General features: G+C 65.8%; 56 protein-coding genes and 2 tRNA genes (1 of these 58 running past the window's edge). 25 read left to right on the forward strand and 33 right to left on the reverse strand.

Features of this window, described 5'->3' with window-relative positions:
- Window positions 1-104 precede the first annotated feature (104 nt).
- The 3 genes from EV641_RS29640 to EV641_RS03335 all read right to left on the reverse strand — a co-directional run bounded on the left by EV641_RS29640 (window position 105) and on the right by EV641_RS03335 (window position 3,139).
- Window positions 105-1,004 (reverse strand): ATP-binding cassette domain-containing protein, encoded by a 900-nt coding sequence (locus EV641_RS29640; RefSeq protein ID WP_241996806.1) that lies wholly within the window; start codon window positions 1,002-1,004, stop codon window positions 105-107.
- Window positions 1,005-1,858: 854 nt separating this feature from the next.
- Window positions 1,859-2,272, reverse strand: coding sequence for an alpha/beta hydrolase fold domain-containing protein (locus EV641_RS03325; protein ID WP_199233126.1), 414 nt, complete (start codon window positions 2,270-2,272; stop codon window positions 1,859-1,861).
- Between the two features lie 366 nt (window positions 2,273-2,638).
- Complete coding sequence (locus EV641_RS03335; RefSeq protein WP_241996808.1) at window positions 2,639-3,139, reverse strand: hypothetical protein; 501 nt, start codon at window positions 3,137-3,139, stop codon at window positions 2,639-2,641.
- A 174-nt stretch (window positions 3,140-3,313) separates the two neighbouring features.
- Between EV641_RS03335 and EV641_RS03340 the strand changes: the two genes are divergently transcribed.
- Entirely contained in the window at window positions 3,314-4,336 is a 1,023-nt protein-coding gene (locus EV641_RS03340; protein WP_054713350.1) for an alpha/beta hydrolase family protein, read from the forward strand.
- A gap of 91 nt (window positions 4,337-4,427) precedes the next feature.
- Window positions 4,428-5,054, forward strand: coding sequence for a TetR/AcrR family transcriptional regulator C-terminal domain-containing protein (locus EV641_RS03345; RefSeq protein ID WP_054713351.1), 627 nt, complete (start codon window positions 4,428-4,430; stop codon window positions 5,052-5,054).
- A 15-nt stretch (window positions 5,055-5,069) separates the two neighbouring features.
- Here the strand turns inward: EV641_RS03345 and EV641_RS03350 are convergent, their stop codons facing one another.
- Genes EV641_RS03350 through EV641_RS03360 form a run of 3 tightly spaced genes read right to left on the reverse strand, consistent with a single transcriptional unit; the run spans window position 5,070 to window position 7,826 of the window.
- Window positions 5,070-6,062, reverse strand: a complete 993-nt coding sequence (locus tag EV641_RS03350; protein ID WP_054713338.1) for a cyclase family protein — start codon at window positions 6,060-6,062, stop codon at window positions 5,070-5,072.
- A 28-nt stretch (window positions 6,063-6,090) separates the two neighbouring features.
- On the reverse strand, window positions 6,091-6,906 hold the full coding sequence (locus EV641_RS03355) for an alpha/beta hydrolase fold domain-containing protein (RefSeq protein ID WP_054713339.1): 816 nt from the start codon (window positions 6,904-6,906) through the stop codon (window positions 6,091-6,093).
- Between the two features lie 23 nt (window positions 6,907-6,929).
- The gene (locus EV641_RS03360) at window positions 6,930-7,826 is read right to left on the reverse strand and encodes a helix-turn-helix domain-containing protein (RefSeq protein WP_158289115.1); all 897 of its coding nucleotides are present in this window, start codon (window positions 7,824-7,826) and stop codon (window positions 6,930-6,932) included.
- Between the two features lie 101 nt (window positions 7,827-7,927).
- Here EV641_RS03360 and EV641_RS03365 point away from each other — a divergent pair, with 101 nt between their 5' ends.
- The 5 genes from EV641_RS03365 to EV641_RS03385 all read left to right on the forward strand — a co-directional run bounded on the left by EV641_RS03365 (window position 7,928) and on the right by EV641_RS03385 (window position 14,061).
- Entirely contained in the window at window positions 7,928-9,898 is a 1,971-nt protein-coding gene (locus EV641_RS03365; RefSeq protein WP_132470799.1) for an NAD(P)/FAD-dependent oxidoreductase, read from the forward strand.
- A 49-nt stretch (window positions 9,899-9,947) separates the two neighbouring features.
- On the forward strand, window positions 9,948-10,775 hold the full coding sequence (locus EV641_RS03370) for an SDR family NAD(P)-dependent oxidoreductase (protein WP_132470800.1): 828 nt from the start codon (window positions 9,948-9,950) through the stop codon (window positions 10,773-10,775).
- A 7-nt stretch (window positions 10,776-10,782) separates the two neighbouring features.
- Window positions 10,783-11,592, forward strand: a complete 810-nt coding sequence (locus tag EV641_RS03375; protein ID WP_158289116.1) for an SDR family oxidoreductase — start codon at window positions 10,783-10,785, stop codon at window positions 11,590-11,592.
- A 52-nt stretch (window positions 11,593-11,644) separates the two neighbouring features.
- Window positions 11,645-12,415: a glucose 1-dehydrogenase gene (locus tag EV641_RS03380; RefSeq protein WP_054713348.1), complete on the forward strand. Its 771-nt coding sequence runs from the start codon at window positions 11,645-11,647 to the stop codon at window positions 12,413-12,415.
- Window positions 12,416-12,600: 185 nt separating this feature from the next.
- Complete coding sequence (locus EV641_RS03385) at window positions 12,601-14,061, forward strand: ABC transporter substrate-binding protein (protein ID WP_347238210.1); 1,461 nt, start codon at window positions 12,601-12,603, stop codon at window positions 14,059-14,061.
- Window positions 14,062-14,068: 7 nt separating this feature from the next.
- On the opposite strand, the gene EV641_RS03390 is transcribed toward EV641_RS03385, so the two are convergent.
- From EV641_RS03390 to EV641_RS03400, 3 genes are all read right to left on the reverse strand, one after another.
- On the reverse strand, window positions 14,069-15,028 hold the full coding sequence (locus EV641_RS03390; RefSeq protein WP_132470802.1) for an endonuclease/exonuclease/phosphatase family protein: 960 nt from the start codon (window positions 15,026-15,028) through the stop codon (window positions 14,069-14,071).
- Between the two features lie 40 nt (window positions 15,029-15,068).
- Window positions 15,069-15,142 (reverse strand) — tRNA-Ile (locus EV641_RS03395).
- Between the two features lie 269 nt (window positions 15,143-15,411).
- Window positions 15,412-15,484, reverse strand: a tRNA-Asn gene (locus tag EV641_RS03400).
- A gap of 148 nt (window positions 15,485-15,632) precedes the next feature.
- Between EV641_RS03400 and EV641_RS03405 the strand changes: the two genes are divergently transcribed.
- Window positions 15,633-15,878, forward strand: a complete 246-nt coding sequence (locus EV641_RS03405; protein WP_199233143.1) for a hypothetical protein — start codon at window positions 15,633-15,635, stop codon at window positions 15,876-15,878.
- Between the two features lie 2 nt (window positions 15,879-15,880).
- On the opposite strand, the gene dnaG is transcribed toward EV641_RS03405, so the two are convergent.
- From dnaG to EV641_RS03420, 3 genes are read right to left on the reverse strand one after another with little or no spacing between them, the layout of a single operon-like run.
- Window positions 15,881-17,800, reverse strand: coding sequence for a DNA primase (gene dnaG / locus EV641_RS03410; protein ID WP_132470804.1), 1,920 nt, complete (start codon window positions 17,798-17,800; stop codon window positions 15,881-15,883).
- A gap of 48 nt (window positions 17,801-17,848) precedes the next feature.
- On the reverse strand, window positions 17,849-19,120 hold the full coding sequence (locus tag EV641_RS03415; protein WP_132470805.1) for a deoxyguanosinetriphosphate triphosphohydrolase: 1,272 nt from the start codon (window positions 19,118-19,120) through the stop codon (window positions 17,849-17,851).
- Window positions 19,121-19,150: 30 nt separating this feature from the next.
- Window positions 19,151-19,816, reverse strand: coding sequence for a YdcF family protein (locus EV641_RS03420; protein WP_132471082.1), 666 nt, complete (start codon window positions 19,814-19,816; stop codon window positions 19,151-19,153).
- 116 nt (window positions 19,817-19,932) lie between these two features.
- On the opposite strand from EV641_RS03420, the gene EV641_RS03425 reads away from it, so the two are divergent.
- From EV641_RS03425 to EV641_RS03435, 3 genes are all read left to right on the forward strand, one after another.
- Window positions 19,933-21,939: a TPM domain-containing protein gene (locus EV641_RS03425; protein ID WP_132470806.1), complete on the forward strand. Its 2,007-nt coding sequence runs from the start codon at window positions 19,933-19,935 to the stop codon at window positions 21,937-21,939.
- Between the two features lie 166 nt (window positions 21,940-22,105).
- Window positions 22,106-22,633 carry a GNAT family N-acetyltransferase gene (locus tag EV641_RS03430; RefSeq protein WP_054717621.1) on the forward strand — a complete coding sequence of 176 codons (528 nt, stop codon included), beginning with the start codon at window positions 22,106-22,108 and terminating at the stop codon, window positions 22,631-22,633.
- Between the two features lie 193 nt (window positions 22,634-22,826).
- The gene (locus EV641_RS03435) at window positions 22,827-24,203 is read left to right on the forward strand and encodes a cytochrome P450 (RefSeq protein WP_054717618.1); all 1,377 of its coding nucleotides are present in this window, start codon (window positions 22,827-22,829) and stop codon (window positions 24,201-24,203) included.
- 84 nt (window positions 24,204-24,287) lie between these two features.
- Here the strand turns inward: EV641_RS03435 and EV641_RS03440 are convergent, their stop codons facing one another.
- Complete coding sequence (locus tag EV641_RS03440; protein ID WP_132470807.1) at window positions 24,288-25,679, reverse strand: glycine--tRNA ligase; 1,392 nt, start codon at window positions 25,677-25,679, stop codon at window positions 24,288-24,290.
- A 164-nt stretch (window positions 25,680-25,843) separates the two neighbouring features.
- Here EV641_RS03440 and EV641_RS03445 point away from each other — a divergent pair, with 164 nt between their 5' ends.
- Window positions 25,844-26,254, forward strand: coding sequence for a metalloregulator ArsR/SmtB family transcription factor (locus tag EV641_RS03445; protein ID WP_347238211.1), 411 nt, complete (start codon window positions 25,844-25,846; stop codon window positions 26,252-26,254).
- An 8-nt stretch (window positions 26,255-26,262) separates the two neighbouring features.
- Window positions 26,263-26,679: a Fur family transcriptional regulator gene (locus tag EV641_RS03450; RefSeq protein ID WP_132471083.1), complete on the forward strand. Its 417-nt coding sequence runs from the start codon at window positions 26,263-26,265 to the stop codon at window positions 26,677-26,679.
- Between the two features lie 4 nt (window positions 26,680-26,683).
- Here EV641_RS03450 and EV641_RS03455 read toward each other — a convergent pair whose 3' ends face one another.
- The 3 genes from EV641_RS03455 to recO are packed head-to-tail and all read right to left on the reverse strand — an operon-like array spanning window position 26,684 to window position 28,681.
- Window positions 26,684-27,106, reverse strand: a complete 423-nt coding sequence (locus EV641_RS03455) for a hypothetical protein (RefSeq protein ID WP_054717612.1) — start codon at window positions 27,104-27,106, stop codon at window positions 26,684-26,686.
- Window positions 27,103-27,909: an isoprenyl transferase gene (locus tag EV641_RS03460; RefSeq protein ID WP_054717610.1), complete on the reverse strand. Its 807-nt coding sequence runs from the start codon at window positions 27,907-27,909 to the stop codon at window positions 27,103-27,105. Before EV641_RS03460 ends, EV641_RS03455 begins: the two co-directional genes overlap by 4 nt.
- Window positions 27,866-28,681, reverse strand: a complete 816-nt coding sequence (recO, locus tag EV641_RS03465) for a DNA repair protein RecO (protein ID WP_199233128.1) — start codon at window positions 28,679-28,681, stop codon at window positions 27,866-27,868. The genes EV641_RS03460 and recO overlap by 44 nt, the downstream gene beginning before the upstream one ends.
- Before the next feature lie 124 nt (window positions 28,682-28,805).
- Between recO and EV641_RS03470 the strand changes: the two genes are divergently transcribed.
- Together EV641_RS03470 and EV641_RS03475 are read left to right on the forward strand one after the other, a co-directional pair.
- The gene (locus EV641_RS03470; RefSeq protein WP_132470809.1) at window positions 28,806-30,224 is read left to right on the forward strand and encodes an amidase; all 1,419 of its coding nucleotides are present in this window, start codon (window positions 28,806-28,808) and stop codon (window positions 30,222-30,224) included.
- Window positions 30,225-30,226: 2 nt separating this feature from the next.
- Window positions 30,227-30,787, forward strand: coding sequence for a TetR/AcrR family transcriptional regulator (locus tag EV641_RS03475; protein ID WP_132470810.1), 561 nt, complete (start codon window positions 30,227-30,229; stop codon window positions 30,785-30,787).
- A gap of 27 nt (window positions 30,788-30,814) precedes the next feature.
- On the opposite strand, the gene EV641_RS03480 is transcribed toward EV641_RS03475, so the two are convergent.
- From EV641_RS03480 to EV641_RS03505, 6 genes are all read right to left on the reverse strand, one after another.
- A complete protein-coding gene (locus EV641_RS03480) occupies window positions 30,815-31,201 on the reverse strand; it encodes a hypothetical protein (protein WP_054716134.1) in 387 nt (128 codons plus the stop codon).
- A gap of 104 nt (window positions 31,202-31,305) precedes the next feature.
- On the reverse strand, window positions 31,306-32,223 hold the full coding sequence (era, locus tag EV641_RS03485; protein ID WP_054716141.1) for a GTPase Era: 918 nt from the start codon (window positions 32,221-32,223) through the stop codon (window positions 31,306-31,308).
- A gap of 43 nt (window positions 32,224-32,266) precedes the next feature.
- Entirely contained in the window at window positions 32,267-33,586 is a 1,320-nt protein-coding gene (locus EV641_RS03490; protein WP_132470811.1) for a hemolysin family protein, read from the reverse strand.
- Between the two features lie 64 nt (window positions 33,587-33,650).
- A complete protein-coding gene (gene ybeY / locus EV641_RS03495; RefSeq protein WP_132470812.1) occupies window positions 33,651-34,193 on the reverse strand; it encodes an rRNA maturation RNase YbeY in 543 nt (180 codons plus the stop codon).
- A gap of 49 nt (window positions 34,194-34,242) precedes the next feature.
- Window positions 34,243-35,307 (reverse strand): PhoH family protein, encoded by a 1,065-nt coding sequence (locus EV641_RS03500; protein ID WP_132470813.1) that lies wholly within the window; start codon window positions 35,305-35,307, stop codon window positions 34,243-34,245.
- A 138-nt stretch (window positions 35,308-35,445) separates the two neighbouring features.
- Complete coding sequence (locus EV641_RS03505) at window positions 35,446-36,078, reverse strand: TetR/AcrR family transcriptional regulator (RefSeq protein WP_054716131.1); 633 nt, start codon at window positions 36,076-36,078, stop codon at window positions 35,446-35,448.
- 120 nt (window positions 36,079-36,198) lie between these two features.
- On the opposite strand from EV641_RS03505, the gene EV641_RS03510 reads away from it, so the two are divergent.
- A complete protein-coding gene (locus EV641_RS03510) occupies window positions 36,199-37,869 on the forward strand; it encodes an MFS transporter (RefSeq protein ID WP_132470814.1) in 1,671 nt (556 codons plus the stop codon).
- Here EV641_RS03510 and EV641_RS03515 read toward each other — a convergent pair.
- Genes EV641_RS03515 through hrcA form a run of 4 tightly spaced genes read right to left on the reverse strand, consistent with a single transcriptional unit; the run spans window position 37,823 to window position 41,651 of the window.
- Window positions 37,823-38,581, reverse strand: coding sequence for a prolyl oligopeptidase family serine peptidase (locus EV641_RS03515; RefSeq protein WP_132470815.1), 759 nt, complete (start codon window positions 38,579-38,581; stop codon window positions 37,823-37,825). The genes EV641_RS03510 and EV641_RS03515 overlap by 47 nt on opposite strands.
- 47 nt (window positions 38,582-38,628) lie before the next feature.
- A complete protein-coding gene (locus EV641_RS03520; RefSeq protein ID WP_132470816.1) occupies window positions 38,629-39,387 on the reverse strand; it encodes a 16S rRNA (uracil(1498)-N(3))-methyltransferase in 759 nt (252 codons plus the stop codon).
- Between the two features lie 10 nt (window positions 39,388-39,397).
- Window positions 39,398-40,549, reverse strand: a complete 1,152-nt coding sequence (gene dnaJ, locus EV641_RS03525) for a molecular chaperone DnaJ (RefSeq protein WP_132470817.1) — start codon at window positions 40,547-40,549, stop codon at window positions 39,398-39,400.
- Window positions 40,550-40,607: 58 nt separating this feature from the next.
- Entirely contained in the window at window positions 40,608-41,651 is a 1,044-nt protein-coding gene (gene hrcA, locus EV641_RS03530; protein ID WP_054720410.1) for a heat-inducible transcriptional repressor HrcA, read from the reverse strand.
- Window positions 41,652-41,796: 145 nt separating this feature from the next.
- On the opposite strand from hrcA, the gene EV641_RS03535 reads away from it, so the two are divergent.
- Window positions 41,797-42,174: a type II toxin-antitoxin system VapB family antitoxin gene (locus EV641_RS03535; RefSeq protein ID WP_241996816.1), complete on the forward strand. Its 378-nt coding sequence runs from the start codon at window positions 41,797-41,799 to the stop codon at window positions 42,172-42,174.
- Window positions 42,175-42,177: 3 nt separating this feature from the next.
- Here the strand turns inward: EV641_RS03535 and hemW are convergent, their stop codons facing one another.
- Window positions 42,178-43,422, reverse strand: a complete 1,245-nt coding sequence (gene hemW / locus EV641_RS03540) for a radical SAM family heme chaperone HemW (protein ID WP_132470818.1) — start codon at window positions 43,420-43,422, stop codon at window positions 42,178-42,180.
- A 380-nt stretch (window positions 43,423-43,802) separates the two neighbouring features.
- Between hemW and EV641_RS03545 the strand changes: the two genes are divergently transcribed.
- The 7 genes from EV641_RS03545 (at window position 43,803) to EV641_RS03575 (ending at window position 51,207) form a co-directional block, all read left to right on the forward strand.
- Complete coding sequence (locus tag EV641_RS03545; RefSeq protein ID WP_132470819.1) at window positions 43,803-45,524, forward strand: nitrite/sulfite reductase; 1,722 nt, start codon at window positions 43,803-43,805, stop codon at window positions 45,522-45,524.
- Window positions 45,521-46,228: a phosphoadenylyl-sulfate reductase gene (locus EV641_RS03550; protein WP_132470820.1), complete on the forward strand. Its 708-nt coding sequence runs from the start codon at window positions 45,521-45,523 to the stop codon at window positions 46,226-46,228. Before EV641_RS03545 ends, EV641_RS03550 begins: the two co-directional genes overlap by 4 nt.
- Window positions 46,225-47,169, forward strand: coding sequence for a sulfate adenylyltransferase subunit CysD (cysD, locus tag EV641_RS03555; protein WP_132470821.1), 945 nt, complete (start codon window positions 46,225-46,227; stop codon window positions 47,167-47,169). The genes EV641_RS03550 and cysD overlap by 4 nt, the downstream gene beginning before the upstream one ends.
- 2 nt (window positions 47,170-47,171) lie before the next feature.
- Entirely contained in the window at window positions 47,172-48,470 is a 1,299-nt protein-coding gene (locus tag EV641_RS03560) for a GTP-binding protein (RefSeq protein WP_132470822.1), read from the forward strand.
- Entirely contained in the window at window positions 48,467-49,213 is a 747-nt protein-coding gene (locus EV641_RS03565; protein WP_054713523.1) for a sirohydrochlorin chelatase, read from the forward strand. The genes EV641_RS03560 and EV641_RS03565 overlap by 4 nt, the downstream gene beginning before the upstream one ends.
- Before the next feature lie 133 nt (window positions 49,214-49,346).
- Entirely contained in the window at window positions 49,347-50,237 is an 891-nt protein-coding gene (gene ppk2, locus EV641_RS03570) for a polyphosphate kinase 2 (RefSeq protein WP_054713526.1), read from the forward strand.
- A 118-nt stretch (window positions 50,238-50,355) separates the two neighbouring features.
- The gene (locus EV641_RS03575) at window positions 50,356-51,207 is read left to right on the forward strand and encodes a universal stress protein (protein ID WP_054713525.1); all 852 of its coding nucleotides are present in this window, start codon (window positions 50,356-50,358) and stop codon (window positions 51,205-51,207) included.
- A 9-nt stretch (window positions 51,208-51,216) separates the two neighbouring features.
- Here the strand turns inward: EV641_RS03575 and EV641_RS03580 are convergent, their stop codons facing one another.
- The 5 genes from EV641_RS03580 to EV641_RS03600 all read right to left on the reverse strand — a co-directional run bounded on the left by EV641_RS03580 (window position 51,217) and on the right by EV641_RS03600 (window position 55,634).
- Entirely contained in the window at window positions 51,217-52,221 is a 1,005-nt protein-coding gene (locus EV641_RS03580; protein WP_054713522.1) for a TOBE-like domain-containing protein, read from the reverse strand.
- The gene (gene cysW, locus EV641_RS03585) at window positions 52,218-53,027 is read right to left on the reverse strand and encodes a sulfate ABC transporter permease subunit CysW (protein WP_054713521.1); all 810 of its coding nucleotides are present in this window, start codon (window positions 53,025-53,027) and stop codon (window positions 52,218-52,220) included. The genes EV641_RS03580 and cysW overlap by 4 nt, the downstream gene beginning before the upstream one ends.
- Window positions 53,024-53,875, reverse strand: coding sequence for a sulfate ABC transporter permease subunit CysT (gene cysT / locus EV641_RS03590; protein WP_132470823.1), 852 nt, complete (start codon window positions 53,873-53,875; stop codon window positions 53,024-53,026). Before cysT ends, cysW begins: the two co-directional genes overlap by 4 nt.
- A 21-nt stretch (window positions 53,876-53,896) precedes the next feature.
- A complete protein-coding gene (locus EV641_RS03595; RefSeq protein WP_132470824.1) occupies window positions 53,897-54,931 on the reverse strand; it encodes a sulfate ABC transporter substrate-binding protein in 1,035 nt (344 codons plus the stop codon).
- Between the two features lie 469 nt (window positions 54,932-55,400).
- Window positions 55,401-55,634 carry a hypothetical protein gene (locus EV641_RS03600; RefSeq protein ID WP_132470825.1) on the reverse strand — a complete coding sequence of 78 codons (234 nt, stop codon included), beginning with the start codon at window positions 55,632-55,634 and terminating at the stop codon, window positions 55,401-55,403.
- 67 nt (window positions 55,635-55,701) lie between these two features.
- On the opposite strand from EV641_RS03600, the gene EV641_RS03605 reads away from it, so the two are divergent.
- Window positions 55,702-57,642, forward strand: coding sequence for a glycoside hydrolase family 15 protein (locus EV641_RS03605; protein WP_132470826.1), 1,941 nt, complete (start codon window positions 55,702-55,704; stop codon window positions 57,640-57,642).
- 5 nt (window positions 57,643-57,647) lie between these two features.
- Here EV641_RS03605 and EV641_RS03610 read toward each other — a convergent pair whose 3' ends face one another.
- Window positions 57,648-57,671: the final stretch of an ABC transporter substrate-binding protein gene (locus EV641_RS03610; protein ID WP_132470827.1), read on the reverse strand. It continues 990 nt past the right edge of the window; 24 of the gene's 1,014 nt are visible here — the last part of the coding sequence; its start codon lies off the right edge, out of view; the stop codon is at window positions 57,648-57,650.

Consider the following 57,671-nt stretch of genomic DNA (forward strand, 5'->3'; position numbering starts at 1 on the left):
GTGTGGACCGCTACTGCCGAGTCCATCCTGGCGAAAGTCGCGCGTGGGCGCGTCGCCCTCGAAAAGATCAGCTAATTCAGAGACACACCACTAGAACCGTGCGATCAGGTACAGCATCGTGCTCTTTGAGGAGCCCGACGGCCCGACGATCGCGAGCGGCGGCCTTCCGGCACGGACACGGACAATCCGTCGAGCACCGTTCGGTCGTCGTGCCCGAAGCCGACGGACTCGAAGGCGAGCCCATGTCCGGTCACGCTGATGGGTTGGCTCGGCTCCGGCAGCGGCGCGGTACCGAGGACCGCGTCCAGACGCATCAGTTCGGCTCGGGCGCTGCGCACGCTGCCGCCGAGTTCGGCCAGCGACAGCAGCGGGTCCGCGCACCGGGCGGCGAGCACCAGTATCGCCAGAACATCTGGCGCACCGATCTTTCCGCCGAGCGCGAGGTTGGCACCGAGCGCCAGTAGCACGGTGAAGACCGATTGCACCGTGAGGGCCGATCCGACGACCCCGGGTAGCGCCGACCACGTCGACCGACGGGACACACGTTGCACTTCGCTCGAGGAGTCGTCGAGTGCTCGGAATCCTTCGGCGGTCCGGCCGCCGGCACGGAGGACCGGCTGAGCCAGGAGGTATTCGATGACCCGTGCCGTCGCCTCGTCCAGCACCAGGGCAGGCGTGTCTGCGAGCAGTGCGCGAGCAATCGAAATCCGCTGCGCCTCACCTCCGGACAGCGTCGCGTCGTCACCGATCACCGACTCGTATCCACGAGGCAGCCCGAGAATTCGCTCGTGGATGTTCGCCGCACGCGCGGCACGGACCACCTCATCACGGTCGGCATTCGGTACTGCGAGCGCAATGTTGTCTGCAATCGACATGTGTAGCAGCCGAACGTCCTGGAAGACGAACGACACGTTTCGGTAGAGTTCCCGGTTGCCGATCTCCCGCAGATCCACGCCACCGAGCAGCACCGCGCCGTGAGTCGGGTCGAAGAGCCGGGGAAGCAACCGGACCAGCGTCGACTTCCCCCACCCGACGGGCCGACAATCGCGGTGACCGTCCCGGGTTCGAGTGTCAGGTCGATTCCGCGCAGGACCTCGCGCCCCGGTTCGTAGCCGAAACGGACGTCTCGCAGTTCCACTCGGTGGCCGTGCGGGGCGATCGGCCGCGTGGGTTCCGGCAGCGGCGGGGTGGCGAGAACATCACGTATCCGCTCGACGGCTCGGCCGGCAGCTCGGATGTCGTCGAAACCGTGGCCCAGGGCCGCCACCGGAGCAGTCAGTCCGATTCCGAGGAGCAGGAAGGGCAAGAGGTCGGCCGGGTCCATTCCTCCGTTCGTGATCAGCGCTGCGCCGCCGCTCAGTACAACCAGCAGCACGAGCGGTGGAGACAACACCGTTTGCATCCCCGCGGCGACCCGGGCGAGTCCCCGCACCACCCGGTGGAGTATATCGGCGAATTCGTCTGCGGCAGTGATAAATCGGCGATGAGCGCGGCCCCCTCCACCGAAAGCCGTGACCACCGAGTTGCCCTGCACGAACTCGACGACCGTGTTCGCGATCCGTCCCATCGCCGCGTCGAATGCTTCCTGCTCGGCCAACCGCGCGGAAGTCGTCATCAGCGGGACGAGCGCCACCGCCAGCACCAGTCGATGAGGCCGGGAGCCAGGAGCGCGCGGCCCAGTTCGACGACTGCCAACAGCGGCACGAGACCCGCGACGGCACCGATGACCTGGAGGAGGACGACGGCCTCAAACGACCTCGATACGGGCGCAGTCGCGTTGCGACGGACCGTTCTGCCATACGCCCATCGCCTTCCGATAGAGTCGATTCTCGCTGAGTCCGAGCCAGATCGGTGGCGGTCATGCGAGTGCGCCTCGAAGGAACTCGCCGATCTCTGCACGTGCCGCCTTCGCGTGCAGCACCACACCCGGCATGCTGAGGAACGCGTGCGTTGCACCGGAATACTCGGTGAGGCGCACAGAAGTCCCGGCAATCCCGAGACGCTCCGCGTAACAGCGACCGTGGTCGGCCACCGGGTCGATGGTCGGCACCACGACAAGGACAGGCGCGAGCCCACTCAGGTCGTCGGCGTACACGGGCGAGAGCTCACGGGGGTCCATTCCCGGCGGGATGGCGAACCGCAACAGCAGCTGCATCTGCTGCCGAGTGAGGGTCGGACTGTCGGCGTGGCGGTACATCGACGTGTACTCGAGTCCTGCAGGTGTCAGATCGACTGCTGGGTTGACCAGCACCTGCCCTACTCCAGTCCGCATGGTTGGCTGCCACATGCCACAACGCATCCCAGCGGTCATCGACGGCAGCGGACAGTGCAGTGTGGTGGGAGAGCAGGCGGTGTTCGACCGAGACGACAACCGCAGGCACCTGTGCCGCGAAGTAGCTGTTCGACCAGTCGCATTGCGCCGCGGTACCCACGAATCCGCCGCCATGCACGTGGAGCACGCGCGGCAGACCCGACCTGCGCAAGATTCTGTCTACGAAATTTCAGGACCCCTACCGGATCGCACTACAGGAGGCTCTCGGCGAGCCGGAGAATCGCGTCCTGTTCTACATCGACACGGTCGTGGGGACACTGCTCCACCGACTGGACATGACCGGTCGGCCGATGGACGGCGCAGATGTCACCGCGCTGATCGACTTGGTTCTGGCACACTTCGCCGCAGCGGCGCCTTGACCCACGCGGCAAGGAGCGCGGTGACCCCAGGGAACAACGGAATGACCAACAGCGCCGATCCCAGCCACAGCGGGACAATCCGGTCGTAGGCCTCACCGGACGCTCCCGCATCGATGGCCAGCGCAGTCATGCCGATGACGAACAGGGTCGTCACGCTCGCTCGCACCCAACGTTCCCGCTTCGCGCACCACAGTGCACCCAGCCAGCCCACCAGGCCCAGCACACCGACGACAACCAGGTAGACGACGATCGCATTGCGGTCGAGCCGCACGTCGTCCGCACCCCACTCGGGATACGCGCGCTCCACGTTCCGAGCAATGGACCCGAAGACCCACAGATCCAGCAGCGGCAACGCGATGCACACCAATTGAAGGCCGACGCCGATCCGCAGCGCCTGCATCACATTCGTCCACCGATTCTCCGTACGAACCTCGGTCATGGTGCTCATTTCCAGACCCTCTCTTACGGTGTATGACTTACCTGGACGGTAGTCTTACGACGTAAGAGGAGTCAAGCGGACGCCCCCTGTCAAGAACCGACCGGGCATGGGTTAGATTCGGACATCACCAGGGTCGATGCCGGGGGCGACTCAGCAACATCCCGGATGTCGAAGGAATCCTCAATGAATCGATCGGCCTTGTCTAGTCGCGCATATCGCACGGTCGCCGCACTCGGTGTCGCCGCCGCGGCGTCGCTGATCGGCCCTGGTAACGCCGCCGCGACTCCCCCGGGCCCCGACGCGTACGTCGAAGCTGTGACTCCGATCAGCGAACAGCATTGGAGAATCGATGTCTATTCGCCCGCGATGGAGACTGTGGTGCCACTGGACGTCCTCCGCCCCGCCGACGACAGCGCGCCGCGACCGGTCCTCTACGCCCTGGGCGGGGCAGGCGTCGGGGTGATCGAGGGCACCGGCTGGATCGAGAGCAGCGACATCGTCGAGTTCTACTCCGACAAGAACGTCAATGTCGTCGTGCCTGCCACTGGCAATTTCAGCTACTTCACCGATTGGGCCGAGGACGATCCGATTCTCGGCCGCAACAAGTGGGAGACCTTCTTGACGGAGGAACTGCCGCCGGTCATCGACGCCGAATTGGGAGCGAACGGCATACAGTCCATCCTGGGGATGTCGATGAGCGCCGGCTCCGCCCTGGATCTGGCGATCCGCAGCGACGATCTGTATTCCGGTGTCGCGTCTTTCAGCGGATGCGTCCGCACCAGCGACCCCATCGGCCAGCAGTACGTGAAGCTGGTGGTGGAACGCCGCGGTAAGGGAAACACCGACAACATGTGGGGGCCGGCCGGCGATCCCCGCTGGGCAGAACACGACGCCTACCTCAACGCTGAGGGTTTGCGCGGCAAAGCTCTCTACCTCACGAGCCGCAACGGCCTTCCCGGTGTATACGACATTCCCGGACAGGAACGAGCCGCGGGCGAGTCGTTCACCACCCAGATCGTGGCCGGCGGAGCCATCGAGGCAGCGGTCCAGATCTGCACCACACAGTTGGTGGATCAACTCGGCCTGCTGGGCATTCCGGTGACCGCAGATCTCGGAGCTTCCGGCACGCACTCCTGGAGGTATTGGGAGGATGACCTCCGCAACTCGTGGCCGACACTCGCCGCATCGATGGGTCTCGAAATCTGACACCGATCAGGAAGAACGAGCACTGCGAGCGCAGTATCACCCCGCACCGACGCGATAGCCTTGCGCCGTAAGCGGAGTCGAGGAGGATGTGGTGAGCGAACCCCGCGCACAGGGCAAACACGCAGGATTGACCCGAGAGCAGGTGCTGCACGCGGCTGTGGACTTGGTCGACCGGTGCGGCGCCACCGCACTGTCGATGCGCAAGCTTGCAAGCGAACTCGACGTCGAAGCCATGACGCTGTATCACCATGTGAGGAACAAGCAGGCTCTCGAAGATGCCCTCGTCGAGCACGTCCTGACGGAGTCGCTGTCCCACACGGCGACCTTCATTTCGTGGCACGATGCGCTTCGCAGCTACGCACACGACCTGCATCACGGGCTCGAGGCACATCCCGGCACGGTCATCCTGTTCGCATCGAGACCCGGTCTGACCGAGCGGAATTCGGCGGCCATCGAACGGCTACTGCAGATGCTGGTGGACGCCGGATTCGAACCCGACGTCGGGCTGCGGATCATCTACGCGGTCGCAAGCATGATTATCGGGCAGCATCTCGCACGCCCGGTCGACGAGATCGGCGAACTCGACGACCACCTCCCGGCCGGAGAATTCCCCCGCTTCAGGGAGGCGCTCCGATCCGGCGCCCCGAGCATCGAGTCACGCGTGTTGCTCGCGGTGGATGCGCTGATCATCGGCTTCGACGCGATACGTCGAACCTGACCGACGAACGACCCGCTATTTGACCGCGATCGGATTGAGCGGCGATCCGACGCCGCCCGGAATATTGAGCGGGCACGCCACGAACATGCACTCGTACACACCATCCGCGGCACAGTCCTCGGCGAGGTCCTCGAAGTCGAACATCTCACCGATGAGCAGACCCATGTCGCGGAGCGCGAGCATGTGGAACGGAATCATGGGCCCGCCGGGATTCGCGCCGAGCACCTCGACGGCCAGGTTGTCGGCGCACACGGCCGCGATGCCGTGGCCCCGGATCCACCGGGCGCACTCCCACGTGAGTCCCGGCGATCCGCTGAGTCCGACGTCGGCGCCGCGTCGATGATGGGGATATGTACCCGTACGCAACAACAGGATGTCGCCCTCGGACAAAGTGATTCGCGCTTCGTCCAACACGGAGTCGAGAATGTCCGGCGTGATCCGGGTTCCCGGTGCGAGGTAGTCGACGCCGAGATGACGCGGGACGTCGACGAGGATCCCGCGGGACACGACCCCCGACACCAGATTCTGGATCGAGCAGCGTTCCGCACCCCACGCGGTGACGGCGGTGTCGTGATGGAAACCGTTGTAGAGCAGGTCGTCGTACCAGACGTGAGCCAGCGCATCGAAGTGCGTCGTCGAATGGGTCCCGAGGATCAGCATGTCCTCCGACGAACACACGTCGAGAACTTGACCTTTCGGCATGTCGCCGCGATATCGGGTCATGGTGTGGATCGGATTGAAGCGCCCGCTGGTCCGGATGTCGTGCGGTCCGTGCTCATCGGCGGGCATCGATAGCGAGAACGACACTCCGCGCCGGACGGCCGCCGCGGCCTCTCGGACCTTCGCCGGCGTGAGGAGGTTGAGCGTGCCGCGCTGGTCTTCGTCACCCCAGCGACCCCAGTTGCTCAGCTCGCGCCCGACTTCACGAACCCCGTCCATGTCGATCGTCGTCAACCCGTTCTCCCTGTCGTCGCGCACCAGAATTGCGATCCGGCACCAGGAGAACATAATTCTCCTGCCCGCCGCAGGCAACCCTTCAGCGTCGAAGATTCGATCCGAACAACTCGTCGAGTTGCTCTGCCATGTACGAAATCGCCAACTCCGAAGCAGTCGTCGCAGGGTAGGACAGATTCCAGATGTGCGGCACACCTTCGTGCACCTTCACGCGCACATCGACCCCTGCATCCTCCGCCGTCCGTGCCAACAACAATGCGTCGTCCCTCAGCACCTCGGAATCGCTGCACTGCACGATAAGTCGCGGCTGACCTGCCCAATCGCCGAGCACCGGAGATACCATCGGATCCACCGCAGGATGACCCGACAGGTATGCAGCTGCCGCCTCGGTTGCCTGTTCGAGCGAGAACCGCTCATCGGTGTGCTCGTTGTCTCGGAAGCTACTCGCGGTGTTGCGCAGATCAGCCCACGGCGAGAAGAGAAATGCGCCGGCAGGCCCTGGAACCTCGAGCTGCCGCAGACGCAGCAGCAGCGCCGCCGCGAGCCCCCCACCTGCAGAATCGCCCCACAGCGCGAGGTGATCGCCGGGGATCATTCCCGCCAGCCACCGGTACGCCGTGACCGCATCGTCCATGGCTCCCGGGAACGCGCATTCGCCGGACAGCCGATAACCCACCGAGAAGACCTGGGTCTCACACGCCGCCGCGATCCGGGCCACGCTGTCGGCAAACATCCGAGGCGAACCCTTCCGGTATCCGCCACCGTGAAAGTGCAGCAGCGCCGCATCCGGGCGAGCGCCGGCGGGCCGCACCCGCAGAATCGGCACAGGCGCAGAATCGAGTGCCTCGATCTCGACGTCGAGGCGCTCACGCTTCGAAGAAAGTTCTGTGTCGGTCATATCCGTCCTCGTTGTGGCATCGGTCAGAGCGTCTCGACCCAGTCATGATTCGGTGCACGGCCCCCGATCTGCCGAGTCAGCAGCTGGGCCGAAGCAATCACAGGTTGCGCGGCAACGGGGATCGACCTGCCGTCCATCTCCCCGAGATGAAGAAGCGTGAGACAGAACGCAACGCGCCCATCGGGATCGAACACCGGGACCGCAATATTTCCTATGTTGTACACGGCGTCCGGTTCGAATTCCAGCACCGCGTAGTCGGGCAGCTGCTCGAAGAACTGCTGCAACAGCGATTCTCGCAGATCACGGTCGTTGGGACGTTCCGCGAGCTTCTGCGACACCGAGGGGCGATCAGGACGCAGGTCGTCGAGTCCGATCGAGTACCCCCGCAGCCGCACCACCGAACCGTAGGTGCGGAGATAGTCGGCCACGCGCTCCTGCAGGTCCTCGGGTAGTTCGGCGATCCACTCGCGCCCCTCGGCAGGCGGCATCCACGCCAGGAACGGCTGCCCGATCGGCGGTTGAAGCGGTATGCGCTGGCCCGGCGCGAGCTCGACCGATCGACCCGTCGGCTTTCCCTCCACCGCGATGCAGAGCACATCCCGGCCCACCCGGACCGTGCCGGAGCATTCGAGACCCGTGGATTCCGCCAGATTGACCATCTCGATGCGCGCGAGCTCGATGACGGGGTGCGCGTCGGCTGCGGCATGGCCGACTGCCGCCGCGGCAGGACCGAGGGTGTACGTCTTGTGACGCGGATGCCGCGAGACGTAGCCCTCGTCGTTCATCACCTTGAGCACCGCAAACATCGATCCGGGACTCACATCCAGCGCTCGAGCCAGCTCGCTCAGAGTGAACGTGCCCCGCTGGTTCGCGGTCAGAAAATCCAGCACCTGAAGTGCGCGCCGCGCCGAGAGAGCCATCCACATCCTTTTCTCGAAGATCGTTGACGCCGATAACAGCTGACGCTAGCGTAATCCACCAAGTTCTGAAACCATTTTCGAAATGCTGAAAAGGGACTCAAATGACACAAAGGCCGTTCATTCGGCGCGCTCTGGCCGAATCGAATCTCCACGCCCTGCGGTTGGCGTTGCTCCATGCCACCGGCGACCCGGCCCTCGCAGCGATGAAGCTCGAACTCGTCCCCATCCGCAGCGGCGCCGCATTCGAGATGACGATCGCCGAGGAGCACCACGCAGAACTCCTCCGAAAGGCCGAGGAATTCGTGGCTACGGAAGCTGCCACGTATGTCCCCAGGCCGCTGGATGAGAACCGAGTGCGCTCGATGATGGAGCTCGCGCTCGGCCAGGAACTCACCGACGAGGAATTCTTCGTCGCACGAACGATGCCCGCCCTGGAGGAATTTCCGGTCTTCTCGCAGTGGACCCGCGAGCGTCCTCGACGCGCGGACGACTTCCGCGTCGTGATCATCGGGGCCGGGCTCTGCGGCGTCGCGATGGGTGTACAACTCGAGCAACTCGGGATCTCGTACGTGATCTACGAGCGACGTCCGGATGTCGGAGGAACCTGGGCGATCAACACCTATCCGGACGCGCGCGTCGATACCGCCAGCACCACCTACGAATACAGTTTCGTGAAGAACTACCCGTGGTCCGAGCAGTATGCGCGGCAACCGGAAGTGCGCCGCTACATCGAGACGGTGGCGAAGACCTACGGTGTCTACGACCACATCCGGTTCGAGCATGAGGTGCAGTCGGCCGAATTCGACGAGCAGTCGGCCACCTGGTCGCTACGCGTCGCAGATGCGACCGGCGAGATCGAGACCGTGACCTCCAATTTCACCGTCACGGCCACCGGATTGTTCTCCACCCCGAAGAAGCTGGACACCGACGGTATCGACGACTTCACCGGCGAGGTCCTCCATACGACGGAGTGGACCGAGCAGCACAGCGTGGAGGGCAAGACTGCCGCAATCATCGGCAACGGCTCCACCGGCGTCCAACTACTGGCCCGCATCGCCGAGGACGCCGACCAGGTCTACGTGTTCCAGCGGACGCCGCAGTGGATCGCACCGCGCGAAGGCTACGGCGAGCCGGTGACCGAGGAAATGCGGTGGGTCCTCGACAACATTCCGCACTATTGGAACTGGGCTCGCACCACCGCTCTCAAGCCCGCCGACCCGCGTGGCACCATCACCCCCGATCCCGAATGGCGCGCCGCCGGCGGCCACTTCAGCGAGAGCAACGACAAACTCCGGGAGAACCTGACCCAATACATCCGCACTCAGGTCGACGATCGACCCGACCTCGTCGAACGTCTCATCCCCGACTACACCCCCGCCGCGCGACGTCCGGTCGTCGACAACAAGTGGTACCGGTCCCTCACCCGCGACAACGTGGAGCTGGTGACGGACGGGATCACGAAGTTCACCGACACCGGCATCGTCACCGCCGACGGCACCGTCCGCGACGTCGATCTCGTCCTCACCGCCGTCGGCTTCGAAGTGACGAAGTGGCTCTGGCCCATCGACTTCCGTGGTCGCGGCGGTGTCCACATCGAAGATCGTTGGAACCTGGACGGAGGGCCCCGTGCTTTCCAGGGCTTGGCAATCCCGGAGTTCCCGAACATGTTCGTGCTCTACGGCCCCAACGCGCAGCCGGCCACCGGCGGCGGAATCGGGCTCGGCGGCCTTCCCGCGTGGATGGAATCGTGGGTCGGCTACATCGCCCGGGTGATGATCGCCGTCATCGAGGACGATCACCACTGCGCTGAGGTCACCGATGCTGCGTTCTGGGAGTACAACAACGCGGTCGACGACGAGGCGAGCAGGCTCATCTGGCTCGATCCCGCCGCGAACCCCGAGAAGAACTACTACGTCAACGAACACGGCCGGCTCAGCACGAGCACACCCCTGCCGGGTCTCGATCTCGCGACACGCTTCCTGAGCTTTGCACGCGACGATTTCATCTTCACCCGAATCGGCTCCGACACCACCACTTCCGAAGAGCAAGCTCCGTTCGTCACCGTGTCCTGACGCCGCACCGCGTCTCGACGACCCCCACCGAGAAGAGAGTTGCCCACACATGATCGACCTAGGTTTGGACGGCGCCCGCGCGATCGTCATCGGCGCAGGGTTCGTGCCGATGCGTGCCGGACACGGTCGCGGCTCCGCACTGCAACTGTCACGCGCGGGCGCCACCGTGGCGTGCGTCGACAAGAACGCCGAACGAGCCGAACAGATCGTCCGTGAGATCACCGACGAAGGTGGCAAGGCGTTCGCGATCGTCGCCGACGTGCTCGACTCCGTTCAGGCTCGCCGCGCGGTCGACGAGGCTGCATCCCGGATGGGCGGCCTCGATGTCTGTGTCGACATCGTCGGCCAGGCCATGTGGAGCAAGGCCGCGGAGTTCTCCGACGACGACTGGAACGCGCAACTTCTCGTCAACCTCACGCAGGTCTTCTACGTCTTCAAGGCGGCCGTCCCGCACCTCGCGGCCAATGAGCAGGGCGGCTCTCTCATGGCGCTCACCTCGGTGGACGGTATCGGCTCGTCACGATTCCATGCAGCGTACGGTGCCGCGAAGGCCGGCGTCATGTCGCTCGTGAAGACCTTCGCCGACGAGTACGGCAAGGACGGTGTGCGGGTCAACTCGGTGGCGCCCGGCAATGTCGGCGGCGGCAACTGGGATCTCCCGGAGGTCCCCTTCGGGGAGGATGTCGTCAACGCCCTCGCACCACCGCGCGGCCGCGACATCGCCGACGCAGTGCTGTTCCTCGCGTCGCGCCTCGCCGCAAAGATCACGGGTCAGACCCTGGTCGTCGACGGTGGAGCGCTGGCCCTGAGCCCCTGGGGCATGAAGGAAGAACACATCGGCAGGAATGTCGCCTTCTCCAATGCCACACAGGATTGAGAGCTCCATGTCATCGATCACCACATCTACGATCACCGACGCCTTCCTCGTCACCGGCAAGGTCGCACTCGTCACCGGGGGTGGCAGCGGCATCGGCCGGGAGGCCGCGCTCGTCCTCGCCGCAGCGGGCGCGTGCGTCGTCGCCACCGATGTGAACGAGGCGGGTCTCGCAGAAACGCGCGCACGTAGCGAAGAGCAGGAAACTCCGATCGCCACGCGCGCCCTGGATGTGTCCGACCCCGTAGCGGTGTCGCGCGTGGTCGACGACGCCGTCGCCGAGTACGGGCATCTCGACATCCTCGTCAACGCCGCGGGGGTCATGATCATGCGGAGCGCGCTCGACGTGACCCCTGACGAACTCGAGCGGGTCTTCCGGGTCAACGTCGGCGGCACGTTCTACGCCTGCCAGGCCGCGGGCCGGGTCATGAGGCCCGGGGGGAGCATCATCAACCTCACGTCGAGCATCATCGACCGCACAAGCCCCGGACGGATCACCTACGCGATGTCGAAGGGTGCCGTCGTGCAGGCCACCCGCACCTTCGCACTGGAACTCGCCCCGGCCGGTATCCGCGTCAATTCCATCGCGCCGGGGTGGGTCGAAACAGGAATGACCGACCAGCACTGGACCGACCCCGACGGCACCGTCGACCACGACAAGCGTGCAGCGTATGTCGAGATGATGGCCGCGGCGTCGCCGCTCGGGGTCGTCGGTACCACCCGCGACATCGCGTTGGCCGTACTTCAACTCGCTTCGGGGGCAGGGTCATTCGTCACCGGTCAGGTCGTTCGGATCAACGGTGGGTCGTTCATGGCGTGAACACCGTGCAGATCCGAGTACCTGTAGGACCCACAGATGAGGAGAGCTGGAAGTGAGCGAAAGGCTCGAAGGCAAGGTTGCAGTGGTCACGGGCGGTGCCAGCGGCATCGGCGAGGCCTCGGCACGGCGGTTCGTCGACGAGGGTGCACGTGTCGTCATCGCCGACGTCAACGATCAACTGGGAAAGAGTGTTGCCGACGAATTGGGTTCGGCCGCCCTGTTCGTCCACGCCGATGTCACCGACCAGTACGACTGGGATCACCTGCTGGCGACGACGAGCGAGCATTTCGCGCCGCTCGATGTGCTCGTCAACAACGCCGGCGGCGGACGCGGTGTCGGCAAGATCGTCGACGAGGTCTACGAGGGGCACCGAGCCATCCTCGATCTCAATCTCTCGTCGGTGTGGATGGGCACCCGTGCCGCGCTGCCTGTGATGGGCGCGCACGGTGGCGGGTCCATCGTCAACATCTCCTCGATCGATGGGCTCGTGGGTGTCGAAGGGATGACGTCGTACGCCGCATCGAAGTTCGCGGTCACCGGCCTGACCAGAACGGTGGCTTTCGAAGGTGGTCCCCACAATGTGCGCATCAACTCGGTCCACCCCGGATTCATCCGGACGCCGATGACCGCCAAGCACGCCGGAGCAGTGAAGGCGCGGCTCGAATCGGCGATCCAGAAACAACCGCTCACCCGATTCGGCACACCGGAGGACATCGCAAATGCAGTCCTGTTCTTCGCTTCGGACGAGAGCTCGTACTGCACAGGCACATCCCTCGTCGTCGACGGCGGCCAGCTCGCCGGCCCACACCGAGATCCGATGTGATCCGGACCTTCCGGCAGCACACGTCATCCACTTCGTCGCACCCCCGGCCCTACGATAGGAATCCGATGATCAGACGCAGGCGTCTCATCTCCACGGCGGTCGCCGCCGTGTGCTCAGCAACGTTGGTACTCACCTCCTGCGGTGCTCCCGAGAATGGAAGCACTTCGGGAGGCAGCGTCGCCCCGGTGGGCGACCCCGTCGCCGGTGGCACCCTGCAGGCCATCCAAGGCAGGGAGCCACTCAGCCTCGATCCGTCGGACATCTCCAACGTCTGGACCCACTCCCCACTTCTGGGTAATGCCCTGTACGGCACGTTGATCACCAACAACGTCGAGACGCAGGAAGTCGAGTACTCGATGGCCACCGATTTCTCGACCGCCGACGGCGGGCAGACGTTCACGCTGAGACTGCGTCCGGGGCTGCAGTTCACAGACGGAACCCCGCTCGATGCTGCCGCAGTCGAGTACAACTGGGATCGGCTGCGCGACCCCAGCAGGGGCTCGGCGTCGCTCCGTCAGGCCGAGCAGATCGCCGATATGGAGGCCGTCGACGCGGAGACGCTGAACGTGACGCTGGTGTCGCCGAACCCCACCTTCCCGAATTCCCTCCTCGTCTCCGCACTGAACTGGATCGCATCACCGACCGCCCTCGAGAAGGGCAGGGAGACGTTCGACAAGAATCCGGTGGGGGCAGGCCCGTTCACCCTCACCGAGTGGGCCCGTCAGGACGTCATCCAACTGGTGAAGAACCCCGAATATTGGGACGCACCCCGGCCATATCTGGACGGCATCACCCTGCGTACGGTTCCCGCCGCCGATCAACGTCTCAACACACTCTCCACGGGCAGCGCGCACCTCGCCTCGGAATCGAACTGGCTGAACCTGTCCAAGTCGGAGAGCCTGGGGCTCGACACGGAGATCGTGCCCATGGGTGGCGGCCAGTACTTCGCCATGAACACCCGTCGCGCTCCGTTCGACGACGAACGCGCCCGACGAGCGGTGAATCTCGCCGCCGACATGGAAGGCGTCAACCTCGTCGCTTTCGAAGGCACGGGCGTCGTCCCGCAGACCCTGTTTCCCGAGGGATCACCGTTCTACGAGGACATCTCGCTTCAGGAAAGCGATGCGGAAGCGGCGCAGCGCTTGTTCGACGAGCTGGCCGCAGACGGCAAGCAGGTATCGTTCACCTTCACGACCTACTCGCTGGTCGAAGCCAGAGCGGCCGCGGAGACCCTGCAGGCCCAGCTCAGCGCGTTCGACAACGTCGAGGTCAAGGTGGAGACCCTCGACTTCGCTGCAGCGCAGACACGAGTCAACTCGCGAGATTTCGACATGACCATCTCGTCCGCGAACATCCAGGATCCGGATGGCCCACTGTGGAGTGCCTTCCACAGCAGCTCTCAGGGCAACACCTCAGGCATCGACGACGGCCGGCTCGACGCCGCACTCGAGGCCGGACGTGTCGGCATCACGACCGAAGAGCGTAAGGCCGCGTATGACGACGTTCAGCGACGGCTGACCGAACTCGTCCCGGGAGTCTGGTTCATCCAGTCTCCTCCCGCCACCATCACGGGCGCCGACACACACGGCGTCCGGCTCTACGGCATGGGTTCGCCACTCCCCGATGGCTTGTGGATCTCGGAGTGACCCGACATCACCGCGGCGACCGGTCGAGCTGAATCTGCGCGACCACCGCCCGGTGATCCGATCCCGGTAGGGTCACGGTCTCCACGGACGTCGCACGTCCACCCGCGACGAGAATTTGGTCGATACCTACCAGCGGGGGAATTCGCTTGTCGGTCGGATAAGTGAAGAGGAGCCCGGCACCCACTTGTTCTGCGGTGTCTCTGAGGCGGCCGGTCAGCATCGCCCGGTACTGCGCGTGATCATAGGTCGCGTTGAAGTCGGCGCCGGCGACCACCGGCCCCGACGCCGGTGCGGATTCGAGTATCCCGTGCAGGCGTGACAACTCGTCGGCCCACACTTGCGTGTCGTAGACCGGCGGAACCGGGTGGAACGCGTAGACCGCGACCGGTCCCGTCCCTGGCACCTCTGCCGTCGCCGAGACCTGGTTCATGACGAATCCGTCGTATTCGACTTCGTCGGACAACGGGAAGCGGCTCCAGATACCGGTCCCGGCCGCGCCGGGCTCCGGCACCATGAAGTGATACGGCAGAACCCGATCGAGCCCTTCGCGTGCAAATGCGTCGACCGCTTCGGGTGTCAGCTCACTCACGGTCAGCAGATCGACGCGGCGCTCCTCGACTTCGGAGACCACCGTTGCCGGGTCGGCTTCACCGAAGAGAACGTTCGCCTGCATCACGGTGAGCACATCTCCCCCACCGCCTGCCGATTCCCCCACGTACCGGGGAGCCTGGATCCACACCGCAGCGACGACGATCAGCAGCGCCACTGCAGTGGCGACGCGGTACCGGAGCAGCGCGAAGACCACTGCCCCGAGCACCGAACCGATCATCATGTACGAGGCCGCCGACGCCGCGAGAACAGGAAGGCGCGCCGACGAGGTGCTGTAATGCAGCACGACCCCGACCACGCCGACGAGGGTCGCAAGACCCGCCAGAACTGCCGCAGCCCACCTGAACACCGTCGCCATCACACCCGACAGCAAAGCACGCGCAGATGTGGAGAGGATGTGGGGCGGGCGGGGCTCGAACCCGCGACCAATGGATTATGAGTCCACGGCTCTAACCGACTGAGCTACCGCCCCTCCACAGCGACACATCGCTGCAGAACGCTCTCCGTTCCGGATAGCGCGTACGCATGGTACCCGGCAGCGGACGCGTTCCTACGCACCGGGTCGCGACCGGTTCGGACCTTCCTCCGCTGGCTCGGGTTCCCTCAGGTTGTCGACGCGAGGAAACCCCACTACTCGGAGGAAGGTTTTCGAACCAGCCATGCTGTCGGATACGTCACACCCGATGGGCCACGGAACGAAAGAATCCTCCCACCCCGCACGGGGTGGGAGGATTCTTTGCGCTCCCCCGGCTGGACTCGAACCAGCAACCCTTCGATTAACAGTCGAATGCTCTGCCAATTGAGCTACAGGGGATTGACCTGCGGTGCTCCGCGGTTTCCCTCGGTGCGTGAAAAACCATAGCGCCCCTTCCACCGCAGAACCAAATCGCCTGCATGTGGGCATGCAGAGCGTCATCGGGCAGGATAGGGAGGACGCGCACACTGGGTGGAAGGACGACACATTGATGGGATTGTTGGTCGGGGTTGCCGCGGGGTACGTGCTCGGCACCCGGGCAGGCCGAGCCCGATACGAACAGATCAGCAAAACCGCCAAGGCGGTGGCCGCCAGCCCGGTCACCAAGAAGGCCATCGAGGTGGGACGCCAGAAGCTCTCGGATTCTCTGAGCCCACAGCCGAAGCTCGAACCGATGAAGCCGATCGACGAGACGACGACGATCATGATCCCGCGGGATCAGCTCAAGGAATAGCGTCAGCCGGCCAGGCCGTCGCCGCCCGCATCGCCGATGGCCTGGTCGAGCAAGCTGCGACGATACTGCTCCAATGCGACGAGGTCGCCGAGCAGCGCGTGGAATTCGTCGGACGCCGTGGCAGGCGAGATGCGTTGTAGCTTCGATTTGAGCTCCGCCACCTGCTCACCCACCCACACTTCCTGCAGGCGCGCCAACACTCCCCCGATGTAGCGGGGCAGGCGATCCTCTTCTGCGGGGATCGGCTCGACGGCGAGCTCCGTCACCAATGAGTGCACGACCGGGTCGGTCGCTGCACGGCCGACGGCGTCGACCCATTCAGCGCCTCCCATTCCCGAGCTCACACCACCGACGTGAGCGATCGCCTCACGCACGGCCGAGTAGGCGGGGTCGGTGAACGTCTCTGCGGGCAACGAATCGAACACCGTGCCCGCGACGCCCGGATACTGCAGCGCAGCCTTGAGCCCGTCGCGTTGCGGCCACAGCGCCGGATCTCCCGGCCGTGGGCGACGCATTGCCGACTCCTGCGACGAGGTCCCCTTGTCGACGGCAGCGGGCCTGCGTGTGGGCGCTGATGCTCGACCGCCACCGCGACGCGCTTCGTCCTGCACCCGGCGACGGACCATGGGAATGTCGTCCCAGCCCACCCAGTGCGCCAGCTGCACCGCGTAGTTGTCACGCAGGGACCGGTCCTTTATCTGCGCGACGACCGGCACACAGCGACGGAGCGCCTCGACACGTCCCTCCGCGGTGTCGAGGTCGTGCTCGAGCAGGATCGACTTGACGACGAACTCGAACATAGGGGTGCGCCGCGCGACGAGATCGCGGACGGCGGTGTCGCCGGACGCCTGCCGGAGTTCGCACGGATCCATCCCCTCCGGGGCGATCGCGACGTAGGTCTTCGCTGCGGTCTTCTGGTCGCCCTCGAACGCCTTCATCGCCGCGGCCTGACCTGCGGCGTCACCGTCGAATGTGTAGATGACCTCGCCGCGAAAGTAGCTGTCGTCCATGAGCAGACGACGCAGCATCGCGAGGTGCTCGTCGCCGAAAGCGGTACCACACGAGGCGACGGCGGTTTTCACTCCCGCGAGGTGCATGGCCATGACGTCGGTATAGCCCTCGACGATCACCGCCTGATGCGACTTGGCGATCTCCCGCTTCGCGAGGTCGAGGCCGAACAACACCTGAGACTTCTTGTACAACACCGTTTCCGGCGTGTTCATGTACTTGGCGGTGATGGTGTCATCATCGTAGAGCCGACGGGCACCGAAGCCGATGACATCTCCGGCGAGGTTACGGATGGGCCAGAGCAGCCGACGGTGGAACCGGTCCATCGGACCGCGACGCCCCTGCCGCGACAATCCCGCGGCCTCGAGTTCCGCGAATTCGAATCCGCGACCGAGAAGATGTTTGGTGAGCTGATCCCAGCCCGCCGGTGCGTAGCCGCACCCGAACATCTCGGCGGCGGCCTGGTCGAAGTTGCGCTCGGTGAGGTAGTCGCGCGCTGCCTGCGCGTCGGGGCTGCGGAGCTGTTCGGCATAGAACTGCTGCGCGGCAGCATTCGCGGCAACGAGGCGCGCGCGGGTACCGCGATCACGCTGCACGGACGGGCCACCACCCTCGTAGCTGAGGGTGTAGCCGACACGCTCGGCGAGCTGCTCGACGGCCTCCACGAAACTGACGTGCTCGATCTTCTGGATGAACGAGTAGACGTCGCCGCCCTCACCACACCCGAAGCAGTGGAAATGCCCGTGGTTGGGGCGGACGTGGAACGACGGCGACTTCTCGTCGTGGAAGGGACACAGCCCCTTCATCGAGTCGGCGCCGCCGCGCTTGAGGGCGACATAGTCGCCCACGATGTCTTCGATCCGAACGCGGTCGCGAATGGCCGCGATGTCTCTGTCTGAAATTCTGCCGGCCACGCCGACGAGTCTAGGCCGTGTTCTCGACCCGTCCGGCAGCGGTGGTTGCTAGCCCCAGCTGGCCTGTGCGGCGAGGCTGTCGCGGTCGATCCGCTCGAGTCGCGATTCGGTACAGGACGCGATCTGATCAACGATGACCCGTACTTTCGCGGCATCATCGGGCGCGGCATCCCACTCGGCCACGAATATCGGGTCGAGTCCCACCGGCGCTGTGCGCAGCAACCACTCGGCCACCCGGTGGATGCGCTCACGCTGGCTTACCTGCCTCGCCCGATGAGCGCTGTCGGACATCACGAACTGCAGCGCCATCGTCTTGAGCAGCGCAACCTCCGACGCCACGATCGGAGGGATCACCAGATCGGTGTCGTAGCGGGCGACGGGCGCGTTGCCGGTGACCTCGCGGGTGCCGCTGATCGCGGCCGTCGCATAGCGGCCGACGAGTTCGCTGGTGAGCCGCTTGAGCGCGACCGAGCTGGCGAGTGTTCCGTCATAGGTGCCAACCCCGACCACGACGGGCAGGGTGGACAGGCGTTGCGCGGCCTCCACCAGCTCGGCCGGATCCAGTCCGGAGAACTCCCTCATCCCCACTGCGATGAGGCCTGCCACCGAGTCGGCGTCGCCGAGGACCCGCAGGTCGATGCGACCGTCGATCACGCCGTCCTCGACGTCGTGCACCGAATAGGCGACGTCGTCGGACCAGTCCATGATCTGCGCCTCGAGGCACCGGCGTCGCTCGGGCGCACCGTCGCGGATCCAGTCCAGTTCGTCGGCGTCGTCGTCGTAAGCGCCGAACTTCGCGCCTGGAGAGGGCCGGATCCACGGATACTTGAGCGTTGCGTCCAACGAAGTGCGAGTGAGATTCAATCCCGCGCTGGTGCCGTCCGCGTGGAGGATCTTCGGTTCGAGTGCGGTCAGGATCCGCAGGTTCTGGGCATTGCCCTCGAAACCCCCACACGGCGCCGCGACCTCGTCGAGCGCGCGTTCACCGTTGTGCCCGTAGGGCGGGTGGCCGATGTCGTGGGCGAGCCCCGCCAGATCGACGACGTCGGGGTCGGCCCCGAGCCCTTCGGCGATGCTGCGACCGATCTGGCCCACTTCCATCGAGTGGGTCAGGCGGGTGCGTGGGGTGTCGCCGTCGCGGGGACCCACCACCTGAGTCTTGTCCGCGAGGCGACGCAGCGCAGCGCAGTGCTGGACACGAGCCCGGTCGCGCGCGAATGCGGTGCGGTCGGCTGCAGCCGCTTCCGCCCCGGCAAGCCCCGATCGCTTCGGCGCCTCCTCCACACGCCGCGCGAGATCGTGTTCGCTGTATCCCGGCATCCCACCGCCCTTCGTCGATGCGACCTTATTTCACTGGTCTGCCGTGTATTCGAAATCTGCCGAGTAGTGCGTGAGCTGGTACCAGATGAGCGCCCCGGTTTCCCGGGCGATGCCGTGGAACTGCGACTCGCGTGTGAACACTGCCGGGCCTTGCCGGGTGGGCGCGGTCCATGCATCGAGGCCCGCGTCGCGTGCCATCGTCCGTGTGCGCAGGCCGTGCCACGGATCACTCACCAGGACAGCGGACGACAGGCCCATCTCACTCATCTCCTCACTGACCGCCTTGATGCTCAGGAGGGTGTCGGACCCCTCCTCGACTGCCACGATGGCATCCGCAGGCACGCCGGTCTCGATGAGGTAGTTCTTACCGGAGGCCGCCTCGGTGAACAGGTCGCCCTCCTGCTTGCCGCCGACCGTGACGATGGTGTCGGACACACCGTTCTCGTAGAGCATGCGCGCCTGTTCGAGGCGCGCCGCGAACACCGGCGAAGGAGTCCCCGAGTATTGCGCGGCACCGAGTACGACGATGGCATCGGCGGTCGTCCAGTCGTCGATGCGCGCAACCTGCCACACCCGCACTGCCGTACCGCCGACCACCAGGACCGCGGCGAGGAGCAGCCCGGCGATCAGACGACGGCACCACCGAGCGAGGCGGGACCCTGAACTGCGCTGGTCTTCGTCGACGCTCCTGGCCATATCGGGGCGGCGGGCTGCGGTACTCACTCCCCGATTCTGCCAGTGCGCCACCGGACGGCCACCGCGGACACGCGCCACGGTGCCACCCGGACGTACGAAACCGATAGATTCGTCCCATGGCTCCCCCCTCGGCAGCACAACGGCATCCCTCGACAGCTGCACTCGCCCTCGTCCCCGCCCTGCTCGCGGTCGCAGCCTGGTTGATGGCTCCCGCACTGGCCTCCGCCGAGCCGCCCTCGCGACTTCCGGAACCGATCACCGACACAGCCGGTGTGCTGAGCAATGACGACACCGACCGCATCCAGGCCGCGGCGAACACGTTGTACGACGAGCATCAGCTGCAGCTGTGGGTCACGTACGTATCGACCTTCGACGGTCAGCCGTACGACAGCTGGGCCGAGGCCACCGCACGTGCAAGCAACTTCGGGCCGGACACCGCGTTGCTCGCGGTTGCGACCGACGATCGCGAGTTCGCGCTGTGGACTCCCGACGGGTCCGAGATCAGCGAGTCCGAACGCGACAGCATCAGCGCGAGCAACATCACACCCGCGTTGCGTGAACCCACCGACTGGGCGGGAGCCGCGGTCGCCGCTGCCGAGGGTCTCGACAACGCGCTGACGCCGTCGAGCGCGCCCGTGACGACGTTGCTGGTCGGTGGCGGGGTCATCGCCGCAGGTGCGGGCGGGGTGTACCTGTACTCCCGCCGGTCGAAGAGCAAGCGCGCAGAGGCCGGTGCCGCGCAGGCCGCCCAGATCGATCCGAACGACGTCGACAGCCTGCGTTCGCTGCCACTCGAGGGTCTCGAACTGTACGCACAGGAAGTGCTCGTGGAGACCGACAACGCAGTCCGATCGAGTTCTGAGGCACTCGAACTTGCACGCGGTGAGTTCGGGCAGTCCGCGGTGCAACCGTTCGACCGGGCCTACGAGCGGGCACGAGCCGCGCTCGCGTCCGCGTTCGAGATCAGGCAGCGTCTCGACGACGACATCCCGGAGACCCCGCAGCAGCAACGCGACATGCTCGTACAGTTGATCTCGTCGTGCGGTAAGGCCAACAACGATCTCGACGAGCAGGTCGAGGCATTCGACAACATGCGCAACCTGCTGCTCGACGCCCCGAAACGCCTCGACGCGCTCACTCGACGTGCAATCGGGCTGCGGGCACGGCTCCCCGAGTCCGAGACGATCCTCACGCAGCTGCGCGGCGAATTCCCGGCGGGTGCGCTCGCTCCCGTCGCCGAGAACGTCGAGCTCGCACAGGAGGAAATCTCCTTCGCCGAGAAGGCGATCGACGAGGGCCGGACCGCGGTCGCGCGACCCGCCGGCGAGCAGGGCGACGCGGTGCGCGTCATCCGTGAAGCCGAGGGCGGTCTGGGCCATGCGACCACGCTGCTCGACTCCCTCGACCATGCCGCCGAGGACATCCGACGGGCCATCGCGACCCTTCCCGCAGCGATGGAGGATGCGGCGCAGGGCATCGCGGACGCCGCGAAGCTGGCGTCGGCGGGCGGCCCGGAACTCGACGAGGCGCGTAAGGCGGCGCAGGACGCGCTCGATCATGCGCGGGCCGAGCAGCACAACGACCCGCTGGGTAGTTTCACACGCGTGGTGGAAACGGATGCGCGGCTCGACGCGTTGCGCGCGCAGACCCGCGAAGCGCAGGAAGCCGCGGAACAGGCCCGCCGACGCCTCGAGCAGGATCTAGCAGCGGCACAAGCGCAGGTCACCGCTGCATCGGATTTCATCGGCACGAGGCGCGGTGTGGTAGGAGCGCAAGCCCGTACCCGGTTGTCGGAGGCCGAGCGTCACCTCCAGGCGGCGCGGCAGTTGGCGCAATCGGATTCCGCCGCCGCCATGCAGCACGCCCAGGCCGCCGCGAGCCTGGCCGCGACGGCGTTGCGCTCGGCCCAGAACGACGTGCAGAAGTGGGACCGTCAGCAGCGCCCGCCGGGTGGCGGCTCGTCGGGCGGCAACATGACCGGCGCGATCCTCGGCGGCATCCTCATCAACAGCGTCCTGAACAGTGGTCGTGGTGGCGGGGGCTTCGGTGGAGGTTTCGGGGGTGGAGGCTTCGGCGGCGGTGGGGGCGGTGGCTTCGGCGGGTCGAGCGGTGGCCGCTTCTAGTCGACCCGCTCGACTACCCTGAATGCGCCGCGCTCACCACGTGTCGAACATTGCGATCAGGGAGGTTGATGAACATGGCCCGCCAGATGCGTCATCAACATCCCTTCGTCCGGGTCGCGTGAGCTCACTGGGCGGCCCGGTCATCTGAACCGACCAGGAGTGTCGCATGCCTTTTTCATCGTTGCCTCTGAGCAGTACAGGTCTGATCACCGACACGGGATTGACCACCGAGCGTCTCGTCTTACGCGTGTGGACCACTGACGAGATCGCCGCCGTTCTGAACAGCCACCGCATGGTGTCTTGGGCGGAGGACTTTCCCGCAGAAGGTGATTCCGTGATCGCCGGGGTCATTGCCGGACAGTCGACCAGGCCGGACCACGGCCACAGACTGATCGTCGAGCGGGAGAGCGGACTGGTCGCCGGCTCCATCAGCCTGCTGTGGCCACCGAGCGAAGGCGTCGTCGAAATCGGCTATGGCGTCGTAGGCTCTCGCCGAGGGCTCGGCTACGCCTCCGAGGCAACCCGCGCCATGGTGGCGCTGGCTCTGGCCACGCCGCTGGTCCACACGGTCTCGGCCGAAGTGGAGCTCTCTAATCCCGCCTCAGCGCGTGTACTGGAGAAAGCCGGGATGCTTCGCTGTGGTGAGGACTCGGCCGTGGCCCGATATGCCACGGCGCCGAGGCCGTTTCTGTAAGTGCAAGCGGGGATCGGCAACGACATCACAGGTCGGTGCCGGTCCCCGTACCCAGCGCTACCACCAGCTATTTCTGTCCCTGATCAGGGCGCGGTCAGACGCACACAGGAGAATACTGCTCTCCATATCCTGGAATGCCCTTTCTTCACGTGGAGAACACTGATATCTTGCCGTCAATCGCCGTTGCACGGTGATGCACGCCACACTCTCAGACGAGGAGCTTCTGGTCGTGACTCAGACCGATTCCGGCAGGAACCGCATCCACTTCGATCGACACGCACCCGAGTACCGAGAACAGTTCGAATCGATCACCAAGGACATGCACTCAGGCTGCCCCATTGCGTGGACCGACACCCACGGCGGGCATTGGGTCGCAGCCGGGGCCGACGAAGTGTTCCATCTCGCCCGGTCCGGAGACATCTCCAACGACAACGACGTCCAGGGCGTCCGCCGCGGATACCGCGGTATCACGATTCCCACCGGGGAACTGCCGAACGGGGCACGCGGCGGCATGCTCGAGATGGACCCGCCCGAGCATCGGTACTACCGCCAGACCCTCAACCCCTACCTCTCCCCGGCAGCCGTCAATCGATGGATTCCCGTCATCGACGAAGTCGTCCGAGCGTGCCTCGACGAGAAGATCACCACCGGTCGGATCGACTTCGTCGACGACCTCGCGAATATCGTGCCGGCGGTACTCACCCTCGGGATGCTCGGCATCCCGCTCGCAAAGTGGGAGATCTACAACGAACCGGTGCACGCGTCGGTGTATACGCCGCCCGACTCCCCCGATCGGGGCCGCGTCGCGGACCTGCAACGCGCCATGGGTGCCGACCTCTACGCCGCCGTCGCCCAAGCCCGAGTCGACCCACGCCCCGGCCTGGTGAACGCAGTGGTACATGCGGACATCAACGGCGAGACTCCACCGGACATAGAAGTTCTTGGAATGCTGTCGCTGCTGATCGGTGGCGGTTTCGATACGACGACCGCTCTCACCGCGCACTCACTCGAATGGCTGTCCCACAATCCTGACCAGCGAGAGTTACTCAGTCGCAACCGAGACACCCTGCTCGACTCGGCGACCGAGGAATTCCTGAGGTTCTTCACACCGGCTCCGGGGGATGGACGTACCTTCTCGGCCGACTGCGAATACGCCGGAGCCCAGTTCCAGGAGGGCGAGCGCTTGTGGCTCTCGTGGGCGATGGCCAATCGCGATCCGTCGCTCTTCGACGATCCACACAACATCGACCTCGAGCGGAAAGGCAACCGCCACTTCAGTTTCGGTCTCGGAATCCACCGCTGCATCGGATCCAACGTCGCGCGAACGGTGTTCAAGCGGATGCTCGTCGCGGTATTGGACCGGATGCCCGACTTCCAGTGCGACCCCAGCGAGGCCGTGCACTACGAGACCATCGGCATCATCCAGGGAATGCGGAATCTTCCCGCAACCTTCACTCCCGGCCCCCGCGTGGGCGCCGGTCTCGACGAGACCCTCGCCCGTCTTCAGAAGGAGTGCGACGAGCAGGGGCTCGCCGAGCCCATCACGGCGCAGACCGGAAGAACGCAGTAGGCGTAAAGGCAGGCGCACCGGATCGACGCGGTGGGCCTGCCTTCTGCTGCTGTGTCTGTGATCACCAGGTGTGAGTACCGGCGATCAGCACCCGATCAGACGCTGCGCGAGGTAGCCCTCGACCTGATCCAGGCTCACGCGCTCCTGCGCCATCGTGTCGCGCTCGCGGACGGTGACGGCCTGATCCTCGAGGGTGTCGAAATCGACGGTGATGCAGAACGGCGTCCCGATCTCGTCTTGGCGACGGTAGCGACGACCGATAGCGCCCGCGTCGTCGAACTCGATGTTCCAGTTCTGGCGAAGCTGGGCGGCGAGATCTTTGGCCTTCGGGCTGAGATCCGCGTTACGCGAGAGCGGCAGCACCGCAGCCTTGACCGGCGCGAGCCGACGGTCGAGGCGCAGCACGGTTCGCTTGTCGACGCCGCCTTTGGCGTTGGGCGCCTCGTCCTCGCTGTACGCGTCGACGAGAAACGCCATCAACGAGCGGGTGAGGCCTGCCGCAGGTTCGATCACGTACGGCGTGTAGCGCTCGTTGGTGGTCTGGTCGAAGAAGCTCAGGTCGGCGCCCGAATGCTGCGCGTGGGTCGACAGGTCGAAGTCGGTGCGGTTGGCGACCCCTTCGAGCTCACCCCATTCGCTGCCCTGGAAGTGGAAGCGGTACTCGATGTCGACGGTGCGCTTCGAATAGTGCGAAAGCTTGTCCTGCGGGTGCTCGAACAGGCGCAGGTTGTCCTTGTTGATACCGAGACCGGTGTACCAATCCATGCGGTAGTCGATCCAGTATTGGTGCCACTCTTCGTCTTCCCCCGGCTTGACGAAGAACTCCATCTCCATCTGCTCGAACTCGCGGGTGCGGAAGATGAAGTTGCCCGGCGTGATCTCGTTGCGGAAGCTCTTGCCGATCTGGCCGATGCCGAACGGCGGCTTCTTGCGCGACGTGGTGAGCACGTTGGCAAAGTTCACGAAGATGCCCTGGGCGGTCTCGGGACGCAGGTAGTGCAGACCCTCTTCGCTCTCGATCGGACCGAGGTAGGTCTTGAGCATCATGTTGAAGTCGCGAGGCTCGGTCCACTGGCCCCTGGTGCCGCAGTCCGGGCACACGATCTCGGTCATCGCAACCGTGTCCGGGTCGTCGAGCTTGTTCTTCTCGGCGTACGCCTCCTGCAGGTGATCCTGCCGGTGACGCTTGTGACAGCTCAGGCACTCGACGAGCGGGTCGTTGAACACGCCGACGTGACCGGAGGCGACCCACACCTGACGGGGCAGGATCACCGACGAGTCGAGGCCCACGACATCGTCGCGACTGGTGACCATGTTGCGCCACCACTGCTTCTTGATGTTGTCCTTGAGTTCCACGCCGAGCGGCCCGTAATCCCAGGCCGACTTGGTGCCGCCGTAGATCTCACCGCAGGGATAGACCAGCCCGCGGCGCTTGGCGAGGTTGGCGACGGTATCGATCTTGGATTTGGGTGCCACTCGGATTCTCTCCATCTCGGATGCGGGTTCGCAGCATGCGTCGATCACCAAGACTATCGCTCCACGGCAGGACACCGAACACGCGGCGGTTGACATGCACATCTATGCATATCAAAATGAGATCGGTTTGCAATAACGCGCGGTTCACCTCCGAAGGAGCACCCTTGAGTCTCGACACCGGTCATCACGACTGCACGGTGGATGCTCGCACTCCCGGATCGCACGAACCCGCCGGGGTCAGGCAGCCGATCCCCCACGACACACTGGTCACAGCAGGAGAACTTCTGCGCGCGCTGTCCGCGCCGATCAGGATCGCGATAGTTCTCCAGCTGCGGGAATCCTCTCGCTGCGTGCACGAGCTCGTGGGAGCGCTCGGCGTTACTCAACCGCTGATCAGCCAGCACCTGCGTGTCCTGAAGACCGCCGGCGTCGTCCGCGGCGACAGGTCCGGACGTGAAGTCCTGTACCGGCTCGCGGATGATCATCTCGCACACATCGTCGTCGACGCTGTTGCCCATGCCCAAGAACCCATTGCCCAGGAAACCACCTTGGGAACACCTGAACAGGAAGGTTGACCTCCGCCTTGACCTCCGCCCGCAAGCCCCTCGTCGGGGTTCGCTCGACCAAGCAACGCAGCGCGATCATCGCTCTGCTCAACGACACGGAAGAGTTCCGGACGGCCCAGGATCTCCACGACGAACTCCGCAAGCGCGGCGACGGAATCGGCCTGACCACCGTGTACCGCACGCTACAGTCGCTCGCCGAGGTGGGCAGCGTCGATGTACTCCGCACCGATTCCGGGGAGTCGATGTTCCGGCGATGCTCCTCCGGGCACCACCACCATCTCGTCTGTCGCCGCTGCGGCTTCACCGTCGAGGTGGACGGACCCGAGGTCGAGCGCTGGGCACACGAGATGGCCGACGCGAACGGATTCGTCGACGTCAGCCACACCATCGAGATCTTCGGCACATGCAAGGATTGCGCACTCGCCGAGGACTGACCGGTTACTTCGCCTCGCCGGCAGAACCTGTCGAGGCGCCGACCGCCTCGCGAGCGCTCGCGGCACCGTCGAGCACCAACAGGAGCATCGTCGTCAGCGCGGTGTCTTCGAGACCGCTGATGGGGAAGGAGTAGCGCAGGACGACGTCTGCCTCCGCGTCGCGTTCGATCAGATGCACCGACCCGAACTGCACGGCATCGGCGGCCGTCGCCACCCGGTCGCGCACGTCGTCGCCGAGTGGGAGGTCCCAGCCGAGGATCCCCGTGAGCGACACGACGTCGAGTCCCTCGGTGAGCGTGACCACCTGCGCCGCGAACGGGACAGCACCGTAATCGAAGCCGAGGGCGCCGTCGCCGTTCGCCAGGGAGGTCCGCAGATCGACGAACGGCGCGAGCAGGCCCGCTATCCGCTCCACGAATGCTGTCATTTCACACCCCCGAATCGGCGGTCGCGGGAAGCGTATTCGACGCAGGCCGCCCAGAGGTCGCGTCGGTCGAAGTCGGGAAAGTTCTTGTCCTGGAATACCATTTCGGCGTAAGCGGATTGCCACAGCAGGAAATTCGAGGTCCGCTGCTCGCCTGACGGCCGGAGGAACAGATCGACGTCGGGCATGTCGGGCTCGTCGAGATAGCGAGCCACCGTGGCCTCGGTCACCTTCTCGGGATCCAGCTCGCCGGCCGCGACGCGACGCGCGATCTCGCGGGCCGCATCGGCGATCTCGGCGCGGCCGCCGTAGTTGACGCACATGACGAGGGTCATCACGTCGTTGTCCTTGGTGAGCTCCTCGGCGATCTCGAGCTCCTTGATGACACTGCGCCACAGACGCGGGCGCCGCCCGGCCCACCTGACGCGCACCCCCATCTCGTGCATCTCGTCGCGGCGGCGACGGATCACGTCACGGTTGAATCCCATGAGGAACCGGACCTCGTCGGGGCTGCGCTTCCAGTTTTCGGTGGAGAACGCGTAGGCGGAGAGCCACTTGACGCCCACCTCGATGCTGCCGCACACGGCGTCCATCAGAACGGCTTCACCGCGTTCGTGACCTGCAGTGCGAGGCAGCCCACGCTCCTGCGCCCAGCGACCGTTTCCGTCCATGACCAGCGCGACGTGCTGCGGAATCAGCTCGGGCTGAATGATCGGGGCACGCGCACCCGACGGATGGGGGTCTGGTGGTCGGATGGTGCGGTCAGCCGGTCGGTGCGGTTCGCGTCGTCGAATCACGGTGTCCATCCTGCCTGACGCCGGATCCCGGGCTTCCTGCCCCGTGCGAACTGCCGCGTTCGATGAGCGGCAGCGTCCGCAGCTGACGCTCGAGGTGCCATTGCAGATGCGCAGCGATCAGGCCGCTCGTCTGGCTGCGCACCGAGGCCGACGCAGTTTCGCTGACCTCCCAGCGGCCCCGATTGAGCGCATCCATCAGGTCGAGAACGCCCGGCGCTGGAGTTGCAGCCCCCGGCGGCCGGCACTCCACGCAGACCGCGCCGCCCGCCCCGACATGGAAGGCCGTGTGCGGGCCCGGTCGGTCGCAGCGGGCACAGTTCGTGATCGCGGGCGCCCACCCCGCGTAGAGCATGGCGCGCAGCAGGTAGGCGTCGAAAACCAGCTCGGGCGGGCGCGTCCGGTCGCTCACCGCACGCAGGGCACCGACGGTCAGCGCGTGGAGCCGGGGAGCGGGCGCGCGTTCCTCGCCCGCGAGGCGTTCGGCCGTCTCGAGGATCGCGCACGCGGTGGTGTAGCGCCCGTAGTCGTCGACGATGCCGATTGCGAACGCGTCGAGGGTCTGGACCTGGGTCACGACATCGAGGTTGCGTCCGGGGTGTAGCTGCACGTCGATATGGGCGAAGGGTTCGAGGCGCGCACCGAACTTCGAGCGGGTGCGGCGGACCCCTTTCGCGACGGCTCTGACCAGCCCGTGGCGGCGGGTGAGCAGGGTGACGATGCGGTCGGCCTCGCCCAGCTTGTGCTGGCGCACCACCACCGCGTTGTCCCTGTACAACCTCACGCATCCGAGTGTGTCATGTCGGCACGACAGCGCCCACCGTGTGGGCGGGCCGGCCGTCGGAAACCTCGACAGCCAACACTGGAACACGTTATTGTTCGTTCGAACGAACAACATTGGGGGATGTATGACGACGCACGACGTACCCGCCCGGTCCGCCGGACTGACCGACACAGCTGCAGCACTCGACACGGGCACCACCACCTCGGTCGAGCTCGTCCGCGACGCACTCGACCGGATCGACGCGAGCCGATCCACGCTCAACGCCTTCCGCGTCGTGCGGCGGGAAGCGGCGCTGGCCGAGGCGGCGGAGGCCGATCGTCGCCGCGCCAGGGGCGAACATGCTCCCCTGCTCGGCGTCCCGATCGCGATCAAGGACGACACCGACATCGCCGGTGAGACCACGGTCTTCGGCTGCCCCGGCGACTTCCCTGCTCGGCAGCACGACGCCGAGGTCGTCCGCCGACTGCGCGACGCCGGCGCAGTAGTCGTCGGCAAGACCCACTCCTCCGAGGTCGGTCAGTGGCCGCTGACAGGGAACCCCACCTACGGGCACACACGGAACCCCTGGTCGCGCGACCACACACCGGGCGGGTCGTCCGGAGGAAGCGCCGCGGCGGTCGCGGCCGGACTGGTCCCCGCAGCACTCGGATCCGACGGCGCCGGTTCGGTTCGGATCCCGGCCGCGTGGACCAATCTGGTGGGAATCAAGCCGCAACGCGGTCGGATCTCGATGTGGCCCCACCCCGAGGCGTTCCACGGGCTGACCACCCACGGCCCGCTCGCCCGCACCGTCGCCGATGCTGCGCTCCTCCTCGACGCGGTGAGCGGGAACCGACCCGGCGACCTCCATCGCCGTGACCCGATGAGGGTCTCCGACGCAGTGGGACGCGACCCCGGACGACTGAGAATCGCGTTTTCCCTGAAGCTTCCGTTCACCGCCACACCGAGGCGGCTCGATCCTCAGGTACGCACCCGCACCGCCGCACTCGCCACGACACTCCGCGATCTCGGACACGAGGTAGTCCTCGCCGACCCCGATTACGGAATCATGTTCGGTCTGGATTTCCTCCCGCGATCGATGGCCGGTATCTACGACTGGGTGAGCACACTGTCCGACCCGTCACTCGTCGACCCCCGCACCCGCACCAACGCTCATACCGGAAAACTTCTGCACGGACTGCCACTTCGCGCCGCGAGAGCCGCCGAACCCCGACTCCGCCGCCGCGTCGGCCGGATCTTCGACCGGGTCGACGTCGTACTGACCCCCACCACCGCGACACCGCCCCCGCCGATCGATGCGATCGACGGCCTCGGCGGGTGGGCCACCGACAAGGTGATCACCGCCGCGTGCCCGTATGCGTGGCCGTGGAATGTGCTGGGATGGCCCGGAGTGAATGTGCCCGCCGGTTTCACCGACGACGGATTACCCGTCGGTGCACAGCTTCTCGGACACGATGACTCCGAGCCGATGCTCGTGTCGCTTGCGGCCCAACTCGAATCGGCGCTGCTCTGGCACGAACAGAGCCCCGCCCGGTGGTGGTAGTCGTGGCCACCGATGCTCGTCGCCGGATCATCGATGCAACACTTCATCTCGTCGGGACGCACGGGATCGCCGGAATCACCAATCGACGCATCGCTTCCCTCGCCGAGGTGTCGCTGGGGTCGATCACCTACCACTTTCCGAGCCAGTCCGATCTCCTGAAGGCCGCCCTTACGACCTTCGCCGAGGAGGAGACCGAACGACTGCGTACGATCGCGGAATCGTATCGATCCCAGTCGCTTTCGGTGGCAGAAGCCGCAGTTCTCACCGGGCGGATCGCGGAGGATCTGGCGTTCACCGCCGAGCGGATCGCACCGTACGAACTGTGGATCCAGGCAGGCCGGGATCCGGACCTGCGTGCGACCGCGGACGAATGCTGGTGCGCGTACGACGCACTGACCGTGACGATCCTGCGTGCCCTCGAGCTCCCCGATGCGGAGACCTTCGGGCCGGTCCTGGTCGCGACGATCGCCGGACTGCAACTGCGACGCCTGTCGACGGGATCCGGCACGGATCTCGCCGCCGCGACGCTCCTCCTACTCAGGGGGGCGACCACGCAACCCTGAGGTGCAGCGCGACGCCTGCACGTTCCGTCAGAGTCGCACCGTGCCACTCCCCACTTCCCTACCGCCCTCCAGGACGCCGACCTCCATATCCTCCGAGTCGACCGTCACCTCGGCGGTGCACACGATCGGCACGGTCGACCTCGTCCCCGGCGCGAACGGCTCACCATGCGCTGGGCCCTTGATCGTGCAGGTGATCGCCTCCGCAGACGCGAACGACACCTGCGGGCGATAACCGGAGAAGAACGGCCCACTACGTCCACCGACGTTGCTGGGCTTCATCGACAGATCCACGAGAATCTCTTCTCCCGGGGCGAACGTGACCGGTGCCGCAGCGAATTCGCCTTCGGACGCGCAACCGGTCGTGAGAAGCAACGACGCCGTGACAACCGCAAGGGGGACGACATACACGCGCATTCGGACCTCCGCATCGACAACGATGCGGAGACCCTAGCCCGGTCGGACATATCCGACATCTATGACTTCCACTGGCGATATCGACCGAACCCGCCGGTGAAAGGTCAGAATCCGAGGCGGCCGAGCTGTTTGGGATCGCGCTGCCAGTCCTTCGCGACCTTCACGTGCAGATCCAGGAAGATCTTCACTCCGAGCAGCTTCTCGATCTGGGTGCGCGCTGCCGTGCCGACCTGACGCAGTCGCACGCCGCCCTTGCCGATGACGATGCCCTTCTGACTCGGGCGTTCCACGTAGAGCAAAGCATGGACATCGAGCATCTCGCCCTGCTTCTCGGTGCGCCCCTCACGCTCGCGGATCTCCTCGATAACCACGGCGAGCGAATGTGGAAGCTCGTCGCCGAGGCCTTCGAGCGCAGCTTCGCGGATGAGCTCGGCCATGAGCGTTTCCTCGGGCTCGTCGGTGAGTTCGCCGTCGGGGTAGAACGCCGGTCCCGGCTCCATGTGAGAAGCGATCACATCGACGAGGACCTCGACCTGCTCCCCTGATGTCGCCGACACGGGGACCACGTCGGTATCGCTACCGAGCAGCTTCGACACCGCGAGCAGCTGCGCCGCGACCTGCTGCTTGCCCACCTTGTCGATCTTCGTCACGATGCCGATCAGCGGGGTCCGCGGCGCCACGGTGCGAACCTGGTCGAGAATCCAGCGGTCGCCGGGGCCGATCTTCTCGTCGGCGGGAAAGCACATGCCGATGGCGTCGACCTCGGAGTATGTGTCGCGCACGAGGTCGTTCAGTCGCTGGCCGAGCAGAGTGCGGGGCCGGTGCAGTCCGGGCGTGTCCACGAGGATCAGCTGCGTGTGGTCACGGTGAACGATCCCGCGGATGGTGTGGCGGGTGGTCTGCGGACGCGACGACGTGATGGCGATCTTGCTGCCCACCAGCGCATTCGTCAGCGTCGACTTCCCGGTGTTGGGCCGCCCGACGAAACAGATGAATCCGGAACGGAAATCGGAGTCGCTCATTGTGTGTTCTGCCATCTGGTGTTCGACGCTGCTACGTCCTCGTTCACGATGCAGAGCACGCGCCGTCCTCCTTTCGAGAGGTGGGTGAGTCTTCGGATTCCGGAACACGCCGGACGAACACGGTGTTCACGCGGACGCGGCCGCGGACGTCGGGTCCACCTTCCCCGCGCAGGACGAGTCCGTGCGTGCGTACCTGTGAGCCGGGCAGCGGAACGCGACCGAGTTCGTAGCCGAGGAGTCCGCCGACGGTGTCGACCTCGTCGTCGTCGATCTCCATGCCGAACAGTTCGCCGAGATCCTCGACCGGCAGTCGCGCGGACACGCGGTAGGTATCGTCGCCGAGATCCTCGATATCCGGGATCTCGCCGGTGTCGTACTCGTCGGCGATCTCGCCCACGATCTCCTCGATAACATCCTCGATCGTGACGAGGCCTGCGATGCCGCCGTATTCGTCGACGAGCACAGCCATGTGATTGCGGTCGCGCTGCATATCGGAGAGCAGATCGTCGAGTCGCTTCGAATCCGGCACGAACACCGGCGGGCGCATCACGTCGGAGACCGAGACGCTGTGCCCGCCGTCGCTCGCGTCGTAGGTCTGCTGCACCAGGTCCTTCAGATAGACGACTCCGCAGATGTCGTCGACGTTCTCGCCGATCACCGGGATGCGGGAGTGCCCGCTGCGCACGGCCAGGGACGTCGCCTGCCCTGCGGTCTTGGTGCTCTCGATCCAGACCATCTCCGGGCGGGGCACCATGATCTCGCGCGCAGTGGTGTCGCCGAAGTCGAAGACCGACTGGATCATCCGTCGCTCGTCGTCGGCCACGACTCCACGTTCCTGCGCCAGGTCGACGAGTTCACGCAGTTCGATCTCGTTGGCGAACGGCCCGTTGCGGAACCCTCGCCCGGGGGTGACGGCGTTACCCACGAGAATCAGGACCCGGCTGATCGGTCCCAGGACCACACCCAGCACGCGCAGGGGCACAGCGGCGGTGAGCGCGATCGTGTAGGCATGCTGACGGCCGAGTGTGCGGGGCCCGACGCCGATCACGACGTAGTCGATCACGACCATCACCGCGGCGCTGATGACGAGAGCCCACGTGCGGCTCAGATGATCGAGCAGCTCTCCCGCGAGCACGACCGTCGCCGTGAGCTCGCACAGGATACGAAGCAGCACGGCGAGATTGACGTACCGGGGGCGGTCTTCGAGGATGGCGAGGAGCTTGCGGGCACCTGCACGACCGTCCTTGGCGAGGTCGTCGACACGCGCAGCCGAGACCGTATTGAGCGCGGAATCGATGGCGGCGAAGAGCCCACCGACCACCACGAGCAGCACTGCGACGACGCAGGAGATCACGGTACTCACGCCGGACTCACTCCGGTACGGGCGCGGGTCGTGTCATACGACGGCCGACCTTCCGACGACACGGTCACATCTCCGGGTTGTCGACGAATCCGGCTTTCCCGAGCAGTTGCTGGTCGCGCGCGGCCAGCCGTGCGTCGCGCTCGGCAAGGCGCAGTTCCTCGTACCACTCGGCGAGCAGCTGATTCTGCAGGCCGAACATATCCTTCTCCTCCTCGGGTTCGGCGTGGTCGTAGCCGAGCAGGTGCAGCATGCCGTGCACCGTGAGAAGAGCGAGTTCGTGGTCGAGCGAGTGGCCGGCCTTCTCCGCCTGATCTGCAGCGAACGACGGACACAGCACGATGTCGCCGAGCATGGACGGTCCCGGCTCGGGTGCGTCGGGGCGACCCCCCGGCTCCAGCTCGTCCATCGGGAACGACATCACGTCGGTCGGGCCGGGCAGATCCATCCAGCGCACGTGCAGATCGGCCATGGTGTTCGAGTCCACGAGCACCATCGACAGCTCCGCGGCGGGATGCACATCCATCCGGGCGATGACGAAACGGGCGACGTCGAGCAGCTCTTCCTCGACGACCTCCATCCCGGATTCGTTCGAGATTTCGATGCTCATGACAGTCGTTCCTTCTGCGCTGCTGACGGATTCGGGTCGGGCGGCATGATCACCGGCGCTGCACCCGGTGTTGTGCGGCTCGTCGCTGGGCTCGATTTCCGATGCCCGCATCGCCACTTCGCTCGGCTTCGAAACGCCCGTACGCGTCGACGATGTCGGAGACCAGCCGATGACGGACCACGTCGCTGCTGTCGAGCCTCGCGAAGTGGATGTCGTCGATGTCGTCGAGGATCTCGGCAACAGCAGCAAGACCCGACCGGGCGCCGCCGGGCAGATCGACCTGAGTGATGTCGCCGGTCACGACGATCTTCGATCCGAAGCCCAGACGGGTCAGGAACATCTTCATCTGCTCGGCAGTGGTGTTCTGCGCCTCGTCGAGGATGATGAATGCGTCATTGAGACTTCTACCACGCATGTACGCCAGCGGCGCGACCTCGATCACCCCGGCCTGCATGAGCTTCGGGATCGCTTCGGGATCCATCATGTCGTGCAGTGCGTCGTGCAGGGGTCGCAGATACGGGTCGATCTTCTCGTGCAGGGTTCCGGGCAGGAATCCGAGGCGTTCGCCCGCCTCGACTGCGGGGCGGGTGAGGATGATGCGGGTGACCTGCTTGGTCTGCAGCGCCTGCACCGCCTTCGCCATCGCCAGGTACGTCTTGCCGGTGCCGGCCGGACCGATGCCGAACACGATCGTGTTGGCGTCGATCGCGTCGACGTACCGCTTCTGATTGAGAGTCTTCGGCCGGATCGTCTTCCCACGTCGCGACAGGATGTCGAGGCTGAGCACCTCCGCCGGCGAATCGGACAGCCCGTTCGTGAGCATCCCCACGGTGCGGCGCACAGCGTCGGGGCCCAGTTGCTGCCCCCTGCGCACCAGCGTGACCAGTTCACCGATCACGCGCTCGGCGAGGGCGACATCTGCGGGAGAACCGCTGAGGGTGACGGTGTTGCCGCGCACGTGGATGTCGGCGGCAAGGACGGCTTCGAGTGCGATGAGATTCTCGTCGGCTGTGCCCACCAGGGGTGCTGCAGCTTCGGGCGGAAGATCCAGGCTCGATCGGACCGGGATCCGGTCTACGTCGTCGGGGTCGCGGGTGCGGTCTGGTTCACTCACGTGGACGGAACGGCCTGCTTTCGGTTCAGATACGGACACGACGGGCGTCGTGTCCGAAACCCAGTCTAGCGCCGTACGGTGCGCGCATTCACAGCATTGTGCTGCGGACCGCGTCCGGCCCCGTGTCGTGACCCGGATTCACGCCGTGGTCTGCAACCATCGCCGCGCCGACCCGACGACCTCCGGGGCTCGATCGGGGGCGACACCGGCGAGGACCAGCACTCCGAGCGCCATGGCACCACTCGCATCGTCCACGACACCGCGGTTCGCTTGTTCGAGCGTGGCGATGGTCAAGCCCTCCATCATCCCGACGAGTACGACGGTGGGCAGGTATGCAGAGAACACTCCTGCTGCGCGACCCCGTTCGACGACACCGTGGGTGTGCGTGCGTACCGGCGCGATCAGCTCACTGATGCGTTCCTCACCGACTTCCTTCCGCGCGAACGACAGCAGCACCCGGTATCGATCACTGACCGGGCCGAGGCGCAGGACACCGACTGCGAGCGCCACGGCAGCGTCCTCCGGCTCGGGGAATTCGACGGACGCAGCGAGCGCCGCGCCTGCCTCATCGGCGAGCCCCTCGACGAGCGCGTCCCGGTTGGGAAAGTGGGCATACACGGTGCGTCGCACCACACCCGCGGCTTTCGCGACGTCGCCCATACTCGCGTCGGAGTCTCCCGCGAAGCAGCGCATCGCCGCGTCGAGGATCCGCGAACGGTTCGCGTTCGCACGCTTCCGCGGGCTGGGGGCCGGTTCCTCCACGCTGCTCATCCTCTTTCGCCGCACATGTGATTCACATACCAGTCTAGTTGCACACATATGTGCAATTAATTAGATTGCACACGACTGTGCAATCTAGGCCCGGTGCCAGCCTGCAGCGAGGAGGTCCACATGACCGACACCACTCCGGATACTCGGGGATCAGTAGAGGCCGGCCCCCTCTACCCACGCCGATGGGCCGGTCTGGCAATCCTGTGCCTGAGCCTGCTCATCGTGGTGATGGCGAACACCGCGCTGATCGTCGCCGCGCCCAGCATGCTGCGAGACCTCCAGCTCACGAGTTCCGACCTGCAGTGGATCATCGACGGCTACACCGTTCCGTACGCGGCGCTCATGCTCCTGTGCGGAGTCCTCGGAGATCGGTTCGGCCGACGACGCGCACTCCTTGCCGGCCTCGCAGTGTTCGCCGCAGGAGCCGTGTACGGAAGCCTCGCCGACAGCGTCACCGAGGTGATCGCCGCACGCATCGTGATGGGCGTCGGCGCTGCCGTGATCATGCCTGCCACCCTCTCCCTCCTGGTTGCGATCTTCCCGGCACACGAACGCGCCCGTGCGATCGCGGCGTGGGCCGCGACTTCCGGACTCGCGATTGCACTGGGCCCGCTGCTGGCAGGGTGGCTGCTCGAATCTCACGCCTGGGGCTCGACATTCCTGATCAACGTGCCTATCGCCGCGGCAGCGGCACTCGCCTCCCTTGCTCTCGTCCCGGCGTCCCGCGCAGCCGATGTCGACCGCACCGACTGGATCGGCGGACTGCTTTCGACCGTCACTGTCGGCGGTCTCGTCTACGCGATCATCGACGGGTTCCACTTCGGCTGGGGCGCAGGGACCCTGGGGGTCCTGGCGGCGTCCATGGCGGCAGCGGTGGCATTCCTCGCCTGGGAATTGCGGCATCCTCGACCACTGCTCGATCTCAGGCGACTCACCGACCGGACAGTCGGCGCCGCGTGCATCTCGGTGCTGCTCTTGTTCTTCGCAACCTTCGGGGTGATCTACTTCGTCGCGCAGCAGTTCCAGTTCGTGCTCGACTACGGGCCGCTCGAAACGGGCCTGCGCCTGCTTCCGCTCGCCGGGGCGGTCTCCGCCGGCGCAGCCGTCAGTGCTCGTCTCACGCCCCGGTTCGGAGCCCGCGCGACAGTGACCGCCGGGATGGCCGCGGCCACGGCCGGGACGCTCGTGCTCACGCAGTGCCACTCCGATTCCGGATACGGGATCTACCTCGCCTGCCTGCTGCTCCTCGGCAAAGGCATCGGCATCTCGACCCCACCCGCTACCGACCTGATCATGGCCGGCTTCCCCGACAGTGAGCTCGGCGCAGCAGGCGGACTCAACGACACGGCCGTCGAACTCGGCGGTTCACTCGGAATCGCATTGCTCGGCTCAGTTCTCGCAACCACCTACCACCGGGAGATCTCGGACTTCCTGTCAGAACTGCCGCTCGGGAATCTGACAGGATCGATGGCCGAACAAGCAGAACTGGCCATGGCCGCGGCCGGCGACTCCGTGGGTGGCGCCTCGATCGTCGCGGACGAGCTCGCCGCGAATCCCCTCGCCTCGTCCCACGCGGAACCATTGCGTGAGGCCGCAGGCGCAGCGTTCGCCGACGCCATCGGTCAGGCCGGCCTGGTCGGGGCCATCGCCCTGGCAGCCGGATCACTGCTGGTCGCGGCAATCCTCCCCTCCCGCTCCACGTCGCCCTCGATTCCCCGACCGGTACCGCGGTCACCGGAACGACTCAAGAATGCGCCCACGGATCCTCACCGAGCACCGCCTGCAACGTGAGATCCCAGCTGCGGGTGCTCCGGTCGAGGAAAGCGTTGTGCCCCTCCCCCGGCACCTCCCACAGCACTACCCGGTCACCGGCAGCACCTGCGGCCTCGACATATGCACGGCTGGCGGCCGCGGGCACCTGCACGTCCGCGCTGCCGTGGATGCACACCGTCGGCACCCCGGTCGGAACCCGGTGCAGCGGCGACGCCTCGCGATACACCTGCGGGTCGTCGGAGAAGGACACTCCGAACAACGCCTCGAGTGGACCGCCGCCGCGGGCGGCCCTCGACACGAGGTCGAGGGCGCCTGCCTGGGAGATCACACGGCTCGGCCGCACAGGACACTCGCGTCTGCCCGCCACCCACAGTGCGAGTTGAGCACCCGCAGAATGCCCGACGATCCGGACGTCGGCGGTGTCCAGCGGAACCGGCGAAGTATCGGGCAGCAAGGTCGAGGTCGCGGCGAGTGCGGATTCGATGTCGACGCTCGTCTCCGGCCACGCGCCGCCGGCCCCGACCCTCCGGTACTCGACGTTCCACGCGGCCACCCCGCGCCGGGCGAGCTCGGCCGCCAGCGTCGTCGCCAGGTTGAGGTGGAAGTCGGCGCTCCAGTAGCCGCCGTGGATCAGCATCACCACCGGTACCGGTCTGTCGACTTCGGTCGGTGTGTACAGGTACCCGAACTGGGCGGGCTCGGGGCCGTAGTCGATGCGGATGCGTGGCATGCGCACCATTATCGATCAGTACACGGGACGATCAGTGCACGAACCGATCAGTGCAATGGCTGTTGATTCCAGCGGTCGGTGAGCACGCCCACCGCACCGAGCGCCACCGCTGCAGCCGACGAGGTGCGCAGGACCGTCGGTCCGAGAGATACCGCGCTCGCTCCGGCGCCGACGAGCGCCTCGACTTCGGCGTCGTCGAGTCCGCCTTCCGGACCGACGACGAGGACGATTTCGGGGGCCGCGGCGAGAGCCAGGGACGAGAACGGGACGGTGGCCGATTCGTGCAGCACCGCGACGACCCCTCCGCCCTCGACGCTCTCACGTACCCGCGCCACGACGTCGGCGGTGCGGTGCAGCGATGCCACCTCCGGCACATACGCGCGCCGAGATTGCTTTGCCGCGGCCGTTGCCGCGGCCTGCCACTTGGCCGTCCCCTTGTCCGCTTTGGAATCCCATCGCGCGACACACCGCGACGACTGCCACGGTACGAATCCGTCGGCACCGGCCTCGGTGGCGAGTTCGACGGCGAGCTCCGACCGTTCGGATTTCGGTAGGGCCTGGACGACGGTCACCGACGGCCGCGGCGGTTCGATCGTGCCGCGGCCGAGGACAGCGGCCTCGAGCCGATCCTTTGCCACTGCCGTCACCTCGACATCGGCGACGCCGCCCCTGCCGTCGGAGAGCACGAGTCGTTCCCCGACGGCGATCCGGCGCACCGTCGCCGCGTGCCTGCCTTCCTTGCCGTCGAGGACGGCGATCGCCCCGGTCTCGGGCAGCGGATCGAGATAGAACAGCGTCGCGGCCACCGTCGGTCGCCTAGCGAACGTTGAACGCGTCGCGCAGACGCGAAAACAGGCCCGACGAATGTTGCGACGATTTCGACACGACTTCGACGCGGTCTCGCTCGCTCACCGTCCGGTATTCGTCGAGGAGCTTGGTCTGCTTGTGATCGAGCTTGGTCGGCACCACCACTTCGAGGTGCGCGTGCAGGTCGCCACGCGCACCCGAGCGCAGTTTCGGCATTCCGTGCCCGCGAATCACCGACACCGAGCCGGGCTGGGTTCCCGCATCGACGGTGATGTCGATCGACCCGTCGAGGATCGTCTCGAGGCTCACGGAAGTTCCCAGCGCCGCGTCGACCATGGGCACGCGGATGGTGCAGTGCAGGTCGTCGCCGTCGCGAACGAAGATGTCGTGCTGCTGTTCCTGGACCTCGACGTACAGGTCGCCGGCCGGTCCGCCTCCCGGGCCGACCTCGCCCTGAGCCGCGAGGCGGATGCGCATCCCGTTGCCGACACCGGCGGGAATCTTCACCGTGATCTCGCGGCGCGCCCGCACCCGCCCGTCGCCGCCACACTTGTGGCAGGGGTCGGGGATGGTCTCGCCGACTCCACGACACGTGGGGCACGGCCGGGAGGTCATGACCTGCCCGAGGAACGACCGCTGGACCGACTGCACTTCACCGGCACCGCCACACGTCTCGCATCGGACTGGCTTGGAATTGCCGTGGGTGCCGGAACCCGTGCACGAGTCGCACAGGATCGCGGTGTCGACGGTCACGCTCTTCGTGACGCCGCGAGCGCATTCGTCCAGTGTCAGGCGGGTGCGCAGCAGCGAGTCGGCACCCGGCTGGACGCGGCCGCGCGGACCGCGGGTTCCGGCTCCCCCGCCACCGCCGAAGAACGCCTCGAACACGTCGCCGAGACCGCCGAAGCCCGCGCCGCCGAAGCCTCCCGCTCCGGCACCTCCACCCGCGGCGGCGAGCGGGTCGCCGCCGAGATCGACGATGCGCCGCTTCTCCGGGTCGGAGAGCACTTCGTAGGCGGCAGAGATCTCTTGGAATCGCTTCTGCGCCGACTCGTCCGGGTTGACGTCAGGATGATGCTCGCGCGCCAGCTTGCGATATGCCCGCTTGATCTCCTGGTCGGTCGCATCCTTGGACACACCGAGCGTCCCGTAGTAGTCCACGTTTGGTTCTCGTCCTTACTTCATCTACACAGAATGATCTACACAGAATTGGTCATGCTCAGCGCTCGCCGAGCACCTCACCGATATATCTCGCAACGGTTGCGACCGACGCGATGGTTCCCGGGTAATCCATCCGGGTGGGGCCGAGTACACCGAGCCCGCCGAACACCGTGCCTGCCGCACCGTACCCAGTGGACACCACGGAGGTGCTGCGCATCTCGGCGACCTGCGTCTCCTCACCGATTCGGACGGTGACCCGGCCTGCGTCCTGGCTGGCGGCGAGCAGTTTGAGGACCACCACCTGCTCCTCGAGTGCCTCGAGAACGGTACGCAACGAACCCGGCATGCCCGGGAGGCCTTCGAAGTCGGCGGCGTTGCGGGTCAGGTTGACGGTGCCGCCGAGCACGAGCCGGTCCTCGGGGTGCTCGACGAGAGTCTCCACCAGCACGGTCGCGCAGCGGATCACGGCGTCGCGCAGGTCTTCCGGTGCATCCTCGGCGAGTTCGGACACAGCGATCGACGCAGCAGCGAGCCGTTTGCCGCTCAGGGCGTTGCCGAGGAGATCGCGCAGCCGCACGAGATCGTCGTCGCCCACGACGTCGCCGAGTTCGACGATCCGCTGGTCGACGCGCCCGGAATCGGTGATGAGCACGAGCAGCAGACGCGCCGGCGTCAGGGCGACGACTTCGAGGTGCCGTACGGACGACGACGACAGAGTCGGGTACTGCACCACCGCGACCTGCCGGGTCAGTTGCGCGAGCAATCGGACTCCGCGACGCAGCACATCGTCGAGGTCGACACCGGACTCGAGGAACTGCAGGATCGCGCGGCGCTCGGCCGCGGACAGCGGCTTGACCTCGGCGATCCGGTCGACGAACTGCCGGTAGCCCTTGTCGGTGGGTACTCGTCCCGAACTGGTGTGCGTCTGAGAGATGTATCCCTCTGCCTCGAGGACCGCCATGTCGTTGCGGACCGTGGCGCTCGATACACCCAGGTTGTGACGATCGACGAGCGTCTTCGATCCGATCGGTTCCTTGGTGGACACGTAGTCCGCCACGATCGCCCGCAGAACCTGGAATCTCCGTTCCTCGGTGCTCGACATCTGCCCACCTCCGTTCCACCACGTGCATGCCCGAACAAGTGCACCTCGCGCGCGGGGCCCGGGTGCACTGTGTGCCGTACCCGCCCAGTCTAATAGTGTCGGAGCCGGACAGATCCATCCGCCACCCCGTGCGTACTGTGGGCCCATGATCTTCAAGGGTGTCCGGGACGGTAAGCCGTATCCCGATCACGGGCTGTCGCTGCGCGATTGGTCGAGAATCCCTCCGCGTCAGATCCGCCTCGACGAGATCGTCACGACCACGAAGGTTCTCGAACTCGATCGCCTGCTGTCGGAGGACTCGACATTCTACGGCGACCTGTTTCCCCACGCTGTGCAGTGGAAAGGGGTGCTGTACCTAGAGGACGGCCTGCACCGGGCCGTGCAGTCCGCACTGCGGAACCGCCCGGTGCTCCATGCCCGCGTCTTCGATTACGACGCACTCGCACCGCTCTCGACCGTCACATCGCCCGAGGAGACCGATCCGGCAGGTCCTGAAATCCTCGGCGAGCCCCGGTTCCTCTAGCGCTCATTCCCGGTCGGATCCGAGCAGGATCGTCCGCACCACGCCGTCGGCGAGCAACCGGCCGCGATCCGTGAGGATCAGGTGATCATCCGACACGACAGCGAGCCCGTCGTCGACCACCGTTCCGGCCGCGGCGAGCTCACCGGCGTCCAGTTCACTCAACGGCAGACCGGTCCGCAGTCGCACGGTGAGCATCACCGATTCGGTGTGGATGTCGTCGGCTGTCAGTTCCTCGCTCCCCGCGACCGGCAGTCGCCCGTCGGCGAGGTCGCCCGCATAGCGCGCGGGATGCTTGACGTTCCACCAGCGCACCCCGCCGACGTGACTGTGCGCGCCGGGCCCCGCACCCCACCAGTCGCCCCCGTCCCAGTAACCGAGGTTGTGGCCACATCTGGCCGAAAGGTCATCGGCGCGAGCCCAATTGGACACCTCGTACCATGTGAACCCTGCCGCGGCCAGTCGCCGGTCGATGCGCTCGTACCGGGATGCGAGCACGTCGTCGTCCGGTGCCGGTAGTTCCCCGCGGCGCACCCGCCGCGCCAGCGCGGTCCCGTCCTCGACGATCAGCGCATAGGCGGACACGTGATCGACGCCCGCCTCCAGCACGGCGTCGAGCGATGCATCGAGATCTGCGTCGGTCTCCCCTGGTGTGCCGTAGATCAGGTCGAGATTCACATGCCCGAATCCGGCCTCGCGGGCCTCGCGGGCCGCCGCGACCGGGCGTCCCGGAGTGTGGGTGCGGTCGAGCACCGCGAGCACGTGGGAGGCCGCCGACTGCATACCGAGGGAGATACGCGTGTAGCCGGCGTCGCGGATTTGCGCGAAGAATTCCGGTGAGGTCGATTCGGGGTTCGATTCGGTGGTCACCTCGGCGCCGGGCGCAAGCCCGAACGACGCGCGGACGGCGCTCAGCACGTCGGCCAGCCCGTCGGCGCCGAGCAGCGACGGTGTGCCACCGCCGACGAACACGGTCCCGACCGCCGGCGCCCCGCGGCCGTCGCGATCGAGCAGCTCGGCCCCGGCATCGAGTTCGCGGCGAAGCCCCTCGAGCCACGACTCGGGCGACGCCGCGGATCCCAGTTCACCGGCCGTGTAGGTGTTGAAGTCACAGTAGCCGCAGCGCGTCGCACAGAACGGCACATGCACGTACACCCCGAAGGGTCTGCTGCCCACTCCGTCGAGCGCGCTCGCCGGCAGTTCGAACCCGCGTCCCGCACCGAGCTCACTGCCGGTTCTCGTCTCACTCACGAGCTCCAGTGTTCCAGAGACACAGCGCGGCCCCGCCAGCGCAATGCGCCCATCTCGACACGCCGCAATGCGCTCGCCTCGACACGCCGCACTGCGCCTACCTCGACATTTCCCCGATTTTTGGTGGAAATACCCTCCGGATTCGGAATCAACCCCGTGACATGGCACAATGGTCGCCATGACCGGACTCGGAGTGCGACTCGTGGCGCGACGCCACGTCGACCTCAAGCGCGTCTGTGCGTCTATCTGTCTGCCCTGCGCCGCCTGTCGCTAGTACGGCACCAATCCGGCAATTCTCAGATCCCGCCGGATCGAGGCGTGTTCGCATGAGGCCAGCCCCCTCGCGTTCTCGATCCGGTCCTTCAATCCAGGAGAACCGCATGTCGTCGACCACCGACGTCGCTCCCCCCGCCGACTCGACACCTCCCGCTCGCCGTCGATCGGCGAAGCCCACCAAGCGCCGAGCAGAGGGCCAGTGGGCGTTGGGTTACCGCGAGCCGCTGAACGGGAACGAGCAGACCAAGAAGGACGACAATCCGCTCAACGTTCGTCAGCGGATCATCGATACCTACCAGCACGTCGGCTTCGACAACATCGACAAGGCCGATCTCCGCAGCCGTTTCCGTTGGATGGGCCTCTACACGCAGCGCGCCGAAGGTTACGACGGCACCTGGACAGGCGACGACAACGCCGACCTCCTCGAAGCCCCGTACTTCATGATGCGCGTCCGCACCGACGGCGGTCAGTTGAACACCGCGCAGGTGCGCGCGATCGCGAGCGTCTCGAAGGACTTCGCTCGCGACACCGCAGACATCACCGACCGCCAGAACATCCAGTTCCACTGGATCGAGATCGAGAACGTCCCGGAGATCTGGCGTCGACTCGAAGCGGTCGGCCTGGAGACCACCGAGGCGTGCGGCGACTGCCCCCGCGGCATGCTCGGCTCCCCCCTCGCCGGCCTGTCCCCCAACGAGGTCATCGACGCCACCCCGGCGCTCGAGGAGATCAAGCGCCGCTACATCGGCAATCCCGAGTACTCGAACCTTCCCCGTAAGTTCAAGACCGCGATCTCCGGCCAGCCCGACGTGGTGCACGAGATCAACGACGTCTCTTTCGTCGGTGTGAACCATCCCGAGCACGGTCCCGGATTCGATCTGTGGGTCGGTGGCGGTCTGTCGACCAACCCGATGCTCGCAGAGCGCACCGGAGCGTGGATTCCGCTCGACGAGGTGGCCGACGTGTGGGAAGGCGTCGTCGCGATCTTCCGCGACTACGGCTACCGGCGACTGCGCTCGAAGGCACGTCTGAAGTTCCTGATCAAGGACTGGGGCATCGAGAAGTTCCGTGAGGTGCTCGAGACGGAGTATCTGAAGCGTCCGCTCATCGACGGGCCTGCTCCTGAGAAGCCGCATCAACCCATCGACCACGTCGGTGTCACCAAGCAGACCGACGGCCTCAACGCCGTCGGATTCTCCGCGGTGTCCGGCCGGGTGTCCGGCACCATCCTCGACGTCCTCGCGGACTCCATGGACAAGGCCGGGTCCGATTCGGTGCGCCTGACCCCGTATCAGAAGCTGATCGTCGTCAACGTGCCGGACGACAAGATGACCGATCTCGACGCCGACCTCGAAGCGGTCGGCCTCAGCTCACGGCCGTCGCGGTGGCGCCGCAACCTGATCGCCTGCACCGGCCTCGAGTACTGCAAGTTGTCGTTCACCGAGACGCGCAGCCGTTCACAGAACCTCGTTCCGGAACTCGAAGCCCGCTTGGCCGAACTCAATTCCGAACTCGACGTACCGATCACGCTCAACTTCAACGGCTGCCCCAACTCGTGCGCGCGCATCCAGATCGCAGACATCGGATTCAAGGGCATGCTCGTCGACGACGGCGACGGCAAGCAGATCGAGGGATTCCAGGTACATCTCGGCGGCAGCCTCGGATTCGACATCGGATTCGGACGCAAGCTGCGTCAGCACCGCATCCTCGCTCATGAAGCGACCGACTACATCGAGCGTGTGGTGCGCAACTTCATCAAGAACCGGAATGCCGGCGAGCGCTTCGCCGAGTGGACCGTACGCGCAGACGAGGCGGACCTTCGATGACCACATCCACACACACTTCCGACGACCTTCGAGAGATCGCCGCGCAGGGGGCGGCAAACCTCGAGGGCGCGTCGGCTCAGGAATTGCTGCGCTGGACCGAGGAGACGTTCGGCGACTCGTACATCGTGGCGTCGAACATGCAGGACGGGGTGCTCGTGCATCTCGCCGCGCAGGTCCACCCCGGCGTCGATGTCCTGTTCCTGGAGACGGGCTACCACTTCGCCGAAACTCTCGGCACCCGCGACGCCGTGGAACAGGTGTACGGCGTCAACGTGATCAATGCGGCCGCGAAGCAGACCGTCGCCGAGCAGGATGCACTGCTGGGCAAGGACCTGTTCGCCCGCGATCCGGGCGAGTGCTGCCGCCTGCGGAAGGTGGTGCCGCTGAAGGAAACCCTGGGCGGATACCGCGCCTGGGTGACCGGCATCCGACGTGTCGAGGCGCCCACTCGGGCGAACGCACCGCTGATCTCGTTCGACGAGGCGTTCGGGCTCGTCAAGATCAACCCGATCGCGGCATGGACCGATGAGGACATGCAGAACTACATCGACGAACACGGGATTCTCGTCAATCCCCTCGTCGACGAGGGGTACCCGTCCATCGGGTGCGCCCCGTGCACGAACAAGCCACTTCCCGGGGCCGACCCGCGCAGCGGACGCTGGGCCGGCCAAGCCAAGACCGAATGCGGGTTGCACTCCTCATGACACTCATCGATACGACAACGGCCGAACAGCGAACAAAGCTGGACGGCAACAAGTTCGACACTCTCGACGCCCTCGAGTCGGAAGCCATCCACATCTTCCGCGAGGTCGCGGGCGAGTTCGAACGGCCTGTGATCCTGTTCTCCGGCGGTAAGGACTCGACCGTTCTCCTCCACCTCGCGATCAAGGCGTTCTGGCCTGCACCGCTGCCCTTCGCGCTGCTGCACGTCGACACCGGCCACAACCTGCCCGAGGTGCTCGCATTCCGCGACCACGTAGTGGAGAAGTACAACCTGCGGCTACACGTGGCGAGCGTCGAGGAATACATCGCCGACGGCCGTCTCACCGAGCGGCCCGACGGCATCCGCAACCCGCTGCAGACCGTGCCGCTGCTCGACGCGATCTCGGAGAACCGGTTCGACGCCGTCTTCGGAGGCGCGCGCCGCGACGAGGAACGCGCACGCGCCAAGGAGCGGATCTTCTCACTGCGCAACGCGTTCGGCCAGTGGGATCCCAAGCGGCAGCGTCCCGAGCTGTGGAACCTGTACAACGGCAAGCACGCTCCGGGCGAGCAGGTGCGCGTCTTCCCCCTGAGTAACTTCACCGAGCTCGACATCTGGCGCTACATCGCGCGCGAGAACGTGGAGCTCGCGAGCATCTACTACGCGCACGAACGTCCCGTCTACCAGCGTGACGGCATGTGGATGACCCCCGGGGTGTGGGGTGGCCCGAAGGACGGCGAGGAGCTGCAGACCCTCTCGGTGCGCTACCGCACCGTCGGTGACGGCTCCACCACCGGTGCGGTGCTCTCCGAGGCCGCCGACAACGCAGCCATCCTGGCCGAGGTTGCGGCATCCCGCCTGACCGAACGCGGCGCTACCCGTGGCGACGACCGAGTTTCCGAAGCGGCCATGGAAGACCGCAAGCGAGAGGGCTACTTCTGATCATGAGCGACCTCCTTCGCCTGGCTACCGCCGGGAGTGTCGACGACGGTAAATCCACGCTCGTGGGCCGTCTGTTGTACGACACGAAATCCGTTCTGGCCGACCAGATCGATGCCGTGACCCGCGCATCTGTCGATCGTGGCCTCGATACCCCCGACCTGTCGCTCCTCGTCGACGGCCTGCGCGCCGAACGGGAGCAGGGCATCACCATCGACGTCGCCTACCGGTACTTCGCCACGCCGAAGCGCAGCTTCGTGCTCGCCGACACCCCCGGTCACGTCCAATACACCCGGAACACGGTCTCGGGCGCCTCCACCGCCCAGCTCGTCGTGCTGCTCGTCGACGCACGCAAGGGCGTGATCGAGCAGACCCGCAAGCACGCAGCGGTGCTCGCGCTGCTCGGTGTGCCCAAGCTTGTGCTCGCCGTCAACAAGATCGACCTCGTCGAGGACCCGGCACAGGTGTTCGCCGACATCAGGGGCGAGTTCAACTCGCTCACACGCTCGCTCGGCTGGGCTCCTGAGGACGTGCAGGAGATCCCGGTGTCGGCATTGCACGGCGACAACGTCGCGACCCGCTCGGAGAACACTCCCTATTACGACGGCCCGACCCTGATCGAGCACCTCGAGTCGGTCCCGGTCGACGCCGATGTACACGGGCGACACGATGTCGGCCTGCGGTTCGCCGTCCAGTACGTGATCCGGCCCCGCACCGCCGAGTTCCCCGACTACCGAGGCTACGCGGGACAGATCGGTGCCGGTTCGGTTCGTCCCGGCGATGAGGTCGTGATCCTGCCATCCGGCATCCGCACGACTGTCGAACGCATCGACACCGCGGACGGCGAACTCGACGTCGCGCACGCCGGCCGGTCGGTGACCCTCATCTTGGCCGACGATGTCGACGTCTCTCGCGGCGACGTCATCGCTGCCCCGGGTGCACCGGAGCCGATCGGCGAGTTCGAGGCGACCGTGTGCTGGCTGGCCGAGAAGCCGCTGCGCCCCGGTGCTCGTCTGCTGCTCAAGCACGGCACGCGCACCACGCAGGCCATCGTCGGTGCGCTCGAGGAACGTTTCGACGAGCAGAACCTGACGTCGGTTCCCAACCCGGAGTCGTTGGAACTCAACGAAATCGCGCGGATCTCGGTGCGCGTAGCCGAGCCGATCGCCGCCGACGACTACAAGGTCAACCGTCGCACCGGCAGCTTCCTCCTCATCGATCCGGCCGGCGGAAACACCCTCGCGGCGGGCCTGGTCGGTAACGGGCTCTCCGACATCGAACTCGGAGACCACGTTCCCGCATGATCCCGCTGATCGCTGTCGCGCACGGCAGCCGTGACCCGCGTTCTGCGCGGGCCGTGGCTGCCGCGCTCGCAGCTGTCCGCGACCGGCATCCCCAACTCGATGTCCGGCTTGCGTTTCTCGATCTGAACAGCCCGTCGGTTCCGCAGGTGCTCGATGCCGTGGCCGCCGAAGGACACCGACAGGCAGTCGTCGTCCCTCTGCTACTCGGCAGTGCATTCCACGCGCGTATCGATCTCCCGGCATTGCTGGCGGAGTCCAGGATCCGCAACCCACACCTCGACGTCGTGTCCGCCGACATTCTGGGCGACGACGAACTGCTCGTGGCAGCGGTGCGCGACAACATCGTCGGCGCAGGTGTGTCGCTGGACGATCCCACCGTCGGGGTCGCACTCTGCGCGGTCGGCTCGCGCCGGGTCGGTGCGAATGCGTCGACCGCGCTGGTCACACCGCGTGTACTCACCGGAACCGGGTGGACACTGGGCAGGACGTGCTTCGCGACCGCCACCGAGCCGTCCGTCGAATCGGCACTGTCGGAGCTCACCCGCTCGGGTGCACGCACTCTCGTGCTCGCGCCATGGATGCTGGCGCCCGGCTTGCTGTGGGACCGGGCCTGCGCCGCCGCCGAACCTCTGCGAGACGTGCACATAGCCACGACCCTCACCGATCATGAAGCCGTCAGCGACGTGATCGTCTCCCGCTACCTCTCTGTGGTCGCTGCGTCCCCTTCGCTCGTCGCTGCCTGACGCACATCACACACGGCACAGCGATCTGCCACCGCGAGTGTTCGCGCGGCATTCACTTTCTTCGACTAGAACGGTACCTACCCCATCCGTGGGCAACCCGCTCGTCGGGAATCCGGATCCGCGAGGAGAACGCGTGCAGAACGAGCTACGGCACTACATCGACCGTCTCCGAACCGAAGGCTATTCGGTCCGTGACGATCACGGCGAGGATCCCGACCTCATCGACACCCACGGACGCGCTGTCGACACCTGGCGTGAGAACTACCCGTACAAGAAGCGGATGGATCGGGCGACCTACGAGGTCGAGAAATATCTCCTTCAGATCGAGCTCCTGAAGTTCCAGGCATGGGCGCTGGAGAACAAGACGAAGCACATCATCGTGTTCGAGGGGCGCGACGCAGCCGGCAAGGGCGGCACGATCAAACGTTTCCAGGAATACATCAATGTTCGACACGCACGTGTGGTGGCGTTGAACAAGCCGTCCGACCGCGAGTCCGGGCAGTGGTACATGCAGCGATACATCCAGCATTTCCCCACCGCAGGTGAACTCGTGATGTTCGACCGCTCCTGGTACAACCGCGCGGGCGTCGAGCGGGTCATGGGTTTCTGCACCGACCGCGAATACCACCGTTTCATGGACCACGCCCCGCTGTTCGAGCAGCTGATCGTCGACGCGGGAATCTCCCTGACCAAGTTCTGGTTCTCCGTCACCCAGAACGAGCAACGCACCCGCTTCGCAATTCGCCAGCTCGACCCGGTCCGCCGCTGGAAACTGTCCGAGATGGACCTCGAATCGCTCGACAAGTGGGACGAATACACCGCCGCGAAAGAAGAGATGTTCCGGCGCACCGACACCGACTACTCACCGTGGACCACCATCAAGTCCAACGACAAGAAACGCGCCCGCATCAACGCGATGCGTTTCTTCCTCAACCAGTTCGATTACGACGACAAGGACGATCAAGTGGTGTTCGCCGCCGACCCGAAGATCGTGCAGCGCGGTAAGGATGCGGTCGGCGACTGAACCGCCGCGCGCCTGGGCCGTGTGTCGTGCCGTAACCATTCGAGCACCGAAGATCATCGAACCCTGGCGAGTAGATGTGGTCTGTACCACACTGGTGGCAGAGCGAGGAGAGACCACCATGGGCACAGCATCGACCAGACGGGGAATCGTGGCAGGGATCGACGGCTCCGACAGCGCGCTCGGCGCAGCACGCTGGGCCGCATCGATCGCGCTTCGGTTCGGCGAACCCCTTCAGCTGACACACGTCGTCCCCGAGCGGCCGTCGAGCAACGGCACTACCAGTGACGGCGGGAAAGCACTCGACGCGGCGGAGGCCGCGGTGCGTGCCGCACAACCCGAGGTCGTCGTCGAACGCACTATCGAAGTGGGTAAGCCCGCGCAGACCCTCGTGGAAATGTCGGGTGCCGCACGCATGATCGTGCTCGGCCACACGACGACGAGCGAGCTGCAGTCCATGTTCGCGCGATCCGATGTCGTGCACACCGCCAACCATGCACACTGTCCGGTCGTGTCGTGGCGCGGCGAGCCCGGTCCGCCCGAACTCGATGGCAAACCCATCGTCCTGGGGGTCGACGGCAGCGCATTGAGCGCTAAAGCCATCGCCCACGCCTTCGAGATCGCGGACAAGGCCGGCGCGCCGCTCACCGCGGTACACACATGGACCGAGCAGTCCACCCTCACCTACGGCGAAGGGTCACGATTCACCGACTGGGATGCCTACCAGGAACACCGGACCGCGGAACTCGCGGAGAGCCTGGCGGGTCACCGCGAGAAGCATCCCGACGTGGAGATCTCGTACAGCGTCGAGCGCGGCAAACCCGACGTGCTGCTTCTCGAACATTCCGCGCACGCCCAGCTGGTGGTCGTCGGCAGTCACGGACGCAGCACCATTGCATCCGCGCTGCTCGGCTCGACCAGTCAGAATCTGATCCACCACTCGATGTGCCCGGTGCTCATCTGCCGTAGCTGAGCATTCCGCCTAGTCAGCGCTCACCGCAACGGGCTCACCGGGCGCAGCAGTGACCTGCGCGTACACCGTATCTCCGGTCTTCAGGCCAAGTGCACGCGCATCGCCACGCGTGATCTGCGCGATGAACGGCTCGCCGGTGGCGGCATTCGCCAACTCGACGCGCACCTCGAATCCGAGATGCACCACCCGCTCGACGGTGGCGCGGGCGACACCGAGGTCCTCCGTGCCGGACGCCTGCGCGATCTCGAGGCCGGGTTCGTGACCGAGTCTGATGTCGTGCGGTCGCACGAGCCTGCCGTTGAACTTCGAGACGTTCCCGAGGAACGACATCACGAAGTCGTTCTCCGGGCGGTCGTAGAGATCCTCCGGCGTGCCGACCTGTTCGATCCGGCCGCGGTTCATCACGGCGATGCGGTCGGCGACGTCCAGCGCCTCCTCCTGGTCGTGAGTGACCAGCACGGTGGTCACGTGAACCTCGTCATGGAGTCGGCGCAGCCAGGTCCGCAGGTCGGCGCGTACCTTCGCGTCGAGCGCACCGAACGGCTCGTCGAGGAGGAGCACCTGAGGGTCCACCGCCAGAGCACGAGCGAGCGCCATGCGCTGCCGCTGCCCACCCGACAGCTGAGCGGGGTACCGATGCTGGAATCCGTCCAGTCCGACGACCTCGAGGAGTTCGTCGACCTTCGCTGTGATCTGCTGCTTCGGGAGCTTGCGGATCTTCGGACCGAACGCGACGTTCTCACGAACCGTCATGTGTTTGAAGGCGGCGTAATGTTGGAACACGAAGCCGATCCCACGTTTCTGCGGCGATACGTGCGTGACGTCGTTGCCCGCGATGCGGACGGTACCGCCGTCGAGGGACTCGAGCCCGGCGATCGACCGCAGCAGAGTCGACTTGCCCGAGCCGGACGGGCCGAGCAGTGCCGTCAACGAGCCGGGCGGGATGTCGAGTGAGACGTCGTCGAGCGCGGAGAAGTCGCCGTAATTCTTGAACGCCCCGGTAACGGTGATCATGCTTTGGTGCTCCTCTTGCGGTCGAGCAATGTCATCAGCAGCAGGACCACCACTGCGATGGCCATGAGTAGGGTGGCCGCGCTGTACGCGCCGAAGGTGTTGTGGTCGTCGATGTAGCGAGCATGGACGAGCAGCGTGAGGGTCTGGGATACCCCGGGAAATCCGGACGAAACCATGATGACCGCACCGAACTCGCCGAGCGCGCGGGCGACGGTGAGGACGATGCCGTACGTCAATCCCCAGCGGATTGCCGGCAGGGTGATTCGCCGGAACGTCTGCCACGTGCCGGCGCCCAGCGTCGCGGCGGCCTGCTCCTGTTCCTCCCCGATCTCGTAGAGAACGGGTTCGACCTCGCGCACCACGAACGGCAAGGTGACGAAGATCGTCGCGATGACCATGCCGGGCAGTCCGAAGATCACTCTGAATCCCAAGGATTCGAGTCCACCGAACCAGCCGCCCGCGCCCCACAGCATGATCAGCGCGACACCGACGACGATCGGTGACACCGCGAACGGCAGGTCCACGACGGACTGCAGAAGGCCCCGTCCCGGGAATCGCCCGCGCACCAGTGCGAGCGCAACGACGATGCCGAAAACGACATTGACGGGGACGACGATCGCGACGATGAGCAACGACAGGTTGAGTGCGGAGATCGCTGCGGGCGTCGTGATCGAGTCGACGAACGCCATCACACCGTTCTCGAAGGTGCGGTAGAGGATGACGCCGATCGGCACGACCAGCAGTACCACCAGGTAGCCGAGCGCGATCACGCGCAGCGAGATACGCGAGAGCGGAGAGAGTTTCACGCGTCGTTCTCCTCACGGACACGGCCGCGGTTCGCGACGAGCCGCAGCACGAACAGGGCCAGGAACGCGATGAGCAACAGCGCTACCGAGACCGCCGCGGCGTTGACGGGCCGGTCGATCTCGATCTGCTGTTGAATGTACTGCGATGCCACCTGGGTCTGGCCGGGAATGTTCCCGCCGATCAGCACGATCGAGCCGTACTCCCCGATGGCGCGGGCGAACGCGAGCCCGACTCCACCGAGGATCGCGGGCGCCAGGGTCGGCAGCACCACGGTCCGGAAAGTCGTGAAGTTGTCGGCGCCGAGCGACGCCGCGGCTTCCTCGACCTCCCGGTCGGCCTCGATCAGGACGGGTTGAACCGATCGCACCACGAACGGCAGGGTGACGAACGCGAGCGCAACGACCAGACCGGGCTGTGTCGCATTGAGTTGGATACCGACGGGGCTCTGTGGTCCGTACAGCGCGAGCAGCACGATGCTCGCCACGATCGTGGGAAGAGCGAACGGCAGGTCGATCAGTGCGTTGACGATCTTCTTTCCCGGAAACTCGTCCCGCACGAGCACCCACGCGATCAAAGTGCCCATCACTGCGTTGATCAACGCCACCACGATCGACACGGTGACCGTGATGCGAAGGGTGGCCAGGGCATTCGGTGCGGTGACGGCGTCCCAGAAGCCACCGAAGCCTTCCGAGAAGGCTTCGGTGGCCAGGGCCGCGAGTGGCAGCAGGACGATGATGCTCAGCCACAGGGTGGCGACGCCGATCCCGAGCGGGCCTACGGCACCGGTTACTTTCGCGGTGCGTCGGCCACGCTGCTTCGGGGCGGGCGCTTCTACTGGGGTACTCACGGTCGGGCTCTGCTTCCGGCTCTATTTCGTTGCGTTGTCGTAGATCACGGCGATGGCGCCGGTGCCTTCGGCGAAGAGCTCGTCGTTGACGGCGTCCCATCCACCGAGGTCGTCGATGGTCCACAACGTTTCGGGTTCCGGGAAGTCCGCGGCGAATTCCTCGGCAACTGCAGGATCGACGGGCCGGAATCCGGCTTCACCCCACAGACGCTGGGCTTCTTCGGTGTAGAGGAAGTCGAGGAATGCCTGGGCCTTGTCCGCATTCGCCGAACCGCTGAGCACCGCGGCCGGGTTCTCGATCTTGAAAGTCACCGGCGGTGTCACATGCTCGACAGGATCGCCGTTGCGCTCGATGAACAGCGCCTCGTTCTCGTAGCTGAGCAGGACGTCGCCGGTACCCTGCAGGAACGTCTCGGTGGCTTCACGACCGGACTTGGGCTGCACTTTCACGTGGTCCTGAACGAGGGCAGTCACGTAGTCGAGCCCGGCCTGCTGGTCCTGACCGCCGTTGCTCTTCGCGGCGTAGGGGGCGAGCAGGTTCCACTTCGCGGATCCCGAGCTGAACGGGTTCGGTGTGACGACCTCGACGTCGTCACGCAGCAGGTCGTCCCAGTCCTGGATGTTCTTGGGATTGCCCTCACGCACGACGATCGTCACCACCGAACCGAACGGCAGGCCCTCGTCTGCGCCGGCGTTCCAATCCTCGTCGACAAGACCTGCCTCGACGAGTCGCGTGATGTCGGGTTCGACGGAGAAATTCACGAAATCGGCTTCGGCACCGTCGCGCACCTTGCGCGACTGGTCGCCCGAGGCGCCGTAGGACTGCTGGAACACGACGCCTTCACCGGCCTCGGTCTCCTGGAATGCCGGGATCAACAGGTCGAACCCGACCTTCGGAACCGCGTACGCGTACAGGTTGACGGTTCCACCGGAACCGTCGGCACCCGCGTCACCGCCGACGGTATCGCTGGCACCGCCACCCGAGCACGCGGTCAGGACGGTAGCCGTCGCGACAGCGAGCGCCGCAGCGCCGAAAAACTTGGAACGTAACTTCATCGAGGGGGCCTCCTGCTGGCTGTTCCTGGCGGAACAGAGCGGACAGATCTGGGATTCGGAAATCGGGATCGATGTCATCGCGAGGACGCAGTGACGGGCGCCGGCCCACAGAATCGGCGGGCACAACGCCGCCTGCAGAAGTTCACTGGAGAAACGACTGCAGGCAAACACCACAGGATCGCAGAACCCGGTTACCGGCGCGGTGAAACCGCTGACATCGGGGCGGGTGGATCAGCGACAACAACAGTCGATGTCGGCAACAGACCGCATGCCGACAGCAATCAGCGCCAGTTGATGGCGCGCGCTGGGCAACACGTTCGTGGACACGCGGGGAACTTTAGCAGAGCTTGACCATAGGTCCAGCGGGGAGTCCGCAGTAGAAGATCACAGCTAGAGCGTGAGCAACCACGCGACGACAACGAGAACGAGCAGCGCGATGAGCGCCAGGGTCACCCGCGAGCGTGGCATGTCAACAATCCTCCATATTCGGTGCCGATGGTGCGGGTTCCCCACCGGCCGGGGAAGGTTCGGGTTCGCCTCGCCCCACTGCAGCAAAGCCGGTGGCGACGACGCGGTCGAGCAACCAGGCCACCACCCCACACAGCGGCACCATCACTATCAGCACCAATGCAGCCTGCGGCACGAACGACAGGCCCGCGAGCCACAGCTCGAACCCGTCCCACCACGACGCCACCCGTTCCATCCCGACTACTCTAATGCGTCTGCTCGTTTGCCCCGCGTCACACCTGTCCGGCACCGATCATGGAGAGATGGCCTCCATCGTGCACCTCCCGCCGACCCAGCCGAACCGCACCCCGTTTCCGCCGATCGGCGACTACGGCTTCCTGTCGGACTGCCAGACGTCCTGCTTGGTCGCGCGTGACGGGTCGGTCGAATGGCTGTGCGTGCCGCGCCCCGACTCACCGAGCGTGTTCGGCTCGCTGCTCGACCGCAGCGCGGGTCACTTCCGCATCGGACCCCACGACAGGACGGTGCCCGCCGCCCGCCGGTACCTTCCGGGAGGGATCGTGCTGGAGACGACGTGGCAGACCGAAACGGGGTGGATCACCGTCCGTGACGCCTTGGTGATGGGACCTTGGTACGACCTGCACCAACGGTCCGCCACTCAACGGCGGACCCCGTCCGATTGGGAGGCCGAGCACATACTCCTACGCACGGTTCGGTGCGTGAACGGCACGGTCGAGTTGAACATGAGCTGCGAACCCGCGTTCGATTACCACCGCGGCGGCACGCGGTGGGAGTACACCGGCAAGGTGTACGAAGAGGCGACTGCCGTGTGCGCGGATGCGCCGGACGAGCATCCCCGGTTGCGCCTGACCTCCAACATGCGCCTGGGCATCGAGGGCCGGGAAGCACGCGCCCGCACACGAATGAGAAAGGGGGACAACGTATTCGTCGCCCTATCGTGGGGTGAGCCGGCGCCGCCGCACACGTTCGACGAAGCCGCAGCGAAAATGCTCACCACACAGGACTACTGGCGCGAGTGGGTCACGACGGGCAGATTCCCCGATCATCCGTGGCGCACCTATCTCGAACGCAGCGCCCTGACTCTCAAGGGGCTGACGTACTCCCCGACCGGCGCGCTACTCGCGGCCGCCACGACATCACTTCCGGAAACCCCTGGAGGCGAGCGCAATTGGGACTACAGATACGCCTGGGTCCGCGACTCCACCTTCGCCCTGTGGGGTCTGTACACGCTGGGTCTCGATCGCGAGGCCGACGATTTCTTCTCGTCCATCCTCGACGTCTCGCAGGGCGCCGACGGCAACGGCCATCATCCCCTGCAGGTCATGTACGGGGTCGGGGGCGAACACGTACTGGAGGAATCGACACTCGACCACCTGTGCGGATACAACAATGCCAAGCCTGTCCGCATCGGCAACGACGCGTACCGGCAACGGCAGCACGACGTGTGGGGAGCCCTACTCGATTCGGTGTATCTGCACGTGAAGTCGCGTGAGCAGATACCCGAATCGTTGTGGCCGCTGCTGAGCAGCCAAGTGGAGCAGGCGGTCGAGCACTGGCGCGAACCCGATCGCGGGATATGGGAAGTACGCGGTGACCCCCAGCATTTCACGTCGTCGAAAGTGATGTGCTGGGTGGCGCTGGACCGCGGCGCCAAGCTCGCCGAGATGCACGGTCAGCCCGACCACGCCGAGCGCTGGTCGGCGATCGCCGACGAGATCAAGGCGGATATCCTCGAACACGGCGTCGATGAACGCGGTGTCTTCACGCAGCGGTACGGCCATCCGGCACTCGATGCGTCGAACTTGCTGATCCCTCTGCTCCGGTTCTTGCCGTCCGACGATCCGCGGGTGCGTGCAACGGTGATCGCGATCGCGGACGAACTGACCGAGCACGGCCTGGTACTGCGCTACCGGGTCGAAGACACCGACGACGGACTCTCCGGCGAGGAGGGCTCGTTCACCATCTGCTCGTTCTGGCTGGTGTCCGCACTCGTCGAGATCGGCGAGGTGGATCGGGCGTCAACTCTGTGTCGTCGACTGCTCGATTTCGCGAGCCCACTGAAGCTGTATGCCGAGGAGATCGACCCGGCGACCGGGCAGCACCTGGGCAATTTTCCCCAGGCCTTCACCCATCTCGCGCAGATCAACGCGGTCGTTCACGTCATCCGCGCCGAACAACGCACCGAATCAGGCGAATTCAGACCCGCGCACGTACGGCACTGAACCCGTCACGTACCAGCGACGGCGCCGAG

This window comes from Rhodococcus sp. SMB37 (assembly GCF_004345605.1).
GTDB lineage: Bacteria > Actinomycetota > Actinomycetes > Mycobacteriales > Mycobacteriaceae > Rhodococcus.

Bases quoted from the DNA above. Each gene is read 5' to 3' on its own strand.
- EV641_RS03325 (WP_199233126.1), bottom strand. From the start codon at position 2,272: ATGCGGACTGGAGTAGGGCAGGTGCTGGTCAACCCAGCAGTCGATCTG.
- EV641_RS03335 (WP_241996808.1), bottom strand. From the start codon at position 3,139: ATGAGCACCATGACCGAGGTTCGTACGGAGAATCGGTGGACGAATGTG.
- EV641_RS03340 (WP_054713350.1), top strand. From the start codon at position 3,314: ATGAATCGATCGGCCTTGTCTAGTCGCGCATATCGCACGGTCGCCGCA.
- EV641_RS03350 (WP_054713338.1), bottom strand. From the start codon at position 6,062: ATGTTCTCCTGGTGCCGGATCGCAATTCTGGTGCGCGACGACAGGGAG.
- EV641_RS03355 (WP_054713339.1), bottom strand. From the start codon at position 6,906: ATGACCGACACAGAACTTTCTTCGAAGCGTGAGCGCCTCGACGTCGAG.
- EV641_RS03360 (WP_158289115.1), bottom strand. From the start codon at position 7,826: ATGGCTCTCTCGGCGCGGCGCGCACTTCAGGTGCTGGATTTTCTGACC.
- EV641_RS03365 (WP_132470799.1), top strand. From the start codon at position 7,928: ATGACACAAAGGCCGTTCATTCGGCGCGCTCTGGCCGAATCGAATCTC.
- EV641_RS03370 (WP_132470800.1), top strand. From the start codon at position 9,948: ATGATCGACCTAGGTTTGGACGGCGCCCGCGCGATCGTCATCGGCGCA.
- EV641_RS03375 (WP_158289116.1), top strand. From the start codon at position 10,783: ATGTCATCGATCACCACATCTACGATCACCGACGCCTTCCTCGTCACC.
- EV641_RS03390 (WP_132470802.1), bottom strand. From the start codon at position 15,028: ATGGCGACGGTGTTCAGGTGGGCTGCGGCAGTTCTGGCGGGTCTTGCG.
- EV641_RS03415 (WP_132470805.1), bottom strand. From the start codon at position 19,120: ATGCCGGGATACAGCGAACACGATCTCGCGCGGCGTGTGGAGGAGGCG.
- EV641_RS03420 (WP_132471082.1), bottom strand. From the start codon at position 19,816: ATGGCCAGGAGCGTCGACGAAGACCAGCGCAGTTCAGGGTCCCGCCTC.
- EV641_RS03425 (WP_132470806.1), top strand. From the start codon at position 19,933: ATGGCTCCCCCCTCGGCAGCACAACGGCATCCCTCGACAGCTGCACTC.
- EV641_RS03430 (WP_054717621.1), top strand. From the start codon at position 22,106: ATGCCTTTTTCATCGTTGCCTCTGAGCAGTACAGGTCTGATCACCGAC.
- EV641_RS03435 (WP_054717618.1), top strand. From the start codon at position 22,827: ATGCACGCCACACTCTCAGACGAGGAGCTTCTGGTCGTGACTCAGACC.
- EV641_RS03455 (WP_054717612.1), bottom strand. From the start codon at position 27,106: ATGACAGCATTCGTGGAGCGGATAGCGGGCCTGCTCGCGCCGTTCGTC.
- EV641_RS03460 (WP_054717610.1), bottom strand. From the start codon at position 27,909: ATGGACACCGTGATTCGACGACGCGAACCGCACCGACCGGCTGACCGC.
- EV641_RS03470 (WP_132470809.1), top strand. From the start codon at position 28,806: ATGACGACGCACGACGTACCCGCCCGGTCCGCCGGACTGACCGACACA.
- EV641_RS03480 (WP_054716134.1), bottom strand. From the start codon at position 31,201: ATGCGCGTGTATGTCGTCCCCCTTGCGGTTGTCACGGCGTCGTTGCTT.
- era (WP_054716141.1), bottom strand. From the start codon at position 32,223: ATGAGCGACTCCGATTTCCGTTCCGGATTCATCTGTTTCGTCGGGCGG.
- ybeY (WP_132470812.1), bottom strand. From the start codon at position 34,193: ATGAGCATCGAAATCTCGAACGAATCCGGGATGGAGGTCGTCGAGGAA.
- EV641_RS03505 (WP_054716131.1), bottom strand. From the start codon at position 36,078: ATGAGCAGCGTGGAGGAACCGGCCCCCAGCCCGCGGAAGCGTGCGAAC.
- EV641_RS03510 (WP_132470814.1), top strand. From the start codon at position 36,199: ATGACCGACACCACTCCGGATACTCGGGGATCAGTAGAGGCCGGCCCC.
- EV641_RS03515 (WP_132470815.1), bottom strand. From the start codon at position 38,581: ATGCCACGCATCCGCATCGACTACGGCCCCGAGCCCGCCCAGTTCGGG.
- hrcA (WP_054720410.1), bottom strand. From the start codon at position 41,651: ATGTCGAGCACCGAGGAACGGAGATTCCAGGTTCTGCGGGCGATCGTG.
- EV641_RS03535 (WP_241996816.1), top strand. From the start codon at position 41,797: ATGATCTTCAAGGGTGTCCGGGACGGTAAGCCGTATCCCGATCACGGG.
- EV641_RS03545 (WP_132470819.1), top strand. From the start codon at position 43,803: ATGTCGTCGACCACCGACGTCGCTCCCCCCGCCGACTCGACACCTCCC.
- EV641_RS03550 (WP_132470820.1), top strand. From the start codon at position 45,521: ATGACCACATCCACACACACTTCCGACGACCTTCGAGAGATCGCCGCG.
- cysD (WP_132470821.1), top strand. From the start codon at position 46,225: ATGACACTCATCGATACGACAACGGCCGAACAGCGAACAAAGCTGGAC.
- EV641_RS03560 (WP_132470822.1), top strand. From the start codon at position 47,172: ATGAGCGACCTCCTTCGCCTGGCTACCGCCGGGAGTGTCGACGACGGT.
- EV641_RS03565 (WP_054713523.1), top strand. From the start codon at position 48,467: ATGATCCCGCTGATCGCTGTCGCGCACGGCAGCCGTGACCCGCGTTCT.
- EV641_RS03575 (WP_054713525.1), top strand. From the start codon at position 50,356: ATGGGCACAGCATCGACCAGACGGGGAATCGTGGCAGGGATCGACGGC.
- EV641_RS03580 (WP_054713522.1), bottom strand. From the start codon at position 52,221: ATGATCACCGTTACCGGGGCGTTCAAGAATTACGGCGACTTCTCCGCG.
- EV641_RS03595 (WP_132470824.1), bottom strand. From the start codon at position 54,931: ATGAAGTTACGTTCCAAGTTTTTCGGCGCTGCGGCGCTCGCTGTCGCG.
- EV641_RS03600 (WP_132470825.1), bottom strand. From the start codon at position 55,634: ATGGAACGGGTGGCGTCGTGGTGGGACGGGTTCGAGCTGTGGCTCGCG.
- EV641_RS03605 (WP_132470826.1), top strand. From the start codon at position 55,702: ATGGCCTCCATCGTGCACCTCCCGCCGACCCAGCCGAACCGCACCCCG.